This is a genomic window from Planktothrix sp. PCC 11201, assembly GCF_900009135.1.
Classification (GTDB): domain Bacteria; phylum Cyanobacteriota; class Cyanobacteriia; order Cyanobacteriales; family Microcoleaceae; genus Planktothrix.
Genome location: NZ_LT797704.1, coordinates 1 through 57,671 on the forward strand (window position 1 = coordinate 1; position 57,671 = coordinate 57,671).

The following is a 57,671-nucleotide window of genomic DNA, read 5'->3' on the forward strand; positions in this document are numbered from 1 at the left end:
CGCTATAGGTAAATACTTACTGTGAGCAGCTTTTAGCTTTCAAGAATGTCCTAATAGATGTGGCGACTGCTATACCATCAAATTGCGGACGCTGACTCTAATATAGGTTTTTGCGATCAAAAATCACTATGTTTTATTATAAAGGTTTGTGAAAAAGTCACCCAAACTTTTATAATATTAAGTTAGAATATGATATCCTGACAGTTGGGTGTTCGTAATTATTCACATCTATAAAACGTTGTCGATGCTCTAGCCCCCGGCTTTTGCGCTAAAGCGCAACAACGAACTCGGTTAATTTTGTCAAATTTGGAAATGCAATATGGAAGCATCTACAGACTGGCAACAGGTTAAGGCATCTTTTAAGAAAATTTGGGGTTATGATGATTTTCGACCGCCCCAAGGGGAAATTATTAAGAGCTTATTAGATAAAAAAGATGCCTTAATTGTCATGCCGACTGGAGGGGGAAAATCCATCTGTTTTCAGCTTCCGGCACTATTACAAACTGGATTAACTTTAATTATATCTCCCCTGGTGGCATTAATGGAAAATCAGGTTCAGGAACTTCAAGATCTGCAACTTCCCGCCGCCTTAATTCATAGTCAATTAATGCCCCAACAACGACGAAAAACTTTAAATTTAGTTGAAAAAAATCAATTAAGACTCCTCTATCTTTCCCCTGAAACTCTATTAAGTCATCCCGTCTGGAATGTAATTTCTCAACCCACGGTTCAAATCAATGGTTTAATATTAGATGAAGCCCATTGTTTAGTTCAATGGGGGGATACCTTTCGCCCTGCTTATCGACGGTTAGGGGCAATTCGTTCGACTTTATTAAAACTTAAACCCTCGGGGACAAAAATTGCGATCGCGGCTTTTACCGCCACCGCTGATCTTGATGCTCAAGCAACAATTCAAAGGGTTTTACAACTACAAAAACCTCAGAAATTTCTCCTGAGTCCTTATCGATCTAATTTAGAATTAAATATTAAAATAGTTTGGACTCCTAGAGGACGACAACAACAGTTAATCCAATTTATTCAACCCAGAAAACATCAAACAGGTTTGATTTATGCTAGGACTCGTAAAGACTGTGAACAATTAGCTCAATGGTTGCAAACAGAACAATATTCAACTGTTGCTTATCATGCTGGGTTAAGTTCAGAAGAACGCCGAAAAATTGAAAAAGATTGGTTACAGGAAAAGATTAAATTTGTGGTTTGTAGTAGTGCCTTTGGCATGGGAATTAATAAGAGTAACGTGAGATGGGTATGCCATTTTCAAGCCCCTTTTTTATTATCAGAATATATTCAAGAAGTGGGACGGGCGGGGAGAGATGGTAAACCGGCGATCGCTTTAACTATTATTAGCGAACCGACGGGTTTTTTCTATCCCGAAGATAAACAACGACAAAAATATTTAATCGAAAATCTAGAAAAACAATATCAATCGGCAAATCAATTAATTAAAAAACTCCCAGCAACGGGAAACATAGAAACCCTATCTGAACAATTTAAAAATAGTGCGATCGCCCTTTCTATTTTACACGCTCAAGGACGATTAATCTGGCGAAATCCCTTTGATTATGAAATTATATCCCAACCTGCAAAATTGCATCAAGATCAAAATAGTAAAGCCATTAAACAAATGAATCAATACTTAAAAACCCGTGATTGTCGGTGGAAGTTTTTATTACAAGCGTTTGGGTTTAATTTAGAAAATCAGTTTCCAGGATGTGGTCATTGCGATCGGTGTAAATCTTCTCGTTAATCATCGTATAATTGGGTAAATTATATCCATCTGTGGGTTTTTGTTGTCTATGTTACCTCAAAACCGAATTCCCGCCCATCCTGGGAAAATTTTATCGGAAGAATTTATTATTCCCTTAAACTTAACTCCAGTGGCTTTAGCGGAACATTTGAGGGTTCCGGTGCAGCAAATTAATGAAATTGTCAAAGGAAAACAAGGGATTACACCGGAAACAGCTTGGTTATTGGCTCAATCTTTCCAAACTTCTCCTGAGTTTTGGATGAATTTACAAATTCAATATGATTTGGCTTTAAATCAACCTACAATTAAAACACCCCCGATTATTTTATCTAGTTCTTAAAGTCGGATGGCAATATATTGGGGAAATCTAAAATAGCAGTTATTCAAGTCCCCCTAACGATAAAAAGTTAGGATTTTAATACAAACCAATCAAATCATCATCATGGAAAACAACACAACTACTGAATCAACTCTCACCGCCGAACAACACCGTTTAAAAATGCAACGGCGCAAAGAAATTCAGGATCAACGAGTGGCAGAACGCAGTCAAACTAAAGGATTAATTATTGTTAATACCGGAAATGGAAAAGGAAAAACCACCGCCGCTTTAGGGATGGTTTTACGGTCTTTGGGTCATGGCTATCGGGTGGCTATTATTCAGTTTATTAAAGGCGCCTGGGAACCCGCAGAAAAGGCGGTTTTTAGTAAATGGCCGGAACAATTAGAATTTCATGCGTTAGGAGAGGGCTTTACTTGGGAAACCCAAGATCGAGATCGAGATATGGAAAAAACCCGGGAAGCCTGGAATTTAGCCCTAACTTTTATTAGAAATTCTGAGTTTAAATTAATTTTACTCGATGAAATTAATATCGCCATTAAACTAGGTTATTTACCCGTTGAAGATGTCTTGTCTGGAATTGCAGAAAAGGCTGAGGATACCCACATTATTTTAACGGGTCGAGGCGCTCCCCAGGCTTTAATTGAACAGGCAGATTTGGTGACAGAAATGTCTTTAATTAAACATCCTTTTCGGGAACAAGGTATTAAAGCTCAACCTGGGATAGAATTTTAAATACCGATTTCATATTGCCTGAATAGGCTTCATTCCCAGGGGCGAGTTCATCCCAAGTGAGGTAATTAACAAAGATTTAATTGAGTCCTTCAGGACTCACTACTTGAGTAATAATTAAATCAGAGAACAGGGTTGATTAATTGCTTTTTTTAAGAGAGTTTTATACTCTTTATTTTTAATAATATAAGAGCCAAATCTTTCGAGGTGAGGATTATTCATTTGAGCATCAAATAAAATAAACTTTTTCTCTCTTAACCGTTCAACTAACTTAACCATTGCCACTTTGGAACCATCGGGGATTCTAAAAAACATTGATTCTCCAATAAAAGCCCCACCAATGACAATTCCTAATATGCCTCCAGCTAATTGATCTCCTTGCCAAGTTTCGAAACTATGGGCAAATCCAGCCTCGTTTAAGGCATGATAAATTTCTTTTAATTCTGATGAAATCCAAGTTTCTTCTCGATTGGCGCAGCCTTCTACAACGCCAGTAAAATCTCGATTAATGGCGACAGTAAACCGATTTTGATTCAAAACCCGTTGCAAAGAACTCGGATAGCGAAATCGTCCATCTAAGGGAATTAGAGCCCGTTCTCGACTAGAATACCATTCCAAGCTATGTTCCCCATCATTTGCCATCAAAAAGTATCCTGCTGCATACCCTTGAATAATTGCGTTGACATCATATTGCATAGGTGACAAACTTTGCTATACTTTGGTTAATATACTAAGGAGTATTGTCTCATCTATGCTAAACCTTAACTCATCCTTTATGTTAGAGAGTACCTTAACAAAACTTCTCAACAAAACCGAGAAAACCTGGGGTTATCTCCAAGTCTATCAAAGAGGAGAATTATATTATCTCACCATCCCCGGATATGGAGACGATATTCTAAAATTCAGAGGTAATGATTCCACCTATTCCTATCAATTATATTGGTATAAACGTCCCGATCCTTCAGTCTTTGTAGAGGCAAAAGTCCAAAAAACCTATAGGAGAGAAACAAAGACCTACGACAAAGCTAAGAGTTTTCAGATTTGTTTTAAAAAAGAAGCTAATCCCATTGAATCCTCAATTAATCGGTTATTTGCCGAATTAATTAAAACCAAAATATCAGAAGAATATAAGAGTAAAGATTCTCCGATTATTACCCTAGTTCAAGACTAGAATCAGAGTGTATATTTGTGGGGGCAGGTTTTCCCCAATCTATCCTACTCACAGAAAACTCAATAAAACCCGCCCGAACCCAATTTTGAAAACAGCATAAAAACAGGTTAAATAAAATTGAAAAATCCTTAACAAACTTATGAATGAACCGATTGCACCCATCACCTTACCCCCCAGTGAGAATTTGCAACAGGAAGGGGAATGGTTAAAACAAACCTTAAATCGTTGGTTGGATGAACAATTTATCCCTGAAGTAGTGAATGAAACTATTGCACAGCGGGCTGCTCAAATTTATGTTCGTCAACGGATGGAAGGGGAAAATGATGTGGGTTCTTTGGTGCTGGCGATTGTGACTGAAATGGAATCTTTTGATTTTTCTAAAAGTTTTTTTGGGGAATTTGTGATCGCCAATGCGGTCAGCGATTTGTTATTAGATAGCTTAGGAATTGAACGCTGTTGTGGACGCTCTACATTCCCAGACTCTCTGGCTTAGTTAAACGACCAGTGCTCTATGTCCTCCCATAAAATGACTGAAAATTCCTGTTTTACGGGGGATGACGGGAAAATGTTGGACATTGGCTTAAATCTTAAAGTTTTCTGACCGACAGGTTGACCCCGAAAGGTAGTAAAGTACGAGAACAGGGTGGGATTGAACTTGGGCTGATCGGTAGACGGAGGATTCCATCTGGCTATGACAACTTGCAGCAAAAATGGCGATGGAAGCCGACTTTACCGCCAAAGCATAAACTTTCACTGATTAGGTTCCAAGATCCTCTGTAAACTTTCAATTTATCAACTTATTTTATCAATCGGAAAAGCAATCTCTGGTTTTCCGTAATCTCCTTTTAAAATCCTGTAGACCCCTTTTAATTAAACCTTAAAATCTTTTTCAATCATGATTAATCCAAACTTTATCAAACACCAAATTGAAATTAATTCCTTTACTCATCAAGAGTTATTGGAAATTGCCCTAACCCATCCCGATGCGATTGGAGAAAACCTAGATTTAACACCCAAGGAAAGGAAACTCCGAACCTTGGAATATTGGGGAATTACTCACTTGGGTTCTAACTTGTTTAGCCAGATGGTGAGTGATTATTTACATCTGCACTATTCCCACTTAGGAGAAGCAACCCGGACACTTTTAAAAAGTGATTTAGTTAGTCCCATAATTCTAGCAAAATTGGCGTTAAAAATCAAGATTGATCAAGGGAGTGATTTGGGAAAAAACTATCCTTTAAAACCGGAGTTTGAACAACAAAAAATATTGTCAGAAATGTTTGAAGCCTTAGTGGGTGCGATTTATTTAGAGTGGGATCGAGATTTTGAGAAAACCTATAATTGGTTAGTTAATCAATTTATTGCCAAGGTGGTAAATCAAATTCTGATGGATTTGTTTGTTGAATTTGTCCCAGCTGCGGATTGGGATGCTAACTTTTATCCTTGGTTTGGTTCCAATCATTTAACCTGTCCTTCTAAAAAATCCACATCCCAATCAACCTGTATTTTCTGCTCCTAAAATATCAGACCCTGAAGATCAACCGATCATTTGTACTTCAAATTATGAGTACACTTGAGAACAACAAAAATTTTGAAATATTGAATGCAATCACTTGTTTTCTTTTTAGTAGCAGCTTTGGGAGAAATCTCTGGCTGCTATACTTTTTGGGCATGGCTACGCCTGGGAAAAAGCATTTTCTGGCTGATTCCTGGCGGAATAGCATTGATTATTTTTGCCTCAGCTTTGACTAGGGTTGATGCTTCCTATGCGGGCCGAACCTATGCAGCTTATGGTGGAATTTATATCCTTTCATCTATCTTTTGGCTATGGATAGTTGAAGGAGTAAAACCTGACCGATGGGACTTAATGGGGGCAATAATTTGTCTGGTGGGTACAATTGTGATTCTATTTGCTCCCCATAGAAATACTTTTTGATCCTGTCCGATTTAAAACGTTACCACCGTCCGAATTGATTCTCCTTGTTGCATCAAATCAAAGGCTTCATTGATTTTTTCAATTGGCATCACATGGGTAATTAAATCATCAATATTAATTTTCCCATCCATATACCAATCGACAATTTTAGGCACATCCGTCCGACTTTTTGCCCCACCAAAAGCCGTGCCTTTCCAAACCCTTCCCGTGACTAATTGAAAGGGACGGGTACTAATTTCTTCCCCCGCCCCGGCGACTCCAATAATCACACTAACCCCCCAACCTTTATGACAACATTCCAGGGCTTGACGCATGACTTTAACATTCCCAATACATTCAAAACTATAATCCGCGCCACCGTCAGTTAATTCCACTAAATAGGATACCAAATCTCCTTCAATTTCTTTCGGATTCACAAAATGGGTCATACCAAATTTTTCCGCCATGGCTTTTTTATTAGAATTAAGATCAACCCCAATAATTTTATTCGCCCCCACCATTTTTGCCCCTTGAATCACATTTAATCCAATCCCTCCTAAGCCAAAAACCACCACATTTGATCCGGGTTCAACTTTAGCCGTATTAATCACCGCACCGATGCCCGTTGTCACCCCACAACCTATATAACAAACCTTTTCAAATGGAGCATCTTCTCGAATTTTTGCTAAGGCAATTTCCGGTAAAACCGTATAGTTAGCAAAGGTAGAAGTTCCCATATAATGATGAATCATCCGACCATTTTTAGAAAATCGACTACTACCATCGGGCATTAAACCTTGGCCCTGAGTCCCGCGAATTGCTTGACATAAATTTGTCTTAAAACTTAAACAATATTGACATTGACGACATTCTGGAATATACAAAGGAATAACATGATCTCCGGGTTTAAGACTTTTTACCCCATAACCAACTTCAACTACAACTCCGGCTCCTTCATGACCTAAAATAGCGGGAAATAATCCTTCAGGATCGGCACCGGAAAGGGTATAGGCGTCGGTATGACAAATCCCTGTCGCCTTAATTTCCACTAAGACTTCTCCCTCTTTTGGGCCTTCAAGTTGAACAGTTTCCAAGGTTAAAGGTTTTCCAGCTTCCCAAGCCACAGCAGCTTTAATATCCATAATTTATTTTTGATTCGGGGATAATATGAACTCTAATTCTTCCACTTTAGAAGCAATTGCCCGTTTTTTCAACTTTCGAGAACTTCAGACTAATTTTAGGATTGAAATTATAGCCGGGTTCACAACTTTTATGACCATGGCTTATATTTTAATTGTCAATCCTGCTATTTTATCCAATGCTATTTTCCTACAAACATCGGGGGATTTATTTGGAGAATTAGCGATAGCAACCGCCCTGGCTTCTGCCTTAGCAACGTTAGTTATGGGATTATATGCTAAATATCCCTTTGCTTTAGCCCCAGGAATGGGATTAAACGCCTATTTTGCCTTTTCGGTGGTGTTAAAATTAGGCATTCCTTGGCGGGTGGCGTTAGCTGCTATTTTAATTGAAGGCTTAATTTTTATCGCCTTAACCCTGAGTCAATTTAGAACTAAAATTATCACCGCTATTCCTGAAGGAATTAAACACGCCGTCGCCGCCGGAATTGGTTTATTTATTGCCTATATTGCCTTGACGGGTGCAAAAATTATTGTGACTGATGTAGCCACCACCACCACATTAGGAAACTTAAATGATCCGATTGTATTAATTACAATTGCCGGAATTTTGATTACTTCTGCTTTAATTGTCCGTCGAGTTACCGGGGCGTTATTACTAGGAATTTTAGCCACAGCCGGGTTAGGATGGATTCTAGGAATTGTTCCTTGGCCCCAAGGAATTATCGGTTTACCTCAATTACCTGTGGATTTATTCGGTCAGGGAATTATTGGGTTAAAACAAGTTTTAGAAGTGAATTTTTTCCAGATATTTACAATTACTTTTGTATTTTTCTTTGTAGATTTATTTGATACGGTAGGCACTCTAACGGGGTTAGGAATGAAAGCAGGTTATATTAATCAACAGGGGGAATTTCCTAGGGTTACAGAAGCATTTATGGCCGATGCGGTGGGAACTACCACAGGGGCAATTTTTGGGACTTCAACGGTAACTACTTATATTGAATCCGCATCGGGAATTTCTGAAGGGGGAAGAAGTGGATTTACGGCTGTAGTTGTGGCAATATTATTCACAATTTCGATATTTTTTATTCCCCTATTATCAGCTATTCCCAGTTTTGCTACAGCCCCGGCTTTAATTATTGTGGGGGTGTTAATGATGGGGAGTGTTCAATATATTCGCTGGGATGACCCGGCAGAATCTATTCCGGCGTTTTTAACAATTTTTATGATGCCTTTAAGTTATTCCATCGCCGATGGTCTAGCCGTTGGTTTAATTACTTATCCTTTGATTAAATCCTGTCAAGGCAAGTTTCATGAAACCAATATTTCTATGTGGATTTTAGCGGTTATTTTTATTTTGAAGTTTGTGTTTGTGGGAAAATAATAATAGCTGCCATGCAGTAAGTTGATTTTACTTACTATTACCTGTTCCCTATTCCCTATTCCCTACTATAATTTACCCCCAATATAGTTTAATTTCCATAAACAACCAGACATAAAATTAGTAAAAATATGAGCTATAATTGGAACTAATAAATTACCTGTGGCGATCGCACTATACCCCAAAATAAACCCAACAACCGTTGCCCAAATCACATAAGGCCATTGTTGAGAACCACTAAAATGTAGCACCCCAAAGGCAATACTAGAAACCACTAAAGCCAGAGTTCCTAATCCCAAATCCGATAACATAACTCCTCGGAATAATAATTCCTCACTTAGTCCAGGTAATAAGCCTAACCAAATTAAATCCGGCCACAATAAAGGAGTTAAGACTAATTTTAAATAGGTATCTGCACTGCGACTATAGGCAGGCCAGATTCTATACATGACAAAACTAGCCACTGTAATTATTAATCCCACACCTAACCCCAACCCCAAACTAACCCAAGTTAAGTTAATTGGTAACAGGGTAACATGACTCAAATATAACCAAGCTTTTGCGATCGCTAATAATATAATAGCCGTCCCCCCCATGGCTATCAAAACCTGAGTCCGGGTTAAAGATTCGAGTTCAAAATTGTTGGGTGTTTTTTGTTCTACCACGGGAGTTAAAAATTAATAGGATTGAAGTTGATTCAAGGATAATATATTCGGACGCAGGGAGTTCGGATCAAGTCCAGCTTTATGCGCCACTAAAACCCCCAAAGCCTCTAAATAAGAGTTTACCTGTATTGCCTTAATTCCTAATTGTTCTGGGGTAACTTGCATGCGGGTGTGATTTTCCCCGACGGCAATAATTTGAGTCGTAGTTTGGCTAAAACTAAGCACCGCAGACCCCCCACAGGCTGTAGCTGGAACCACAACCGCATCCACCTGATCAGCCCAAATTGTCCCCGCCGTAGCAGTTGTGACGAACTGGGGGGCGCGACTCAACCCCACTAACACACAGGGTAGAAACGTATAGCCCAATTCCTCCGCCGCCGACCGTGGGGATAATTCCGGGTCAATGGCCAGGGGAGAAAGGGCCGGAGCGTGGGCTGCCGGAATTTGAAAGGTGCGGACAATTAGATGGCTGATCACCGCTTCCGCCCCAGCCAAAGGATCAACCCCCTGTCCATGACGATAAGCCTCTAAAACCTGGCTATTTTCCGGTTCAGGAAAACGGGCTACCACGGCGATCGCCTCGGCTTTAGCATCCTTAATTAAGCGTTCTGCGGCCCGTAACAGGCTGTCTGGGTTGCCAATCGTTCCCCAGGAAGCCCCCGACTCGGAGGTTCTCAATTCCACGTTCAGGGGGGCATCGGTGACCACATAGTCCGTTAAAGTTAGGCCCAGGGTTGCCCTAGCTGCGTCCGCCACTTGTAAATGTCTGAGGCGCAATTCCGGCTCCATAGCTTGATCCAGGAGTAACCCCACCCGGTTCCGGTGGACAGGTTGCAGTCCCCAATTTCGAGCCGCCCATTTATCCAGGGCAAACCCTTCCACATAGAGGGTATTGGGCATCGGCCAATACAGTTGGGCACCATTGAGAACGTTAGGATGGGTAATCAGGGTATCGGCCACTTGGGCGATCGCCCGCGCTACAGGTAAACCATCCCCCGCATATCCACCAATGGCCGCACCAATTCCTGTTGGGATAATTAAAACAACCGCATAAGGACGAGGCATAGAAGATCGGGGGAAACACCCACCAGAAAAGTTAACGATTAACCATCAAACCATCAGAGGTTTTCTCAACTGTTACAACGGCTTCAACATGGGCTTTTTGTTGTTCTGGATCAATACTGCTAATTGCCCAACGCAGGGGTTCACCCCGTTTTTTTAATTCCGCTTCAATAGCTTGATTTAACTGCGTTGGAGACTCCAGCAGATCAATTTCAGCCGTAATAAAATGGGTGGTCATGTTTGTGTTTAATCCTCGATGTTTTTTATTGTCAATATTCAAATGTTGTTAGCCAGTGAGGGAGGAAGCTCGCACTACTTCTAACTAAGATCTCTGACCAAATTGACGATCATAAACTTCATCTTCTTTTCCGGCAACCAGTTTCAAATTAGAACGGGGATAGGCAATACAGAGAAGGACATAACCTTCGGCCTGAAGGTCAAGACTTAATCCCATACCCTCAGTTTGATCAACTTTACCTTCGATAATTTTGGCTGCACAGGTGGTACAAACTCCGGCATTGCAAGAATTGGGCAACTTAATTCCGGCATCCAAGGCAGCTTGGAGGATGTGTTTATCCTCTGGAACCTCGACTGTTTGGACGTTTCCTTGATTGTGAAATTCAACTGTATAGGTTTGAGACATCGTATTCTTATTAGACCCTGAACCATTGTATCCTTGAGTGCAGTCGATCTGAGTATTGAGCCTTCCTTGTTGTTCAAAGAGACATTAAATTAGCCAGACAAACTAAATCAACTTTTGTCATCCATCCTAAGATATATATTACAAAAATATCAACTAGGCAAGATCATATTGAGTTTTACGGTTAAAATTTTTCGGCGTGCCTACTAAGAGTTGAAACCAATGTGTTACAGTTGTTGAGGTTAGATTTCTCTCGTCAACGACGGTTAATCTCCTCACTCTCCTGTGCCAATTTTGTAGCTCGTTGGAATAATTGGAATAAAATGTAGCCTTTTTCACAGAGTTTAGTCTGTGAACGCTAGTTATAAAATACAGAACTTTGATAGGATAGAGCACCTGTGCTAAAAATAATGGAAAATATGAATAGATTTGATACTAAACTTTGGCAACGTTTTTTAATAATTGCCCAACCTTTCTTTTATCCTGTAGAACCAGGAAGTGGCAAGGTTTTTTTGAGTTTATTATTGTTATTATTAATCTTTCTGTCTGCTACGGTATTTGTTTTGGTGAGTGCCGTTGCTGTTATCAGTCAATCTATTTTTCCCGAGTTCTTTAATAGCATTGCTCCAGGTTTGTATGAATTGATCGCCAGGATTATCTATTCTCGTTATATTATTATCATTCTTTTAATGCTTGTCGTTCCCATCGGAACATTTTTATTGTACAGAAACCAAATTAAAACCCGTTGGCAACCTTGGGCATTTTTAAGTGTGCTTTTATTTATATCCCTATCTGTCAGTGGATTGAATGTAATTCTTAGCTATGTGAGTAACTTTTTTACGACGGCTTTAGCCGAAAGAAATCAGGATAATTTTTGGCGTTTTCTCTATGTTTATGCCAGTGTGTTTGTAGTAGGAACTCCCATTATTGTCATGTATTCTTATACCCGCGATCGCTTGGGAAACTATTGGCGGAAATGGTTAACGGATAAATTTTTAGACCAATATTTAAGTCAGCGAGCATTTTATAAAATAGAATCGGAAAATAAACTTGATAACCCAGATCAACGAATTACAGAGGATATTAAGGCATTTACGATTACCAGTTTAAGATTTTTACTAATTATTCTAAGTTCAATTATTGATGTAATTTCTTTTACTGGAATCCTCTGGTCTATTTCTAAATCTCTTTCCATATTTCTCTTGATTTACGCTTCTGTTGGTACGATCATCACGGTTTTTATTGGACGGCGTTTAATTCCTCTAAACTTCAATCAGTTAAAACGAGAAGCGGATTTTCGTTATGGATTAGTTCATGTCCGAGACAATGCTGAATCCATTGCCTTTTATCAAGGGGAAGAACAGGAACTAATCCAAGTCAAACAACGATTTTTCAAAGCCTTTGAGAACTTTAATTTATTAATTGGTTGGCAGAGAAATGTTGATTATTTTACTACAAGCTATGGATATGCTGTGGTGATTATTCCTTCGCTGATCTTAGCTCCTATTTATTTTGCCCAAACAATTAAATATGGGGATATTACCCAAGCTGGTTTTGCCTTTAGTCAAGTTTTAGGGGCTTTTTCAATTGTAGTAAGTCAGATTGGAGTGTTAAGTGCTTTTGCCGCTGGAATTAACCGTTTATCAACCTTCTCGGAATTTTTAGAATCTCCTAAGTCTATGGAGGAAGGTCAGACACAAATTGATATGAAAGTTGATTATTCCCTAGCCTTAGAACACGTTACTGTCAACACACCCAACTATCAAAAAATCCTGGTTAAAGACCTATCTCTGAGCTTACCCGAAGGTCAAGGATTATTAATTATGGGTCAAAGTGGAGTCGGAAAAAGTTCTTTATTACGCACCATTGCCGGGTTATGGACATCAGGGACTGGGCGGTTAGTTCGTCCTGAACTCTCGTCGATATTATTCCTACCTCAACGTCCCTATATGATTTTGGGAACCTTGCGTCAACAATTACTTTATCCTAATAGTAATCGAGAGGTGAGTGAAACGGAATTACATCAAATATTGCAGTTAGTGAATTTAGCCGATTTACCCGAACGAGTTAGTGGTTTTGATACGGAATTAGATTGGGCTAATGTTCTTTCTGTGGGAGAACAGCAACGGTTAGCTTTTGCGCGATTATTAATTAGTAAACCTCGCTACGCCATTTTAGATGAAGCCACCAGCGCCTTAGATTTAAAAAATGAAGAACTACTTTATAAAAAACTACATGAAACCGGAACAACTTATATTAGTGTTGGGCATCGAATCAGTTTATTGCGCTACCATGACAATGTTTTAGAACTCATGGGAGATCAAAAATGGCGTCTGCTTTCTAGCGAAGAATATCGGGCGGAAATGATTTGAGCATTTCCATCTTTAATCGGCTGAAATCGATGCAAAAAAACGGCAATCTTGACAGGGGCCAAGGGGATTCACCGCACAGCGTATCAGTTCAGAATGGGCATTAAAACGACAGTTTGCATCTCCCAGAATCCAATGTCCATCGATTAATATTCTATCTTCAGGTCGTTGTACCGATTGCACATACAAGGAAATTTTATGTAGTCGGTAACGACCGGATTTGAGTTGATAGCGATGACGACGTTCTAAAACAGTATAGGTTTGACCCTGGAAATTTAGATAATGACCCGGTTGGGGTGTCCAATCTAAACAAATACGTCCAAGGGATTGATGGGATTGTGTTAGAATCAATTCCGTTGGTAGTGAATTTGGCTCCATGATGGTTTGATTTAATTCAACAGCTTGTAGGGGAGGGGACTAACACTGGGTTCTGAGGCTTCCTCTGATATTGTAGTGATTCCTTTAGGACTCTGAGGCGTGAACGCCTCACTACAAAGAACTTGGGTGAGCAATGCCCACCCTAATCTTACATTAACCTACAGATTAATGTCCAATACCGACATATTGGAAACCGGCGGCTTCTAATTGTTTTCGATCTAAGAAATTTCGGCCATCAATCATAAATGCCGAGTGCATTTTTTTCGCCATTTTCGCATAATCGAGGTTTTGGAATTGTGTCCAGTCTGTAATTAAAATTAACGCATCACAACCATCAGCTAACAATTCAGGATCGGTTTCAACGATGACACCCGTTAACCCATGACGCATTCCACTTTGGGAAATAATCGGATCGTAGGCTTTCACCTTTGCCCCTAAACGGTTCAATTCTTGGATAATATCTAAGGCCGGAGCATCGCGTAAATCGTCCGTATCAGCTTTAAAGGTTAACCCTAATAATCCAACGGTTTTGCCTTTGAGAATTTTCAGCACTTGCTGTAATTTGTCAATGGCAATAGTGCGCTGACGGTTATTAACTTCCACCGCGGCTTTTAATAATTGGGCGTCATAATTATAGTCATCGGCCGTATGAATTAAAGCCGAAACATCTTTCGGAAAACAGGAACCCCCCCAACCAATTCCTGCTTGTAAAAACTTATTCCCAATCCGAGAATCCAAGCCAATTCCTTGAGCCACCTGGGTCACATCCGCACCGACGCGATCGCAAATATTAGCAATTTCGTTAATAAAGCTAATTTTAGTTGCTAAGAACGAGTTAGCCGCATATTTAATCATTTCTGCCGAACTCAGATCCGTTAACACAATCGGAACTGGGGGTAAGGACGGATGATCAGAATGTTTTCTCGATACTAAAGGTGCATACAATTCCTGCATCACCTCCAAGGCTTTTTTGTTGTTGCTTCCTAACACAATCCGATCGGGATTAAAGGTGTCATAAACCGCCGAACCTTCGCGTAAAAATTCCGGGTTACTCACCACATCAAATTCAACTTCAATGGGTGATCCTGCTAACCCTTTTTCTTTTTGTTGCTCGGAAACACCATCTAAAACAATCATCCGCACCCAGTCCCCGGAACCAATCGGTACAGTGGATTTATTCACAATCACTTTATAACCTTTGGTCAGGTTGGAACCAATTCCCCGGGCAACGGCTTCCACATAACGGGTATCACTTTCCCCTGTGGGTAAGGGTGGAGTTCCCACGGCAATAAATAACACCTCACCATGTTCTACACCTGCACTTAAATCCGAAGAAAAATCCAGACGTCCAGATTCCATACAGGATTTCATTAATTCCGGGAGTCCGGGTTCATAAATCGGGGACTGTCCCGACTTCATTAATTTGACTTTTTCCTCATTATTATCAATACAAATAACATCATGTCCGATTTGTGCCAGACACACTCCGGTTACTAGACCCACATATCCCGTCCCAATCACACAAACACGCATAAATCTATCCTCAATTTTTTGACCGAAACATTAACAATCTTATTAACGCTGAACAATTGACCGTTAACCAGGATTCCACTCTTTTCAACTGTTGTAGATGCGTTCCCGAAAATCTTTCACTGTCAATTCTAATCCTTGATCCAGTGGGATGGTCGGTTCCCAATTTAGATAGGTTTTAGCGCGAGTAATATCGGGTTGTCGCTGTTTAGGATCATCCTCCGGTAGAGGTTTAAATTGAATTTCAGCATCCGGGTTAATCATATTCTGAATTTTTTGGGCCAGTTCCAAAATGGTATATTCCCCCGGATTCCCGATATTAATAGGGCCAGTCTGATCGCTATTCATTAAGCGGATGAATCCCTCTACCAAGTCTGACACATAACAGAAACTCCGAGTTTGGGAACCATCCCCATAAACCGTTAAGGGAATCCCTCGCAGGGCTTGGACAATAAAGTTACTGACCACACGCCCATCATTTTCTAACATTCGGGGGCCATAGGTATTAAAAATCCGTACCACCCGAATGTCTACCCTATTTTGACGATGATAGTCAAAGGCTAAGGTTTCCGCCACCCGCTTTCCTTCGTCGTAACAGGATCGAACCCCAATACAATTGACGTTTCCTCGATAGTCTTCCGTTTGGGGGTGGACATCAGGATCACCGTAGACTTCAGAAGTGGAGGCGAGGAAAAACCGAGCTTTGATCCGTTTGGCTAACCCCAACATATTCATGGTTCCCAATACATTGGTTTTGATGGTTTTGACCGGGTTGTATTGGTAGTGAACCGGAGAGGCGGGACAGGCTAAATGGTAGATTTGATCGGCTTCCAACCGAATGGGTTCGGTAATATCATGACGGATCAGTTCAAAATAGGGATTACCGATCCATTTCAGGATATTTCGTTTTGTCCCCGTAAAAAAGTTATCCAAACAAATCACTTCATGGCCTTGTTCCATTAAGCGATCAATCAGGTGTGAACCTAGAAAACCCGCGCCACCTGTAACTAAAATTCTCATGCTTACACTCACTCAGAAATTGTAGAGAGTTAAACTTGGATGGACAACAATCAATCGTAGGTAAGCTGAATCCACTATCGGTTGATTAAAGTTAAGACTTGGCTTTGGACACACCCTAGCTATACCCCACAACATTGATATGTTGCTGTCTGTTCCAACATCTATCCTACTCGATTTTAGATTTTTAGCGATTATTTAATATTTATTCTACAGTTAAATTAATATCAATGGCAATTTTTCTTAACAGTGTTGGTGAAAGATCATGACCTGGATGAACTCGAAATTTATGAGCTTAATAAACTTCTTTTTTCTGACTCTGATAATGTCTCTAAATATAATTCAATTGCCTCCTTAATATTAACTTTAATCTCATCAAATGAATCACCCTGAGATTGACAACCTGGAAGTTCAGGAGCATAGGCATAATAACTGCAATCGTCTTTTTCAATAATCACACTAACCTTATATGACATAGAGTTTTAAGTATTTTTATAATTGATCTTTGTAGTAGAGACGTTAAATTTAACGTCTCTACTACAATAAATTTAACGTCTCTACTACAACAATTTAGGATTCTTGATTTAAGCGTAATACCGCCATAAATGCCTCTTGAGGAACATCCACAGACCCCAAGGATTTCATCCGTTTTTTACCTTTGGCTTGCTTCTGTAAGAGTTTTTTCTTCCGACTAATATCTCCCCCATAACATTTGGCTAAAACATCTTTTCTTAACGCCGGAATACTTTCACTGGCAATCACTTTAGAGCCAATTGTGGCTTGAATGGGAACTTTAAATTGATGACGGGGAATCAATTCTTTCAGTTTTTCCACCATTGCCCGTCCAACGTGATAGGCCTTATCTCGGTGAACAATCATCGCCAAGGAATCGATCGGATCTTTATTAATCATAATATCGAGTTTAACTAAAGTATTTTCTCGATATCCAATAATATGATATTCCATACTCGCATAACCACGAGAACGGGATTTCATCTGATCAAAAAAGTCCGTTACTACCTCCGCTAATGGCACTTCATAAACTAAGGTTGTCCGTCCCTGGGCTAAATATCGCATATCCTTAAATTCACCCCGACGACCTTGGGCTAACTCCATTAAACTCCCTACATAAGCTTCAGGAGTAATCATTTCTACTCGTACATAGGGTTCTTCGATTTTTTCCCTGTGGTTGGGTTCAGGTAAACGACTGGGGTTATCAATCATCATCACTTCTCCCTTTTGAGTTGTAACTTGATAAACCACCGAAGGAGAGGTCACAATTAAGTCTAAATCATATTCCCGTTCCAAACGTTCTTGCACAATTTCCATGTGCAGTAACCCTAAAAACCCACACCGAAAACCAAATCCCATCGCACTAGAAGTTTCCGGTTCATAGGATAACGCCGCGTCATTTAATTTCAGCTTTTCTAAGGCTTCTTTTAGGTTAGGATATTCGTCAGAATCCGTGGGAAATAAGCCACAAAACACCATTGGTTTTGCTTCTGTATAGCCAGGAAGGGCTTGTTCGGCTTGGCTATTTGCTAAAGTAATCGTATCCCCAACCCGGGCATCTTCAACGGCTTTAATCGCAGCAGAAAAATATCCCACTTCTCCAGCGTGGAGTTCATCAACCGGGATTTGAGTTGGAGATAATACGCCAATTTCATCAATTTCATATTCTTTTCCCGAAGCCATTAAGCGGACGCGATCACCTTTTTTTAGTCGGCCATCCATCACCCGAAAATAAACCACGACCCCGCGATAACTGTCATAATAACTATCAAAAATTAATGCGCGTAATTTCTGATCAACCGTATCCTGGGGTGGGGGAACTAAATGCACAATAGACTCTAAAATTTGATGAATTCCCACCCCTTCTTTCGCCGAAGCTAACACCGCCCCGGAACAATCTAACCCAATAATTTCTTCAATTTCACTTTTAATCCGATCTGGCTCCGCTCCGGGTAAATCAATTTTATTTAAAACCGGAATAATTTCTAAGTTATTATCTAAGGCGAGATAAACATTAGCTAAAGTCTGGGCCTCCACTCCTTGAGACGCATCCACCACCAATAACGCCCCTTCACAAGCCGCTAAAGACCGAGACACTTCATAGGAAAAGTCAACGTGACCCGGAGTGTCGATTAAATTTAAGACATATTCTTCACCGTCATCGGCTTTGTAGTTCATGCGGGCGGCTTGCAATTTAATCGTAATTCCCCGTTCTCGCTCTAAGTCCATGGAGTCGAGAAATTGTTCTTTCATTTCTCGTTTTTGAACCGCACCCGTTGCTTCCAAAAGCCGATCCGCCAGGGTAGATTTCCCATGATCAATATGAGCAATAATAGAAAAATTACGAATTCGAGAAACTGGAACGTTAGTCATAAAATGATATTCACAGGCATAATAGGGGAGACTCCCGTTAAACTAACGAGGGTCTACTTCATCTATTTTAACAAAATAAACCCAGGAACACCGATTTTTTCAGGGAAATAGAGGGGATTAGGGCTGTTTTTCTAATTCCGACTTCATCCGTTCTAGGGTACGGTGCATCTGTTCAAACATTTGGTCGGGGGTAATTCCAAACTGACCGAGTTGGGTGCGTAACTGTTCAACGGTCATTTGGGCCATGAAATCCTCGGAGAGTTCAAACCGCTTCATGAAAATCCGGTAACGATCCATCACCGCTTCCATTTGCTCAATATAGAGTTTTTTCCCCGCCCGATCAAACTTGCCATAATCACTCCCGAGTTTGATCATGGATTGATAATCTTCAAATAGCTGTTTAGCTTCTTGTTGAACGATGTCTGAATCAAAGAATCCCATAGTTTCTCGATTTTTTTTACTAGTAGGGGGTTTGAGTTTCATAGACTGGAAAGATTCTCTCCTATTTTAACCTTTTGAGAGGGGGTTACTCACACTCCCACAGGTGGCAATTTCCGTACTGATGGCCAGCGCAGAGGATCACAACCCGATTTAGGTCGCTTTTTGAGGAAGTGAGTGAATAAAGGTAATTGGTATTAGTCTCAAGAGTAGAATGCAATTATAGACTTTAATAATTCTTCTACACCGGGAGAATGGACTAAATTGAATTTTAACGGCTAGGAACAAAATCATGATCAAAATTATCAAACGACTCAGTATTATTTTTTCTGCCATTTTTCTGTTGAGTGGCTGTGTTAAATATGATGTGGGAGTGACATTTCAGGATCAAACCCATGGTCAAATTGTTCAAAAAATTCAATTGGGGGAACAATTAACCAAATTTAGTCATGATGTAGTAGATGAATGGATATCTAGTTTAGAAGGACGGGTTAAACAGTTAAGAGGAAAAACAAAACGACTGTCTCAACAGGAAATATTAGTTACTATTCCTTTTAATAATGGTCAGGATTTAGAGACAAAATTTAATCAATTTTTTAATCCTGCTGAATTCAACAATAAAAAATCCCAGAAAAAATCAGATATCGAACTTCCTAAATTTTCTGCAAATTTAAACCTTAAACAAAATAATTGTTTTTTTGCCCTACGCAATCATCTCAACTTAGAATTAGATTTGCGATCGCTTTCCCTACTCTCCACCTCAGAAAATGTACTAATTAGTTCGGGGAATCTATTGAAATTAGAATTTGCCTTAACCACTCCCTGGGGTGCAACTGTGATTAATCCCATCGGTATTCCTGAAGGATCACAAGCACCTCTATTATTCAATGTTAATCTGGAGGGAAAACAGGTGATCTGGACACTTAAACCCGGAGAAATTAATCAATTAGAAGCGATTTTCTGGGTTCCCAGTCCGATTGGGATTGGGACAGTTATAATTATCCTAATCACGGCTTTAGGAATTTATCTCAAATATACTTTTATTCCCAAATTCAAAGCCGGACAATCCCCAATTCCCACTCGTGCTTAACCTAATTTCAAAGTCGCAAGTAGCGATAAAGTCCCTCGTAGAGACGTGCCACGGCGCGTCTCTCCATTCAATATACTTGAAAACTGTTACTGAGCGAAGTCGAAGTATTACCCCAAACCCATTCCCCATTCGTAATTCGTAATTCGTAATTAATCAGGGTTTTGGTCTACAATAGTTTAGATATGCAGCGAACTACTGAGTTTTGAACCTTCAGTGATTTCAGGCGATTCCGCAATTTATAGCCCTAACCCCATCGAACCCATTCCCCCACCCCTTGCCACCCCTCAAGATGCGTTAACGGCTCTCTCAGAGGGGATTGCGCTTCTAATTGACCTGGCACAACGGGGGGAAATTGATCCTTGGGATGTGCAGGTAATTGATGTAATTGATCGTTATTTAAGTAAACTGACCCCCCCAGAGGAATCAAGCTCCAGCAACAATTTTGCTGAGTTGTCCCAGTCAGGTCAGGCGTTTTTGTATGCCTCCATGTTAGTCTTGCTCAAGGCTGATAGTTTAATGGCGACGGAAACCCTCGACCCTAGTGCGGGCTTAATCGAGGGGGAAGAATTCCTTGACCCTGAAGATGAGGGAAATGGGATTCAGCGCCCCCAACAACTGGAAAAACAAATCCGGCGGCGGGCTGTTGCCAAAATTCCCCAAAAACGGCAAGTGACGTTGCAAGAACTGATTGAACAGTTGCAACTGATGGCTGCTACCATTGCCGCCCAAAAAGCCCGTCCCCGTCCCCGGGCGAATACGGCCAAAAGCAGAGCCACTACCGCAAAGGCGATCGCTGAGTTGGCCCACCAAGAAAATTTAGTCGAAATGGCCTCAGAAGTTGAGCGACTCTTAAACCAAGGATCACAACAGAGTCCAGAATGGTTTGATTTGGAGCAGTTACTGAGCCTGTGGTTGGAGATGAAGCAACCGGAACAGCCTCCGCCCCCAGAAGAAATTCCCATTCAGCATGGCCCCAATCATGATCGGGTGGGGGTGTTTTGGGCTCTATTATTATTATCGGCCCAATCTAAAGTGGAACTCGCTCAAGAGGAATTTTATCAAGACCTAAAAGTTCGTTCTTTGACAGAACCACCTGCAAAGTCTTGAAATCAAGGGATTTGAACTTTTCTGGGATCTTACGGATTAAGCACCATGAACCTTGATAGGCTATTAATTGACGAGCATACTCAAAACTCAGATTGTAGAATGGAGCAGTTCTGCTGTGCAACTGCTTCGTGAATACAAAGCAATTGCTGATTTTGATCAATGATTTGCGTCTGAGTGAATAATTTTAAACATAGCTTAGGGTTGTGAGGAAGTGAACATGAAAGCCATGATTTTAGCAGCCGGAAAAGGAACTCGTATCCGTCCAATTACTTATACCATTCCTAAACCTTTAATTCCGATCCTGCAAAAACCAGTGATGGAATTTTTGGTAGAATTACTACGAACGCACGGTTTTGACCAAATTATGGTCAATGTCAGTCATTTAGCTGATGAAATTGAAAACTATTTTCGTGATGGTCAAAAGTTTGGCGTTCATATCGCCTATTCTTTTGAGGGACGAATTGAAGACGGAAATTTAATTGGAGAAGCATTAGGTTCGGCCGGAGGGATGAAACGAATTCAAGATTTTAATCCCTTTTTTGATGATACTTTTGTGGTTTTATGTGGCGATGCTTTAATTGATTTAGATTTAAGCGCGGCGGTAAAATGGCATAAAGAAAAGGGAGCCATTGCCACTATTGTGATGAAATCTGTTCCTAAAAATGAAGTTTCTAGTTATGGGGTTGTGGTCACTGATGAAACAGGTCGGGTTAAAGCTTTCCAGGAAAAACCCCCGGTGAATGAAGCCCTCAGTACAGATATTAATACGGGGATTTATATTTTTGAGCCAGAGATTTTTAAATATATTCCTTCGGGGTGTGAGTATGATATTGGGAGTGAATTATTTCCCCATTTAGTAGAAATTGATGCTCCTTTTTATGGGATTTCTATGGATTTTGAATGGGTAGATATTGGGAAAGTCCCTGACTATTGGCAAGCCATTCGCAGTGTGCTATTAGGATATATTAAAAATGTTTCTATTCCTGGTCAACAGGTGCGTCCGGGGATATATACGGGGCTGAATGTGGCGGTAAATTGGGATAAAGTCAATATCCAAGGCCCGGTTTATATTGGCGGAATGACTCAGATTGAGGATGGAGCGACGATTATTGGCCCGACAATGATTGGCCCAAATTGCTGGGTTTGTAGCGATGCCTATGTGGATAATAGCGTGATTTTTGAATATTCCCGTTTGGGGCAGGGAGTCCGTTTAGTGGATAAATTGGTATTTGGGCGCTATTGTGTGGATAAGCTAGGGGCTTCTATTGATGTACAAGCGGCGGCACTTGATTGGTTAATTACGGATACCCGTCAAGTTTTTAATAATCAATCTTCTGAACGACAAGCAATCGTCGATTTATTAGATAATACTTAATCTAAGCGGTGTCGGTGTTCGGTTTTCCTGCTCCGTTACCCGCCACCGGAATTAACACTCAACAAAAACTGCTGATGTCTTCTTTGATTTACGATCAATCTAAGTTTATTGTTGCTGAATCGGGTGCATCTTACTATCAGGATGATTCGGGTGATTTTTCTGTGGGTTCAGGATCATTTGTTGAAGTATTAGTAGATGTTCCTTATGGTTTTAATACAGACGAACAAGAAGAACAAAAACTATTTACATATCGAGTTTCTCAAGATTTAATCATCAAACCTGGAGATATTGTTAGTGTTCCTTTTGGGAATCAACAATTAGGTGGAATTGTGATCCAGTTAATGAATAAACTGCCTCCAGATTTACCTGAAAATAAAGTTAAAGCTGTTGAAGATATTATTTGTAATGGTTTCTTCCCTTCAACCTATTGGCAACTATTACAGCAAGTTTCTAATTATTATCAAACCCCTTTAATTCAAGTGATTCGGACGGCTTTACCCCCGGGATTATTAGGGAAAAGTCAACGTCGTATCCGTTTAATTCCTGAAGCTATTCCCCGGGATGCTCAATTATTTTTAAATCCGGCGGCGAATTCTATTTTAAAACTTTTGCAATCTTCAGTTACAGGAGATTGTACTTGGAAATATTTAAAACAAAATGTGATTAATTCTCAACGGGGGTTAAAAGATTTATTACAACGAAACTGGATCGAAAGTTATTTAGAACCCCCCAGTCCTCCCCGTCCCAAATTAAAACAGGCGGTTACGTTAGTTGATGATATTATCCCCTTAGATTTAACCTCCCGTCAACAGGAAGTTTTAATTCTGGTGATTAAAGTTCTCAAGCAACAGGGGGGAGAACTGTGGTTGAATGATTTAATTAAAATTTGTAGTACCAGTTCTAGTCTGTTAAAAAACTTAGCTGAAAAAGGCTGTATTGTAATTACTGAAAGAGAAGTTCTCAGACAGGATCAAGGAATTTTTCAAACTTCCGATCAGCCTAAACTTTTAAATCAATATCAAACGGAATCTTTACAAGCAATTAACTGTTTATCCAGCTATGCTCAAATTTTATTACACGGGGTTACGGGTTCGGGAAAAACCGAAGTTTATTTACAAGCGATCGCCCCTATTCTAAACATCGGAAAATCCGCCCTAGTCTTAGTTCCTGAAATTGGCTTGACTCCTCAATTAACTGACCGATTTCGCGCCCGTTTTGGCGAGCAAGTCTTTGTCTATCATAGCGCTCTTTCCGTGGGAGAACGGTATGATACTTGGCGGAATATGACCCTCGGTTTACCCCAAATTATTATCGGAACTCGTTCGGCTATTTTCGCACCTTTACCGAAATTAGGATTAATTATTTTAGATGAAGAACATGATAGCAGTTTCAAACAAGATCAACCTTCTCCCTGTTATCATGCCCGAAAAGTTGCCCAATGGCGGGCGGAATTAGAAAATTGTCCCTTAATTTTAGGATCGGCAACTCCCTCCTTAGAAAGTTGGTTAGAAATTAAACAAAAAACTCAACAAAATCGGTTTTATTTATCCCTTCCCGAACGTATTCAAGCGCGACCCATGCCGCCAATAAAAATAGTTGATCTGCGCCAAGAATTGCGTCAAGGAAATCGCTCTATTTTTAGTGATGATTTACAAACCGCCCTACATCAATTAAAAGCAACTCGTCAACAAGGAATATTATTTATTCATCGTCGCGGACATAGTACCTTTGTTTCCTGTCGGAGTTGCGGTTATGTAATGGAATGTCCCCATTGTGATGTATCCTTAGCCTATCATCATGAACATCAAAATGCCGCCCAACTTTTAAGATGTCATTATTGTAATTATAGCCAACTCTATCCCCAACGCTGTCCCGATTGTGACTCTCCTTATTTTAAACATTTTGGCAGTGGAACGCAACGGGTTACAGAAGAATTAAATCGGTTATTTCCTGAGTTGAAATGTATTCGATTTGATAGTGATACTACCTCTCGAAAAAATGCCCATCGCACCCTATTAACTCAGTTTGCCAATGGAGAAGCGGATTTATTAGTGGGAACCCAAATGTTAACTAAAGGATTAGATTTAGAGTCCGTTAGTTTAGTGGGAATTGTATCCGCAGATGGGTTATTACATTTATCAGATTATCGAGCTAGTGAACGGGCTTTTCAAACCTTAGTCCAGGTAGCGGGACGGGCGGGACGGGGCAATGATCCCGGGCGAGTAATTTTACAAACCTACACCCCCGAACATCCGGTGATTCAAGCGGTACAACGTCATGATTATGAGTCTTTTGTTGCTACGGAATTACAACAGCGACAGGAGTTAAATTATCCGCCCTATGGTCGTTTAATATTGTTACGTTTGAGTAGTTTTAATCAGCAAGATGTTGAACAAACTGCCCAAAGATTAGCAGAGTTTTTATTGGAAAATAATCCTAATTCTGATTTTGAATTATTGGGCCCGGCTCCGGCTCCAATTCTTAGGGTCGCTAACCGTTATCGCTGGCAAATTTTAATTAAAACTGCTCAAGATTCTTCTATTATTTTACCTAAATTTTCTGATTTTAATTCCGGTTCTGTTTATATTACAATTGATATTGATCCTTTGCATTTATAGAGGTTTTTGACTTGTGATTTTAGGGTTTCAAGCAACGCCAAAGCCTGTATATTTTCTAACCCCAGGTTCGTGAAATCCTAAAACAATGTCTTCTTGAGATATCCCGGCTTTTAAGAGGTCGTTAGTAATCCCATATTCTGTATTATCACACTGAATCCAAACTTTATGATTGAGGATTTCAACATGAATTAAACAACTATGAATGTGGCGTTGATTTTCCCAACCTTCTGAAAGGATTAAGTATTGATCATTAATTAGATCAAAGACTTTGCAATTTCTGATATTCACATTAGCATAAGCAATCTGACTATAAGGGTCGAGAACTGAGACAATAATTTGGCGGTAATGGTTTAGTTTATCCATTGAATCACAACCTCCTGTTCTGGTTCAAAAACAAGTAATTTGATTGTTTTATCTTCTAACAATATTTTTCCAATTTCTTCTGTAAATAAACGATTAAATACAGGTTCACGAATTGCTAGATAAAGTATTCTTTCACAACCCAGACGGCTTAAAACTTTCTCGTATAAAATGTATTGACCTAGGGCATTTTTTAAATCTTCTATTTCAGATGGACTAATGAAACTTTTCACTTCGACGGCTATTTTTTGTTCCAGCTTTTCAGCAATTAATAACTTATCGGCGGCTAAGTCAATGAAAATATCTTTATTACCTATTTTCAGACTTAGATGATCATGGATAATGATCCAGCCATCTTTAATAAGTGCATTTTTAACGGTGTCATGGTAAATATCTTTGGCTGGCATTTGTATACTATATCTATAATTATAAAATATGGCGATAGAGATGTAACGGGAGTTTTGACCGTTTTTTAAAATCGAGAAAAGACTTATAACTTCCGCGCTGTTGACGTTCTAAAACAATAATTTTAGCTGCATTGAGATGCAATCCTAAACTCACTAATTCATCCATGGATAAAACATTTAACCGTCGCCATGAATGATGAATTTCTCTATTAATATCAAACCCAAATGAAACTAAAGGCTCAATCCTTTTTAACGTGGCTTCAGGAATTCCAATTAATTCGGAAAGTTCTTCTAAACTCGTGAAATTATAGCCTTCCCGTTTCATTTCTTCAATTTCATTAGCATAAACAATTGGTAAATCTAAGCCATGAACTAAGTCATGTTTAGAACAATTATTAATATCAATTTGATCTCGATGTTTAGCGATTAATTTAATCAGGTGGGATTCATGGGAGTTGGTTAAAGAATTAGGATAGGTTTTGGCTAAAAATTCTTTTTTCAGGGCGATCGCCGTGGCAATTTGAGCAATCCAAATAATTCCGCTCCAAGAACTATTTGATAGGATAAAAGCTGCCGCCACAAACCCTAAACCAGTGTAAACCCAGGATTGGGTTTTGGTTTTACTCCCCGCATAAACAATGGCTAATCCTCCTAATACGGGAAACAAAGACCAGTATAACCACTGCGGGGTTTTCTGAAACCATTGGGATAGATTAGACACCTTGAATGTCACTCCTATTAATATTTACAATTCATTTAATAATTTGCGACGTTTTTCTTCATATTCTTCGGCGGTAATCGCATCTTGGTCATAGAGTTTTTTCAGTTGAGCAATGGCGGTAGTGACATCCTGTCGAGAATGGCTCCCATTTAAAACTGCGGTATTTACACCGGGATTAAATTTACCATCAAAGGCTTGATCGGACATTAATAATAAACCCAGAAAATCAAAGAAGGCAAGAATAGCGGGAATAAAAGTCCAGGAAAATAGGAAATAGAGAATTCCGCCAAAGTTTTCCCCTAAATAAAACTTATGAATTCCAAATGCACCTAAAAAGAAAGCGAGTAAGGCAGCTAAAAATTTATTTTTCATGAGGTTTTCTCCTGAATTTAAAATATTCAAAAGACTAATCTAAGTTAAATCAGTGGGAATTAGAGATCAATTTTGCGGGTGGGGCTTTTGGAAAGCCTAGCTATCATAAAGTATAACAAAACCATAGAAGTTTGTACTTCTATGAGTGTTAAATATCCCTTAACAAAAATATTAGAATCCCAAGTCGAATTGAAATAAAAAATCAGAAGACCCAGTACACCGTAGGACAGGAAACGGAATCGACTCCACAAGGGCTTGGGTTGATTAGTCTTAGAAAGAGTCATATTGAATTACACATCCTTAGGAGTCAAAGATAAAACCTTATAAGATTTTCAAATCCCCTATATTACTTTAACACATCCAAATTAAAAGATTCCGCAATTAATAAGTCTTCAATTCCCCTTGAGTCTTGGGATCTTGAGGGGTTGTAGTCAAAACTCGTATCCTGTGCTACACCATGTCTAAAAATATTTGCTATCTTCATAACAACACATATCTTCCTAGAAGGTAGTGGACAATTTGTCAAATACTTGTTACACTTGTTAACAATACTGGAGAACCCGTAAGGAGTCAGCCATGAACCAACCCGCAGAGTTATCTCTTGAGCAACAATTCAGCCTCACCTCCTTCAAGATGCAAGTCGGTCAAATGAGTCCAGAACAGGCTCAGGAGTTTTTGATTAATCTCTATGAACACATGATGGTCAGGGAAAATATGTATCAACATTTTCTCAAACACCATTGGGGACTCGAACCCAATTTTGCCCAGGAGTAGACCTTGAAGCGTTTACAGTCGGCGACCTCTATCTTTCACTTTTTTCCGTCGCTCGGAAACAAGTTAAGGTAATGGGGCGTCAAACTGCTGATTTCAACTCACTTGGGGTTAAATTTTGATTCCAGATCAGCCCGGAACTCTTATTTATTATTTACGTTCTAGGGTCGCTTCCATCACACTAATTAAATTCAAAGAATGCCCCGCCATGATTCCACCGCAATAATAGTAGTGGGCAGAATCGACTTTTCTAATGGTTTCAAAGCCATTCCGACGTTGGCGTTCATCTCCTAAAACCCGATAACGTTGGACAATCGATTCGGGGCTAATTAAACCTTCGCCTTCGATTTTTCCGAGTTGACTATGTTGTAAAACAAAGGTATATTCTCTCTCATTGCCATCTAATCGTCCCCGATACTGTAGGATAATATCTTCATGATCGCTGTTCGGAAAAACTAATTTTGTCACCATACTGAACCAGTCGCTTTGATGCCAGGCAATAACTGTTTTTCCGCGAAGGGCAATTGGCATTTGACTCCGATCAATCCAATTTCCTTCTATTAACCATTGACCAGATTCCATCAAAAATGTGTGAGCCACAGTGCTATCCTTATTTGCACCAAGATTGAAAAAATCTTATCGATTTAAGTCACTGGTTTTGATCCTATCATATTGGGAGTCAAGACAGGGTGAATTTCTCCCAATAAAACTTCGGAAACCGCGCCCGTTACCGAAGGTAAATTTCCCGGAATTTCTAATAGTCGCCAATAGGCTAAAACGGCAAAAGTGATCGCTTCTTTAAAATCAGCATTTAAGCCTAGTTCTGAAGTGGAAAAAACTGGAATTGGGGTAAATAAAGTTTGTAAACGCTGTTGTAAATAGTGGTTATGGCTACCCCCCCCACATAATAGGATCTGCTCTGGTAACTGGGGTAAGAATTGATGATAACTGTGATGAATTGAAACGGCGGTTAATTCCGTTAAGGTGGCTAAAATATCCGCAGGACTTAAATTATAGGGTTCAGCTTCTCTTAAACAGCGTTGCCAATAGTCCACCCCAAATAATTCCCGTCCCGTTGATTTTGGGGGCGGTTGCTGAAAAAAATCCTGCTGTAACCACCCCTCAACCATGGCGACGCAGGGAGTTCCCGTCGCCGCCCAAGCTCCGTCCCGGTCATAGGTTTGAGCACCTTTAGAGAAATACTGTACAGCCAAATCTATTAAAGCATTTCCCGGCCCGGTGTCCCAGCCTAAAATGGGGTGATCGGTTTTTGGAAGATAAGTCACATTGCCAATACCCCCCAGATTTTGAATGCAGCGATGGTATTGGGGATGGCGGAGGAAATAGGCATCGAGAATTGGAACTAGGGGCGCGCCGTGACCCCCAGCGGCGATATCCGCGACCCGAAAGTTACTGACGGTGGTTAAACCCGTTAACTGGGCGATTAGCTCTCCCCGTCCCAGTTGCAGACTGTAACCCAGTTGATTGCCTTGGGGGGGACGATGAAACACCGTTTGACCGTGGGAGCCAATCAGTTCGGCGGGTTCACAGGACTGTTGTAGAGTTAAAGCAGCATGGGCAAAAACCGTGGCGATCGCATCATCTAATTCGGCTAGTTCGGGCATGGATAGAGGCTTTCCACCGCATAAGTCCAAAATTTGCGATCGCAACTCCACCGGATAGGGAAAGGTTGTCCCAGCCAGGAATTCCAACTGCCAATCCCCAGGGAAACCCGAAATCTCCACCAGGGCCCCGTCAATCCCATCCACCGAAGTTCCACTAATCAAACCAATCACACGCATGGGACTAACTCTGGTATTTAATCAATCGCGACCACAATCACCGTAATATTGTCCTTACCCTCCCGATCTTTGGCAGCTTTGATTAGGGTTGTCGCTGCGGTATCGCAAGCTCGAATTGATTTTAGATGGGAAGCAATAATCCCGTCTGAGAGTTCCTCGGTCAAACCATCACTACATAATAATAGGCGATCTCCAGACTGGACATTCATCTGGTCAATCGCAATTTCCGAGAGATCTTCGCGTCCCAAACACTGGGACAAAACATGACGCCAAGGATGGGTGCGAGCTTCATCTTGGGTGAGACGGGAGGATTTAACCGCTTGAGCCACCCAAGTCTGATCCTCTGTAATTTGTTCTAACTGATGTCCCCGTAAACGATATAACCGGGAATCCCCCACATTCGCAAACCAAGGACTATCGAGATCTCGGAATAGAGCCACAACCGCTGTGGTTCCCATATCCGAGCGTTCAGGATGTTGTTGCTGATCCTCTAAAAGTGCCTGGTTGGCGGCGACAAACGCATTTTTGAGGATAGTTTGGGATGCTTCAGAACTATCCCAATATTCAAGAATGTGTTCTTTAATGGTTTCAGCAGCAATCAGACTGGCTTCCTGGCCGCCCGCGTGTCCACCCATGCCATCGGCGACAATAAAAAAACGGCCATCGGGATCAATATAGTAAGCATCTTGGTTGACGTTACGAACATTGCCCGTATCCGTCATTCCAGCAAAATAACGTTTCATAAACAAGTAAAGATTGACCTCTAACTCCCAAGCAGGTTGGGCTCTTAAATTTTCCTATATCCACCCCGGAGGATCATTAAGAAGTGTTACAAAATAGATGACCAGCCACGGAGATATTTACATCATCCGATCCAAACGATCAATCCGTCGTAACAGCCTCAAGAAAGCAATCCCCAGAGCAACAGCTAAGAATACTACAAACAGAGCTAATCCCACTTTATCACTAATGAATAAGAGTGTCGCCGATAGAGTCAAGGCGGCGATTAAGACGGTGTAATTCGTCCCCATTTGCACATTACTCATTCGTCTTAACGCCCGGTCGGTTTCCGCCAGACGAACCCGCATTCGCAGGTCTCCCTGTTCGAGTTTCTCTAGGGTATCTTCAATGCGTCCGGGTAAACCAAAGGCCGAGGAACCGACTTGAACCGCTTGGCGACTGAATTCATTAAAAATACTATTGGCAGTATTGGGAAGATTTCCATTAGACATAAGCTGCATGGCAAACGGCTGTGCCACCTCCATAAAGTTGAATTCGGGGTCGAGTCCTTTTCCGACTCCTTCTAAAGTCGAAAATGCCCGCATCACAAAGGTAAAGGTTGCGGGAAAACGAAAGGGTTGGTCATAAGCAATTTCATACAAATCATCACTGATGGAGGCAATGGATTGATTTTCAAAGGGTTGATCCATAAAGTTGTCCAGCATATACTGAACTGACCGACGTACCGGGCCGATATCCCCCGTAGGTGCGATCGCTCCCATGGCAATTAAGGATTTAACCACCCGGTCGCCATCTTTTTGAGTGATGCCAAATAGGGTTTCCATGAGTTTTTCCCGCAGATTGGAGGTAATTTGTCCCATCATGCCAAAATCATAGAAAATCAATTCTCCCCCGGGACTCACCGCAATATTACCCGGATGGGGGTCAGCATGGAAAAAGCCATGGTTGAGGAGTTGTTCTAAATAGGCTTTTGCCCCCATTTGTGCCAGTTCTTTACGATCAAGTCCCGATGCTTCTAAGGCTTCATAATTGCTAATTTTAATCCCGGGAAGATATTCTAAGGTCAGAACTCGGGGGGAGGTATATTGCCAAGAAACCCTCGGCACTTTCACCCAATCAAAATTACGGAAATTCCGCCTAAAGGTATCGGCATTTCGACCTTCATTCAGATAGTCAATTTCTAACCATAAAATCCGACAACATTCGTCATAAATTCCCACCCAATCTCGACCTTTTCCCCAACGGGGATGATTTTGGAAATAACGAGCAATGCCTCGCAAAATTGCTAAGTCAATTTCAAATAATTTTTTTAGTCCTGGGCGCTGAACCTTTACCACCACATCCGCACCCGAATGGAGTTGGGCTTTGTGAACCTGACCTAGACTCGCGGCAGCTAAGGGAATTGGATCAAAATTCTGGAATAAATCGTGAACGGTTTTACCCAGATCTTCTTGAATAATTTCTTCGCTTTGTTCATAGCTAAAAGCGGGAACTTTATCTTGAAGTTTGGAAAGTTCTTCTACATATTCAAAGGGGAATAAATCCGCCCTGGTGGAAAACAATTGTCCGACTTTAATAAAAGTTGGCCCTAAATCTAAAAAGGTTTCCCTCACCCAAATTGCTTGCGCTCGACGACGAGCATTTTTTTTATCTTCGGTAAAACCGCCCCAGTAACTCCATTTTTTACCATCGACCCACAACCAAGTTAACCACGTCAAAACAAACGTCCAAATGTCTATAAAACGTCGTTGACGGGAATAATTTTTGCGGTTCCAACGGTAGGCTTTGCCTCCATAATTTTTGCCTGGAGGAGTGACTAAAGGCGGATTAATTCGGGGTTCTGGTTCTGAACCCCGAATCGAATGATCAACAGGAACTGACACAACCGTTTCCACAATGAAGTTAACCCAATAAGCGCTTATTTTGACTACAAAAGAGTTTAAACGGTACGATTACGATATTTTTGCAGTTCGGAGCGTAATTCCGCAACTTCGGCCCGCAGTTCGTCAATGGTGGCCTGTAAGTCTACGGGTTCACTGTTAGATGCGGGAAAGCTACTGTCGCCAACAACGGTTGCCACTTCTTGGGCAGCGCGTTCCATCACCTGTTGGGTAAACTGTCGTAGATTTTCTTTCTGTTCAGCCTCAAATTTTCCTAGTTCACTCAAAGCGTTGGTCAGACTATTTCCCAGTTGTTCGTACAGTCCTTCAGCTAAGGCACGGCCTACAAAAAACGAATTCACGGTGGGTTTACTCATAAAACTTAAGTTTTGCTAACTTCGGTAACAAATTATAACCTGCCTTCCTCATCTTAAGGGTTTTATTTGGGCAAAAACACCTCTGTAGAGACTTGCCACGGCGTGTCTTTCGGTGATTTTTGAGTTATTCGGCTAACCCTTTGGTCTGTTGCTGTTCCAAGTTTGCTAAGGTTTGGGCTTGGAGTGCGGTTTCGGTTGGGGTGGCAATTAATTCACCTTCTGGACTAAAATAACGCAGTTGTTGATGTTAGAGTCGATGCTGTCATCATCTGAATTATAGCAAGGCGATCGCAGTTTTATAAAAAAGGCAGAAAAAAATAATCACGTTTAAATTTTATCCTGCATTTTTTGTGTTTTTCTTTTTATCATATTTTTCTCCAAACATTCAATAATTTTATCGGAAACATCAATACCTGTAATTGTTTCAATGCCCTCCAGTCCAGGGGATGAATTTACCTCTAAAACTAATGGCCCTTGATGGGAACGAATTAAATCAACCCCTGCTAATTTTAACCCCATCACTTTTGCCGATTTAATCGCCATATTCCGTTCTTCTGTTGTTAGTTTAACATTTTCTGCTCTCCCGCCTCGATGTAAATTCGCGCGAAATTCTCCCGGGTTACTAATGCGTTTCATCGCCGCCACCACCTTATCCCCAATCACCAAACAGCGTAAATCTTCACCATTAGACTCATGAATAAATTCCTGAACTAAAATATCAATATTTAACCCTTGAAACGCTTCAATAATAGATTTAGCTGATTGATAACTTTCAGCTAAAATTACCCCCATTCCTTGAGTTCCCTCTAACAATTTAATAATTAAAGGTGCACCTCCCACCTGTTCAATTAAACTATCAATATCTTTAACAGAATTAGCAAACGCAGTTTTAGGTAAACTAATTTTTTCTTTAGCTAAACTTTGCAACGCATTTAATTTATCCCGAGAACGGGCAATAGCTTGGGATTCATTTAAGGTAAATATTCCCATCAGTTCAAATTGACGAACAATCACGGTTCCATAAAAGGTTTTTGACGCGCCAATTCTAGGAATAATAGCATCAAATTCTGTTAAATATCTGCCTTCACAAATCACAGTTGGACTCTGAGAACTCAGCGAAATATGACATCTTAAATAATCAATAATCTCTATCTCATGCCCCCGTTGTTCCCCGGCTTGTCTGATTCTTCTAGTTGAATAAAGGGAACCGTCTTGGGATAATATCGCAATTTTCATAAATAAACTTTGTCTTAAATGCTGGGGTTTTCTGCTATTAAGAATGACTTAAAAAGGATTGATGACAGTCAATTAAAAACCGTCCTTTAATCGCTTGTCTTCCTAATAACATCCGAAATCCCATGGCATCCCGATTGGTTAAAGTTAACTCAATTAACCATTGTTTTCCCATCAGTTCAATATCTGTTAAAATCACGGGTCTTGACTCCATAAGTCCACCGGAATTACGGACAGTTCGATATTCTATTAAGTCCACTTCAGCGCTGACCGTATTCAGGGTATCCCGTTGAATTGGATGGACTTTAAACCGCACCCGTTGTTTATCCTTAAATTCCAAAATATGAATATCAAAAGCGTGCAAACTTGATGACCGCGCCCCCGTATCAATTTTAGCTTTAATTTCTCCAATTCCCAAACCAGGTAAGGCCACCCACTCCCGCCATCCAATTGTTAATAATTTGGTTTTACTCATAATTTGTTGTTAGGCTTTAGCCCATTCTTCAGAGCGCCCAAGCGCAACAACGTACTTTAGTTAATAGTTGATAGTTAACGAGCGAGGACACCCCCCTGCCTCCCCTGCTCCCCCTGCTCCCCCTGCCCTTATTTTTGTGGCCGATTGGGAGAACGATAAAAGGGACGTTTAACTACTGTTGCGGGGTAGGTTTTGCCCCGAATTTCAATCTCTAAAGATTGACCCACTTTAGATAAGGCGGTGGGAATATAGGCCATAGAAATGGCTTTTCCTAATGTGGGTGATAGGGTTCCACTGGTAATTTCTCCGACGGTTTCACCATTAAATAAAACCGGATATCCGTGACGGGCAATATGGCGTCCTTGCATTTCTAACCCGACTAATTTTTGGCTCACTCCGGCGGCTTTTTGCTGTTCTAAGGCCTGACGACCAATAAATTTTCCCTTGGTGTCCCAATGAATAATCCAATTTAAACCCGCTTCTAGGGGAGTAGTGGTTAAACCAATATCTTGTCCATATAAAGCCATGGCCGCTTCTAAACGCAGGGTATCTCTGGCCCCCAAACCACAGGGCGTCACCCCGGCGGCGGCTAAACTTTGCCATAATTCCACCCCAACAGAAGGAGCCACCATCACCTCAAAACCGTCTTCTCCGGTATATCCTGTGCGGGCAATAAAGGCAGTTTTTCCTAATACTGTTGTGGTGATATGACCAAAAAACTTAACTTCAGAAAGATTATCGCTGACAAAAGGCTGTAATGTGGCTTCAGCTTGGGGCCCTTGAACGGCTAATAATACTTTATCTCGGGATAGGTCTTCTAATATTATCCCCTGATCCTCGATATGGGCACTAATCCAAGCTTTATCACGGGATTTAGTCGCCGCATTCACAATCATTACCCCTTGGGGCAGATTCGTTACCTGATCAATCCCCTGATCATAAAAAATGATATCGTCTAAAATTCCCCCCTGGGCATTTAAGAGGGCGCTATATTGGGCCTCACCCGGTTGTAAACGGCTCAAATCTGAAGGGACAAGAGATTGTAAGGCATTAATCAGGTTTTCCCCGCGTAGAACAAATTTGCCCATGTGGGAGATATCAAACATTCCCACCGCTTGGCGGACAGCTTGATGTTCTGGGTTAATTCCGCTAAATTGAACCGCCATTTCCCAACCTGCAAAGGGCACCATGCGGCCATTGAGTTCAACGGAGACGTTATACAGGGGAGTATGAGAAAGGGTAGTTGTCATAGGGGTTGTCGGGTTTCAGTGTTCGGGTTTTGGGTCAGTCGTTGAATTTCTCCCGTGTGATTATCATACTACCGTTGAACTCTCAATACCCAACACCTGAGTTGTGATATTAGAATGGTTAGAACCGCTCAATTGTCGTTTTATAGGATTTATTCATGTCAATATTGGCAGCGATCGCTGTTCTTGCAGTCTTAATTTTTGTTCATGAACTGGGGCATTTTTTAGCCGCCCGTCTCCAACATATCCATGTTAATCGTTTTTCCATTGGCTTCGGCCCGATATTATGGAAATATCAAGGGCCAGAAACCGAGTATGCAATTCGAGGTTTACCCCTGGGGGGATATGTGGGGTTTCCCGATGATGATCCTGAGAGTACCATTCCGAAAAATGATCCGAATTTACTCAGTAATCGTCCCGTTTTAGATCGGGCGATTGTGATTAGTGCGGGGGTAATTGCTAATTTGATTTTTGCCTATTTTTTATTGGTAACTCAAATTGGAATTATTGGGGTTCCCAGTTTTAACCCGGAACCGGGGGTAAAAGTGGCAGAAGTCACTCAAAATGCGAATTCTGCGGCCAACCGAGCCGGAATTGAATCTCAAGATATTATTTTAGCCGTAGAAGGTCAGGAATTAGGGGCTTCTGAAACTTCAATTAAAACTCTGATTGAAGTTATTCAAACCCATCCGAATCAACCTTTATCCGTACAGATTAAAAGACAGGATCAGGTGTTATCGGTGAATGTGGTTCCCGATTTAGGAAGTGATGGGAAAGGTCGAATTGGGGTACAGTTAACCGCAAATGGAGCAATTGTTCGTCATCGGGCTGCGAACCCAATTGAAGCATTAAGCAAGGGTGCAACGGAATTTCAACGGATTATTAACTTAACTGCATCTGGTTTTGGACAATTAATTAGTCGATTTAGTGAAACCGCAGAACAGCTATCTGGCCCGGTGGGAATTGTCAAATTTGGGGCGGATATTGCCCGTTCCGATCCATGGAATTTGTTGCAATTTGCGGCGTTAATTAGTATTAACTTAGCCTTCATTAATATTTTACCCCTTCCGGCTTTAGATGGCGGTCAATTAGCCTTTTTGTTATTTGAAGCAATTAGCGGTAAACCCTTACCTGAGAAAATTCAAGAAAATGTGATGCAAACGGGTTTGATGTTGTTATTGGGATTAGGGGTTTTCTTGATTATTCGAGATACGATTAATCTCACGGATTTAGGTTGGGTGCGATCGCTCTTTCAACAATAAACATCAATATGGTGACTCAGAAAAAGCGCAGCCCCAAACAACGAGCCCTGGAAATTTTATTGCGACTCAAACGCTTGTATCCCGATGCCACCTGTAGTTTAAATTATCAAACTCCAGTGCAATTATTAGTCGCCACAATTCTATCAGCCCAATGCACAGATGAACGGGTAAATCAAGTCACTCCGGCCCTATTTGCTCGATTTCCCGACGCCCAAAGTTTAGCCCAAGCCGATATTACGGAACTGGAAACCCTAGTCAGGTCAACGGGGTTCTATCGGAACAAAGCCCGCCATATACAAGGCTCCTGTCAACTGTTGGCGGAAAAATACGGGGGACAACCACCAAAAGTGATGGAACAACTTTTAGAACTCCCTGGGGTGGCTCGAAAGACCGCTAACGTGGTGTTAGCCCATGGTTACGGGATTAATATGGGGGTGACGGTGGATACCCATGTTAAACGGCTGAGTCAACGGCTAGGACTGACTTCCCACAGTGATCCAATTCGGATTGAACGGGATCTGATGCCTTTAATTCCCCAGGAAGACTGGGAAAACTGGTCAATTCGCTTAATTTATCATGGTCGGGCCGTCTGTACAGCGCGTAGTCCAATGTGTTATAATTGTGAATTGTCTGATTTATGCCCCTCTGCTCAAGGATCAACCGTCCCCAGCGCAGGAAAAAAACTTGCTAAAGCATAAATAATTATTTACAAGGAGAACAGCCTTAATATGGCTAAAAAAAGCATGATTGAGCGCAATAATAAGCGCAAAAGAACGGTAGAAAAATATGCGGAAAAACGCGCTGATCTGAAAGACCAGTTCGAGCAAGCTGGGTCTCAATTAGAAAAAATGGAAATTCACCGCAAAATCCAACAACTCCCCCGGGATAGTTCCAGAACCCGTGTCAGAAACCGTTGCTGGTTAACTGGACGCCCCAGAGGGTTCTATCGGGATTTTGGATTATCTCGTAACGTCATCCGCGAAATGGCCCATGCTGGGTTATTGCCCGGTGTTGTTAAGTCTAGTTGGTAATAGATAAGGGCGAGGTCACCTCGCCCCTACAAACGCTTTTTAACGGGCTAATTTGGGTTAAGCTGACCTAACTTTAAAACATCCAGAAGTATTATCCCTGTTCCCTGTTCCCTATTTCTCAAGAATTAAGAACAAAACTCAAATAGGATTGCTATATTAAAAAAATAATAATTAGACTAAAAATTATCCTACTTTGCGTTTGTTCATATCTGCCAGAAATAGCTGTTGATATTTCAAGAATTTGTCATGCCATTCTTTAAAACGGCGATCGCCATCACGGACTAACATCTGACGATATTCTTCGGAAGGGATATAAAGCTTTTTAGTTGCCATAGTGCTGATCCATTAAATTATTTTTAGACTTTATTTATATGCTAAAATAGTAACATAATCTCGCCAAATTTATCTCAGTCTTGAGGATGATCCAGAAACCCGGTTTCTCCGAGAAACCGGGTTTCTGACTTTCTGGAGTTGATTAATATTCCGCAACCCAACTTTCAACTGCTTCTAACAAATTCTCCTGTGACGCCACAAAAGAACGTTGCGGGGGTGGTAAGGGTAGGGGGTCGGGAGTTATCCAACCGAGGTGTAAGACGTCCGTGAGATAGTCGCAACAGTCGATAACTTCGGGGGTGGGTGTCCCATCTGCGAGTAACAGAATGAACAGATAGGTTTGGAGTTGCTGTTTCAGGTGGATAATTTTGGTTTCTAGGTTAGCGGGCGTCTGCACTTCGGGGGGAGTTACATGGGGTAAGAGTTTTTGATAAAGACGGTTACAAAATGCTTGGATAAATTCGTTTTTGGTGTTGAGGGTTAGTAGTTTGTTGACGTTGATGCAGTGGAGGGGAAGGTGAGGAAGTTGGCTACAAATATCGGTGATTTGTTGTTCTAATTGTCGCACGGTTGGAGTATTGCCAACGGGGGTAATATCGGAAATTTCAGGATGGGGGGTCAGGGTGTTGTGATGCTGTTCATGGAGACATTCTTGCACCTCCAATGGAATTTGAAACGGTTTCTGTTCATCCTTCCATTGATAATGACTATTAACCAACCGTTGATAAAGTCCCGCTTGGGTTTCCGGTAATTTTTGCCCCCGTTTCCAAGTCCGACATAATAACGCTAACCGCAGGGGATTTTTAATTAAATCATTAATGCGGGTTTGGTTGGGTTCTTTTAACTGTTTTAATAATTCCTGACTCTGGGTTTTATCATTAAACCATTGTTCAATAAATTCCTGAATCTGTTGGGAAAATGGCACAATTTGCGAACCCGCGAAGGCGGGTTTTGTCTGTGTAGACGCGGTTTCAACCGCCGAATAATACGTCGAAGAAGGCGAATAAGTATCCGGCGAATGGAATTCGCGACTACACAAACGATGTCCGCCTTCGCGGACAGACGCGGTTTCAACCGCCGAAGAATTTTGTTTTTTTGTAATCAACATCTCAAACCCAGCAACCCATTCCGGCGAAACTCCCGTTAAACTTCCCGTCGCATCGCGTAACCAATTTTGAGTTAAATAATCTCGTATGGGTTTATCAACATCCGCCAAGCGAATTAAAATCGGATAACCTAAATTTTCCTGTAAAATCCATCGAGCAATTTGATATAATAAGGTTGTTTTTCCCGCCCCTGGTTCCCCAATAATTGCTAACCGTTGACCTTTACTTTTACTATTTCCCTGTCGTAAAATGTCCTCAAAAAATTGATTAGGTTCGTTATAGGTTTTCGTTATTTCCGTTTCCGCTAATTGATAAAATTGTGACCCGTCCTCTGGGTTCACTTCCTGTTTTTGTCGTTTTTCCTGTTCCCGTTTCGGTTCCACTAACCCCAAGGGAACATAAAAATCGATCCCTGTTAACGGGTTATTCTTGAAAAAGCGTTCTTCGTAGGCGTCGAGGCGAGATTCACAGATTTGATGCCAGTTAATATCAGGAATTGGGGATACTATTGTTTGGGGTTGAGGTGAAGATTGTTGTTGTTTTTGAGATTGGCGATATTCTTGTTTGAGGTGACTATGGAGAATGTCAAACTTACCTTTTTTAGCAGTTTCTAACTCAGGATAACGATTTTCAAAAGCGCTCTGCCTCCGTACCCTAATATTACTTATATATTCAGGATGTCTGACCGATCAGCCATCAATGGGGAGGGGTTTAGAAAAATATTATAAAGATTGTCTCGAATTTGCTCCCAAAAGACAATAAATCCTTAAATTAAATAGGAGTGTAATTTTTTCACCCTAGGATAAATCTATGGCTGATACGATTTTTAACAAAATAATCCGTCGGGAGATTCCATCTGATATTGTTTATGAGGATGATTTGTGTCTGGCCTTTCGGGATATTGCCCCCCAGGCCCCAGTTCACATCCTGTTGATTCCTAAAAAAACTATTCCGCAACTGGCTGATGCTACACCAGAAGACCATGCACTTATGGGACATCTAATGTTGAAGGTGAAACAGGTTGCTCAGGATGCGGGACTGGACGGCGGCTATCGGGTTGTCATTAATACTGGCGAAGATGGCGGACAAACTGTAGATCATCTTCATTTTCATATTCTTGGTGGCCGTCAACTGCAATGGCCCCCTGGTTAAATTCTTTGGGCGAGTTGATCTCGCCCCACCCCGACACAGCAGAAATCAAAAGATAAGATTTCCTGATTACATACATTGGGAAAAATTTTATTAAAACCTCTTTACAAAACGCAATCATCTGTGTCATATTAGTAGTCAAGGTAGTAAAATAACTACCAACGAACCTCGACAAATACATAGCAATCATACCTAACATGACAACCACGATTCAGCAGCGCGAAAGCGCCTCTATCTGGGAACGGTTCTGTAATTGGGTGACATCCACCAACAACCGCATTTATGTGGGCTGGTTCGGTGTTCTGATGATCCCCACCCTGTTAACCGCCACCATCTGCTACATCATCGCCTTTGTCGCAGCCCCCCCAGTGGACATCGATGGCATCCGTGAACCCGTAGCTGGTTCACTGTTATACGGAAACAACATCATCTCTGGTGCGGTTGTTCCTTCCTCGAACGCCATCGGTTTACACTTCTACCCGATTTGGGAAGCAGCCAGCTTAGACGAATGGCTGTACAACGGTGGCCCTTACCAATTAGTGATTTTCCACTTCTTCATTGGTATCCTGTGCTACATGGGTCGGGAATGGGAATTATCCTACCGTTTAGGGATGCGTCCTTGGATTTGCGTCGCCTACTCTGCACCTGTTGCAGCAGCAGCCGCCGTGTTCCTGATTTACCCCATCGGTCAAGGTTCCTTCTCTGATGGTATGCCTTTAGGAATTTCTGGAACCTTCAACTTCATGTTAGTGTTCCAAGCCGAACACAACATCCTGATGCACCCCTTCCATATGTTAGGCGTTGCTGGGGTGTTTGGTGGTAGTTTATTCTCCGCCATGCACGGTTCCTTAGTTACCTCCTCTTTGGTGCGTGAAACCACCGAAGTCGAGTCCCAAAACTACGGTTACAAATTCGGTCAAGAAGAAGAAACCTACAACATCGTTGCAGCCCACGGTTACTTTGGTCGTTTAATCTTCCAATATGCCAGCTTCAACAACAGCCGTAGCTTACACTTCTTATTAGGTGCATGGCCCGTGATCGGGATTTGGTTCACCGCTTTGGGTGTATCCACCATGGCCTTCAACCTGAACGGTTTCAACTTCAACCAGTCAATCATCGACTCTACCGGTCGCGTGATCAACACCTGGGCGGATGTGTTAAACCGCGCTAACCTGGGTATGGAAGTCATGCACGAGCGCAACGCTCACAACTTCCCCTTAGACTTAGCTTCTGGTGAATCGGCTCCTGTGGCTTTGGTTGCTCCTCAAATTAATGGTTAATTTTTAACCTCAATATTCCAAAAGACGCTCTCCGCGAGGGGGGCGTTTTTTGGTGTTTTTGGGGATGTTAGGAATGAAAAACAAATGAGGAAAAGGTTTCAGTATCAGTCTTTATAACATCAATCTTTTTTTATTATGATTGGTAGGGATCAGCTGCATCCATGGCTATCGATTGTGGGAATCGGAGAAAATGGACTCGAAGAATTAACCTCCGTGGGACGAATTCTCCTTTCCCATGCCTCTGTGATTGTTGGGGGTGAACGTCATCTTGCTATGCTACCCCAAGAAGATAAACGAGAAAAACTCCTCTGGGATTCGCCAATTGAAGATTCTATTTATGAGATTATTCGTCGTCGCGGTCAAGCCGTCTGTGTTTTAGCTAGTGGTGATCCGATGTGTTATGGCATTGGTGTGACCCTGACTCGTCACCTTCCGATCAACGAAATCACAATTATTCCATCTCCATCTACCTTTAGCCTCGCCTGTAGTCGTTTGGGTTGGTCGCTCACGGAGGTAGAAACATTAAGTTTATGTGGTCGTCCGTTAGCTTTGTTAAATGCGGTACTTTATCCGAGAGCTAAATTATTGGTGCTCAGTGCTAATCGACAGACTCCCGCCATCGTCGCCCAACTGCTAACCCAACAGGGCTTTGGGGAGAGTCAGATGGTGGTATTAGAACATCTAGGGGGAACCCGAGAACGCTGCATTGAGGGGACTGCCTGTGGTTGGAATGCCACGGATATCGCGGATTTGAATGCGATCGCGATTACCTGTATTTCCTCCCAACCCGTCCCCCTCCCCCCTCGCCTCCCCGGACTGCCCGATCTTGCCTATCGCCATGACGGACAGTTAACTAAAAGAGAAGTGCGAGCGATTACCCTGGCGGCTCTAGCTCCCCTACCCAGACAACTACTGTGGGACGTGGGGGCGGGTTGTGGCTCCATTGGGATTGAGTGGATGCGGAGCGATCGCCTTTGCCAAAGTATTGCGATCGAACAGCACCCGACCCGATTACAATATATTGCTGATAATGCAACGGCATTGGGAACTCCCCACCTCAAAATTGTGGCGGGAAAAGCGCCGAGTGCTCTCCAAGATTTGCCCCAACCCGACGCTATTTTTATCGGTGGGGGGATTACAGTCCCCGAACTCTTAGAAACCTGTTGGCAAGCATTACCATCGGGCGGTCGTTTGGTTGCCAATGCTGTTACCGTAGAAAGCGAATTAATGATCTTTCAGTGGTACAGTCAATTAGGGGGAGAACTGATCCGCATTGGGATTCAAAGGGCTGAACCTGTAGGTAAATTTTTAGGCTGGAAAGCCATGGCTCCCGTAACTCAATGGGTTGTTTTAAAACCTTATTGACATCTTTGGTGGTTTGTTCTTTTAATTAACTGAAGAAAATGTTATAGCAAGTCTAAATCAATTGTATAAATAGTTTGACATCCAATTCATCGTAGGGGCGAGGCGTGCCTCGCCCCTCTAGGGGAATATAGATATTTTTTGGGATTAATAATCACCGCGAGTCCTTTTGTACAATCCATTTAGACTTGCTATATAATTATCTTAAATTGTATATATCCTAAATTGGGAATAATTCTGGTTTCTATGTATTCATGGGCAGAAAAAGATATCTTAAATAGGTTGATGCGATCGCTAAAGAATTTTATATCACAGGGGAATTCAGGAATCCTTTTGGCATATTTATTGGAGAAGAAAAGAGCATGGGAATTGTTCATACCAACTGAGCAAGTTTTGACGGTTGAACCCGGACTTTTTTGGGAATGTAAATCGATTCACAAACGTTATTGACAGATATAATTTAATTGAGTTTGATTATTGGTTTTTCACCCAGGAGAGAACACTTTCTACATCTGTAACGGTCTCCCCTTCAGGAACAGGGGGACGTTTTACCATGACAACGGGTAATCCTAACTCCCGGGCGGCAATAATTTTGGCATAGGTGGCATTACCCCCGCTATTTTTACTAACAATTGCCCCGATTTGATATTTTTGTAAAAGCGATCGCTCTGACTCTAAAGAAAACGGCCCCCGTTGCAGGATTAACTGTCCGGGGGGGATGGGCAAATCGGTTTCAGGAGGGTCAATCATCCGCATCAAAAACCAGATATTTTTTATATGGGCATAAGCAGGGAGTTCTTGCCGACCAATGGTGAGAAATATGCGTTCAGCTAACCCTGGTAAAGTCTTTGCCGCCAATTGATTCGTGTCTACCTCAATCCAATCATCTCCTAATACTTCTTGCCAAGGGGGACGAATTAGCATTAATCGGGGAATACCGCATTCGGAGGCGGCTTGAGCAGCATTAAAGGAAATTTGAGCGGCAAAGGGATGGGTGGCATCAATTACCAAATCAATGTGTTCCTGGCGTAGATAGTTTGCTAATCCAGCTATTCCCCCAAATCCTCCGATCCGAAAAGAAACCGGGTTAGTTTGAGTGACGGGTTGCTGAGTTCGACCTGCTAAAGAAGCGATCGCTTCCACACCTGGAATTTGATTAATTTGAGTTGCTATTGCCACCGCTTCGGTCGTTCCTCCTAAAATCAAGACTCTTTTTTTATGATTCATAGAAAATGGCTAAAATAGATTTAATTTGCTAGGATTATATTCATTCCCGCTATAATAGTTTTAATTTAAAATTACCCTAAAATAAATAATTATGAACCAATTCACCTTAAACTTAGAAACTATTGATCTGACAGATGAACAGTTTTTTAAACTTTGTCAAAATAACCGAAATTTAAGATTTGAACGGAATTTTAACGGAGAATTAGTAATTATGTCACCCGCAGGAGGAAAAACCGGGCATCGGAATATTGAAATTGCCTATCAACTGCAAAGGTGGAGTCGCCAAAATCCATTCGGAATTGCTTTTGATTCCTCTACAGGATTTAAACTGCCTAATGGTTCAGATCGTTCTCCTGATGCGTCATGGATCTCTTTAGAAAAATGGCAGAACTTAACCCCCGAAGAACAGGAAAAGTTTTTACCCTTATGTCCTGATTTTGTGATCGAGTTACGTTCTCCCAGTGATAATATTAAAACCCTTCAAAATAAAATGAAGGAATATCAAGAAAATGGAACTCGTTTAGGATGGTTAATCGACCCTCAAACAAAAACGGTAGAAATTTATCGACTCAATCAAGAAGTGGAAATATTAGAAAATTCCTTAACCTTATCAGGAGAGGATATCTTGCCCCAGTTTATCTTAAACCTAGAACAAATTTGGTAAATACAGAATTTCAAGCTGATACCGACTCCATCATATCAGAATCAAGGGTAATTTGTCTAGTTATCAACAAGAATATTTTTACATAATTAAATTTAGCATACAGTTCAATAACAAATAATTAATTATTATTGAACATCAAAAAAAAACAGCTTATTTTTGGGATAGAGGGAAAAAGTGTGATCAGCCCAACCCATGTTTTAAACCAATCAAAAGCCCTTAATTAGATTGATCCCCTTTAAGATAAATCCGATCCTACTCGAATTCGAGTCAGGTACTCTCCGATAACAGCCTGGGTAAACTCCATTAGAATATTGATAATAATGCTAATATTCCTTTTTAAAAAATAAATATCCTGGTCTTAGGATATTCCTTAGGACATCAATTTTTCTCCCAAACTGACATCCACCGAAAATCTATGCCGGAGGTTTGTTAACCTTTTTTTAATTTTCATTAAAAAATGTCAAAATTTCAGGGTAATAATCGTAAAATGTATAGGGAGGGGCAGACAAAAAACTCTTGGTGTGTCAAACACTCTGCAAAAAGTACGATAACTACGAGTAATCGGATAGATAATGCACAGAAACTAGTTGATGCTCAACAAACACAAGACACAAGCAGATCAAGACCAACTTTATCCTATTGCATCTATTGATCAGGGGTGGGTGATAGATGCGAATCAAGAAGTTGGATTACTAGACAGCCCCATACTGATTCGGGTGATTGCAGACCTACTGCAAGTTGCCTTGATTGTCAGTCATCTGGGTGATGGTCGGGTTTTTTATTGTAATTCTCGTTTCCAACAGACCTTTGGATTGCCTCAATCAGAAATATCGAACTTTGCTGAATCCGATATCTTTGCTAACCTCGCGGATAGAGAAATTCTGCTAGAGAAGTTGCAAAAACAGGATGTCACACAACAAACTCTACAAGTAAAACGGTTAGATGGAACGCTCTGGTGGACATTAGTATCCATGCGTCTGCTAACAGTAAATGGGGAAAAGTTGATTCTATCCACCTACTCCGAACTTCTCCCCAATTCACCCACTCAACCCCTACCACCTGGCTATATTCCCAGCTTTGACCACTGGCAACAGGGGGTGATTCTGGTGGGTGCAGAACACCAAATTATTGATTGGAATACCGTCGCAGAACAAATGTTTGGTTATGATAAATCCCAAGTTTTGGGTCAAACTCTTGCAGCCTTGAATTTATCACCGTTACATGATTTAGCTATTGACCTATGTAACTCTGAGCTTGCCGATGAATATTCCGACTGCACCCGCGAAATTCCCTTCCACCGTCGGGATGGGAGATTGGATTACTGTTGTGCTACTTTTTTACCGCTTAGGAATCAATTGGGTCAGTTAGTTGCCACCTTAATTAGCACCCAAGCCATCACGGAAGAAGTTCCCGCCCTGGCACCGATAGACCCGCTTTTAGCCACCTTGCAGTCTAGGGTCAGCCAGCAAGCCACGGTCGCCTACCTCGGTCAACAGGCCCTGATTCATTCTGACCTCTCCGTCTTAGTCAATGAAGTTGTCGGTGCCGTAGCGAAAACCTTGGATGTGGAATACTGTAAACTTCTGGAACTCATGCCCGGAGGTCATGCTTTTTGGTTGAGGGCGGGGGTGGGTTGGCAAAAGGGACTGGTCGGCAATGCTAGGGTGAGTGCCCATATTAACTCCCAAGCCGGGTATACCTTACTCAAGAATGAACCCATTGTGGTAGATGATTTACGCGTGGAAACTCGATTTTCTGGAACTCCCCTGCTGCATAATCATCGGGTAATTAGTGGTATGAGTGTGGTAATTGCCCGTTGGGGACAGGATTCGGGCTTGAGTAAAAAACAGGTAGAGTCCCCTATTTCAAAGGCTTGGGGGGTTTTAAGTGTCCATAGCACTATCCATCGCCAGTTTACCCTAGAAGATGTACATTTTTTAGAAGCGATCGCGAATGTGTTAGCGGCGGCGATTGAAAGTCATCGCGCCCAAGAACGTTTACAATTGATGGAACGAGCTATTAATAGTAGTAGTAATGGGATTGTAATTACCGATGCGACACAACCGGATAATCCGATTATTTTTGTGAATAATGGATTTGAACGAATTACAGGATATAGCAGCAGAGACATTTTAGGAGAAAATTGTCGATTTTTACAGGGGAATCATTCCAACTATGCAGCCATTGACGAAATTCGTCGTGCGGTATTAGAAGGAAAAGAGTGTCATGTCGAACTACAGAATTATCGGAAAGATGGGGAGTTTTTCTGGAATGAACTTTCCATTGCTCCAGTATATAGTTCCAAAGGATATTTGACTCATTTTATTGGGATTCAAGCAGATATAACTAAACGGAAACAATCTGAACAAGCCCTGGTTTCACAATCCCAAGCCTTAGCTCAGTTTAGTTCTAATCTCAAACATTTGCATCGGATTACAACCTATAATCATCAAAATTTAGATGAACTTTTTCGAGATTATCTCCAAGTTGGATGCGAGATTTTTCAACTATCAATTGGTTTCATTAGCCGATTAGAAAATAATAATATTATTATTGATACCGTTGATTCCGATTTAGATATAATTCAACCAGGTATGACCTTGCCTTGTGAGGAAAGTTACTGTGTTAAAGTCATTCAGACCCAAATGACTCAAGTTCATACCGAAATCGGGCAAAATCCTGAATTCAATCGACTCCAAAGCTATCAAAGGTTTCATCTCGAAACCTGTTTAGGAACTCCGATTTGGGTCAATGGTGAAATTTATGGGACATTAGCTTTTGCTGCTTTAGAGGTTAAAACCGTAGATTACAAATCCTATGAAGTGGAAATTTTAGAGTTAATGGCTCAAAGTATTGGTCGATTTATTGCGGCCAATCAAACAGAAAAACAACGAGTTAAAGCCGAATTAGGTCTGCGAGAAAGTGAGGAGCGCTATCGCCGTTTAGTTGAATTATCTCCTGAAACTATTGCCATTCACAATGGAGAACAATTAGTTTATATTAATCTGGCTGGAGCTAAACTATTAGGAGCAAATCGCCCTCAAGATTTAATCGGTCGCTCTATTTTTGATTTTCTGCCTCCTGATTATTTTAATTCCATTCATACTCAAATTCAAGATGATCACAATGAACAGCAACCTCGGTCGTTAATAGAACAAAAATTAACTCGATTAAATGGAGAAGTTATTGATGTAGAAATTGTCGGAATTCCAGCTACCTATCAAGGTCAATCTGCGATTCAAATTATTATTCGGGATATTACTGAACGTAAACGATTTGAAGCCCAACTCATGTATGAAGCCTTACATGATGCTCTGACTCAATTACCTAACCGGAGCTTTTTTAATGAACGTTTAGCACAGGTATTAAAACGATCTAAACAAGAACCTAATTATGAGTTTGCAGTCTTATTTTTAGACTTAGATAGATTTAAAGTTGTTAATGATAGTTTAGGACATTTAATTGGAGATCAACTATTAATTGAAATTTCCCATCGTCTTTTATATTGCGTCAACCCATTAGATACCGTCGCTCGTTTAGGGGGAGATGAATTTACAATTTTGATTAATCGGGTTCAAAGCATCGCCGATGCAACGGCAATGGCAGAGAAAATTCACTATGAATTAACCCAACCTTTTTATATTCAAGGACATGAAATTTTTACCACCGTTAGTATTGGAATTGTTCCCAGTCAAGACCATAATCAGCAATCGGAAAATAATAGTGAATCCCATCAATGTTTATTGTATAATAATCCTGAAGACTTTTTACGAGATGCTGATATTGCTATGTATAGAGCCAAAGCTAAAGGCAAAGCTCGATATGAAGTTTTTGATTTAAATATACATAGTCAAACCCTGTCTATATTGCAGCTTGAAACTGATTTACGACAAGCTATTTATGGAAGAATCCAAATTGGAAATCCACAGCACTCAGAGTTCGTAACTCATAAAGAAATCCACAATTTCAATGGATTAAAAACCACAGAACATCTATTAGAAAGCTCAATCACTCAACCTTCAAATCTCAAGGGTTTTAAAGTCTATTATCAGCCAATTGTTTCTTTATCTAGTGGTAGAATTACTGGATTTGAAGCCCTAGTCCGTTGGTTGCATCCCACCAGGGGTTTAGTATCGCCAATAGAGTTTATTCCAGTTGCAGAAGAAACGGGTTTAATTATTCCATTAGGGGCTTGGGTATTACGAGAAGCTTGTGAGCAATTGCGAGTTTGGAAACAAAAATTAACCCAAAAGTTTGTTTTAGTTAATACAGCCTCTACGGAAAAATCTGATTCTCAAAAACAAAAATCTAATAGTAATATTTATCCCCTAACCATGAGTGTTAACCTATCGAGTAAACAGCTTTGTCAATCGAATCTATTAGAACAAATTGATCAGATATTAACAGAAACGGCTTGTAATCCCAGTGATTTAAAACTGGAAATTACCGAAAGTGTGATTATGGAAAATTTAGCTACTTCCTTTATGATCCTGGCTCAACTAAGATCTCGCAAAATTCATCTATCAATTGATGACTTCGGGACAGGTTATTCATCCTTGAGTTATTTACATCAATTTCCCTTAAATAGTTTAAAAATTGATCGTTCATTTATTAATCGTTTAGATCATAAAAACAAAACCTTTAGCGGTAAAAAAAGCCAACCCTTACAAATCGTTAAAGCCATTATTTCTTTAGCGCAAAATTTAGACTTAGATGTGATTGCTGAAGGGATAGAAACCCGCGAACAAAGGAGAATTTTGCAGGAATTAGGCTGTCCATTCGGACAGGGTTATTTATTCGCTAAACCCCTAGAAGCCGAACAAGCGACCCAACTATTACTATCGGAGGTTAAAGAAATCCAATGATCACACTAATTTTATACAGTAAACCGGGCTGTCATTTATGCGAAGGACTCCAGGAAAAATTGGAGAAAATTCAAACCTCACCCCAAAAATCAGGAGAATTTCAATTAGAAATCCGAGATATTACTACCCGGGAAGATTGGTTTCAAGCCTATCAATATTCGATTCCTGTCCTGTTTAAGTCTGGTGAACCTGACCAACCTATTCCCCGTCCTTCGCCTCGAATGTCGGTTATGCAGTTGGAACAAATGTTACAGAAGTATTTGGAATAGGGATCACGGATTGAAGAGGATTACGCAGATTAACCCTGCCCTCGACTTGATTGGGGGACAGATTAAAATCCGTGAAATCCGTGAAATCCTCTTAAATCCGCGATCGGTAATGGGTAAGGTTTATTAATACCAACCTACTTACAAAACCCCTTTGGAACTGGGGATAGTGTTTGCCCGACGGGAATCAATTTCAACTGCCATTCTTAAGGCTCTAGCAAAGGCTTTAAACCCGGCTTCAATAATATGATGGGAATTAATTCCATCTAACTGACGTAAATGCAATGTTAGCTGACTGTTATTAACAATCGCCACAAAGAATTCTCGGACTAACTGAGTGTCATAGGTTCCCACTCGTTGGGTCGGAATTTCTAAACCATAGGTGAGGTGAGGACGACCGGAAAAATCTAAAGCAACTTGAACTAAGGCTTCATCTAAAGGGGCAATAAAATGACCAAACCGGACAATTCCTTTGCGATCGCCTAAAGCTTTAGCTAAAGCCAAACCTAATGTAATTCCCACATCTTCATTGGTATGGTGATCATCAATTTCAATATCTCCAGTGGCTTGAATTTCTAAATCAATTAAGCCATGGGATGAAATTTGGTGCAACATATGATCTAAAAAGGGAACTCCTGTAGAAACTTTGCAGATTCCAGTTCCATCTAAATTCACCGTAACATTAACTTCTGTTTCCCCTGTTTTGCGGTATACCGTGGCAATTCTCGGGAGCAGATCATTAGAATTTGCAGTATTAATAGAAGGGCGATCGCTAATTTGCATAATAATTAAGGTAAGAAACTATAGAATCTATTTTAAAGTTTAAATAGGGAGTTAGATGTCAGGAGGAAGAAGGCAGTGGGGTTTAAGGTCTGGGGTGCAGAGTTCGGACTCAGAAGTTAACGATTCCTCATCTTCTCCCCCTGCTCCCCCTGCTCATCTTCAAGCCCTACATTCCCATGATGCAATAACCCGAATCGACATACAGAATTTGACCTGTAATGCCACTGGATAAATCGCTACAGAGAAACGCAGCCGTATTGCCCACTTCCGTTTGGGTCACCGTCCGTCTTAGGGGAGCCATGGACTCAACGTGATGGATCATGTCTAAAATCCCACCCACGGCTGAAGATGCCAAAGTCCGAATCGGGCCAGCCGAAATGCCATTCACCCGAACTCCCAAGGGCCCCAACTCCGCCGCCAGGTAACGAACATTCATTTCTAGGGCTGCTTTAGCAATTCCCATCACATTATAATTAGGAATCACTCGCACCCCTCCCAGATAGGTTAGGGTGATAATACTCCCCCCTTGGGTCATTAAAGGTTTAGCCGCCGCACTCAGTTGAACTAGAGAATAGGCACTAATATCCAGGGCGCGGGTAAATCCGGCCCGGGATACATTGCTAAAGTCTCCAGAAAGTTCCTCTTTTCCTGCGAAGGCCAGACAATGGATCAGAATATCAATTCGTCCCCATTGGTCACGGATAGCCGTAAATAACTCCTCGATTTGAGCATCATTCTGGACATCACAGGGCAGAAATAAACTAGGGTTGAGGGGTTCAACTAATTCTTGCACCTTTTTTTCAAAACGACCTTTCTCATCGGGAAGGTAGGTGATTCCAAGATTAGCTCCAGCTTGGTGAAGCTGTTGGGCAATGCCCCACGCAATGGAGCGATTATTGGCAATGCCGGTAACAAGTGCGTTTTTTCCGTTCAAATTTAGCATAATAGATTATTCTATAAGCAATTGGTATCCTAATCAAAGCCATGGATTTACCCATTTCTACCAGGGATAAAACATGGATCGGACAATCATCGGTTGATTCAACAGATAAATGATGCAATTAGCGTAATTAGCGTAAACTGAAATACGGAAGATATATTAGAGCATTGTTAGTGCAAGGGATCGGGTCGTGACGTATGATAGACCGTTAGCAGAAGTGTTCCGCAGCATCGGCGGAGGGGCGTTCCCTCCCGTCGTGGAAAGCTTTGAACGGGGTAAGACGATCTTCTTTCCCGGCGATCCGGCGGAGCGCGTCTATGTTCTGATCAAAGGTGCGGTGAAATTATCCAGAGTCTATGAAGCTGGAGAAGAAATTACTGTCGCTTTACTTCGAGAAAATAGTGTATTTGGTGTTTTATCGTTAATTACAGGTCATCGGTCGGATCGGTTTTACCATGCCGTTGCCTTTACCTCTGTAGAATTACTCTCAGTTCCAATTGAACAGGTAGAGAAAGCCTTGAAAAGCGATCCCGAACTGCCGATGGTGATGTTGCGCGGATTATCGTCTCGGATTTTACAAACGGAGATGATGATTGAAACCTTAGCTCACCGGGATATGGGATCAAGATTAGTTAGTTTTCTGCTGATTCTTTGTCGAGATTTTGGCGTACCGGGTAAAGATGGAATTCGGATTGATTTGAAACTTTCCCATCAAGCGATCGCAGAAGCAATAGGTTCCACGCGAGTTACGGTTACTCGTTTATTAGGAGATTTACGACAAAAAAACATGATCTCAATTTATAAGAAAAAGATCACAGTCCATAATCCCGTTACCCTAGGTCAACAATTTACTTAATCTACGGTTAGGTTTCCTAGATTAACCCAGAAAAGATCTAGGAAACTTGCTCATAGATATAATGAGAGAAAATTGAGCAAACTGCATTAACTAGATAATTAAATTTTTAGATTCTCAGGTCTTAAAATCCTGAGTTTCCACTCTCCCAGATTTTTCTTATCTTTATGACCGCAGGAATTATCCTGGTTATATCCATCTTAGTTTTGGGTGGCGTGATTGCAACGGTTAGTGATCGCCTGGGAACTAAAGTTGGAAAAGCCAGGCTGAGTTTATTTAATCTCCGCCCCCGCAACACTGCTATGGTTGTGACCATTTTAACTGGCAGTGTGCTTTCGGCATTGACTTTGGGGATTTTATTTGCTTCGAGTAAGCCCCTGCGTCGGGGTGTGTTTCAAATTGATCAAATTCAAAGTAGATTGAATGATGCTCGGAAGGATTTAACTCGGGCAGAAGATGAAAAAAGGCGAGTAGAAAAGGATTTAACAAGAGCTAAAACGGAAATCAACACCGCTATGGCACAGTTAAATATGATCAATCAATCCCTACAAACGGCTCAATCTCAAGCTGTTAAAACAGCAGAAGAATTGGAAAGAACTCAGAATCAATTGGGAGATCTTCGGAAACAATTACGGAATATTCAGGTGGAAAGAACGGCAACGGAAGCCGAACTGAAAAATAGAGAAAATCGACTCCAAGAAGTATTTAAACAAAAAAAAAGTTTACAATCAGAAATTCAAAAACTCAGAACTGAACGTCAAAATTTGATTTGGCAACAAGAACAGGTCAAAGCTCAAATTCAGAATCGCGATCAGGAAATTGCTAAACGTTCAGAGGAAATGAAACAGCAGGATCGGGAAATTGAACAACAGGAACAACGGATCAAAAAACAGGATCAAATTATTGTGAAACGGGAATCTCGTTTGGAAGAATTGGAAACAGAACAGAAAAAATTAGAACAGCAAAAACAAGTTTTAAGTCAACAGGTTGAACTGATTGGACGGGATTTTCAATTATTACGAGAAGGAAGTGTTGTTTTAGAAAGAGGACAGGTTTTATCCAGTAGTTTAGTCAGAATTAGTGATCCAAAAACTGCAATTCAGGCGGTTAATACTCTGTTAAAAGAAGCGAATAATTATGCCCTTGAGTCTGTACAATTGGGAAATACAAAAGCGGGTCAGGTTCAAGTCATTCAAATTACAAAAGTAGAAGTTGAAGATTTAATTAATCAAATTGATGATGGTCGAGATTATGTGGTACAAGTGATTTCGGCTGCTAATTATTTAGTTGGAGAAACAAAAGTATCGGTTTTTACTAAAGCTGAACCGAATCGATTATTATTTACCACTGGAGAAATTATTGCGGGAACAACATTGAATCCTTCTGCTTTATCTAATGATCAATTGAGAAAGCAAATGCAACAACTTTTAGATGCCTCCAGTTTCCGGGCGCGTTTTGTTGGAATTGTGGGTGGAACAGTACAAATTGGAAATGATAGAATGGATACATTAATTCGTTTTTTCCAACAAGTCCAAGAACATAATCAACCCTTGGAAATTCAAGCTGTTGCTGCTGAAGATGCCTATACTATTGGGCCATTGCGACTGGATTTATTGGCACTTCGCGATGGAGCAGTGATCTTTAGTACCCGACAACAACAGGAACAGCTTAATAATTCTAATCCATTAGATAATCCATCTACTCAGAGACAGAATAATATAGGAAATCCAACCTCTCAATCTAATTATACTCAATACGATGATCAAAAATAAAATGATTTTAGGGTTTGATCCCGGGCGAGAAAAATGTGGAATTGCGGTGATGGGTGATGGTTCACAGTTATATTATCATGAGGTGATTTTAGCGGCGGATGTTCCTACAATAATTCAATCTCTTTGTCAACAATTTACTATTGAAACGGTGGTGATGGGAGATCAAACTACTTCAAAAATGTGGAAACAAAAACTAACTGAAATTTTACCGGAATCCCTTTCTATTATTCAAGTGAATGAACGATATTCTACCTTAGAAGCGCGCGATCGCTATTGGCAAATTTATCCCCCTAAAGGGTTAACTTGTTTAATTCCCAAAGGAATGCGAACCCCACCCCGTCCGATTGATGATATTGTGGCGATTGTGTTAATTGAAAGATATTTGAATCAGTCATCAGTTAACAGTTAACAGTCATCAGTCATCAGTTGTAGGGGCGGGTTTATCGAGATGCGCGGTGATTAACAAAGATCTAAAAGAACCCGCCCCTACCCGAAATCAGTCATCAGTTAAACCTTTCTGGGTATAGGTTTCAAAGAAGGTATCATCAAGGTCATAACCGAGCATTTGAGCCATAGCCATCAGGCGGGATTTGTTGGGGATATTCTGTTGGACGAGCCAGTGGTCGAGAATAAAGATCTTTTGCATTAAAAAGATTTCTAGGGCTTCGGGGTTATATTGGATGCCTTCGGTGCGATGGAATTGATGGGGGACGAGCATTGCCACATAACGGGCTAATTCCCCAGATTTCCAGTCCAGAAAGAAGGGGAGCCAAGGATATTGGGCGTCTAGGCGAATAAACCATAATCGGATTTCAGGAACTTCTGAAATTTCTCTGGGGTCTTCTGGGTCACGGGAATAGTCGATATCGAAGCTAATTTGCTGTTCATAAGCTGTAATATCGGTATTTTCGGGGATAGGATCGATTACCCTTTGTACAGGGGACAAATCTAAACGATTTACTTGCTCAGAATTCAGCTTGATGATAATTGCCATTCAATGTCAACCTTTGCAGATAGAAACCACTGTTTACTATAAAATCCCTAAGATACAATAGAAAGTATAGTCTAGGTATGGGATCGGTGATCCCAAAACTATTAAAATTTGATACATAAACCGAGGCGAGAATAGTGAAACCAATTCGTTCTTTAGAAGATGCAATCAATTATTGTCAAGCTAAAGGAATGCGGCTGAGTCGTCAGCGCCGTTTAGTTTTGGAATTGCTTTGGCAAGTTCAAGAACATTTATCAGCCCGGGACATTTATGATCGATTAAATCAACAGGGGAAATCCGTTGGTCATACATCAGTCTATCAAAATTTAGAAGCATTATCGCGGGAAAATGTGATTGAATGTGTAGAACGTTCGGAGGGGCGTTTATATGGACATATTAGTGATTCCCATTCCCATGTTAATTGTTTAGATACCGATAAAATTTTAGATATTCATATCGAATTACCCCCGGAATTATTAGCCCAAGTTGAACAACAAACTGGCGTTAAAATTACAGATTATCAAATTAATTTTTATGGTTATTCTGTTAATTCAGTAAATATTGACGAAACTGTTCAAGCGTCTTAAGCTGTTAATTATCTAAATTTTCGAGACGATCCAAGCCAGTAAGGGGTTTCAGCCTCTAAAATATACAGTTTAAATGCTCAACAGCTTAGCATAGTTTTAGTGTTCTTTAAAATAGAGAATTTTTATTCAAAATTCAAACCTTTAAAAATACGATTAACTGTTAAAAATAGGTAATTTTTCATTCCTAAAGAGGGTACGGGGACGGAGCTTACCCACCCTACTGGTTGGACAGCAGGTATAGTGGAACAGAATACAACTATTTTCAATTCAGTGGGTAGTCTGCAACAATAGCGCCTATGGAAACATCATCTTTTCAAATCACCCTGTTAATCGTCATTACGGTCATGGCGGGGATTTCGGCTCAAGTCTTGGCAGACTACCTGAAAGTTCCTGCCATCGTGTTTCTGCTATTATTCGGCATTCTGGCGGGGAATGATGGCTTGAGTTTAGTGCAGCCCAATCTTTTAGGAAGTGGTTTAGAAGTGATTGTCTCCCTATCGGTAGCCTTAATTCTGTTTGAGGGGGGATTAAGTTTAGACCTGCGGGCACTGGGTCAAGTCTCTGGGAGTGTTCGCAATTTAGTCACCTTTGGCACTTTAATCACCCTAATGGGGGCGGGAATCGCGGCCCACTGGTTGGGGGAATTTCCTTGGCCAATCGCCTTTCTGTATGCAGCTTTGGTGGTGGTTACAGGCCCAACGGTAATCGGGCCATTGCTGAAACAGGTTTCCGTAGACCGTCAAGTTTCCGCGCTGTTAGAGGGTGAAGGGGTTTTAATTGACCCAGTGGGGGCGATTTTAGCGGTTTTAGTCCTCAACGTTGTCCTGAATGGCAATACTGACCCCCTAGAAATTATGGGACAATTGCTATTGCGTTTAAGTATTGGCGCAGGAATTGGGTTAATTGGGGGTGGAATTTTGGGATGGTTATTAAAAACTGCCCAATTTATGTCGGAAGAATTAAAGAATTTAGTGGTATTAGCGGCTCTATGGGGATTATTTGATACGGCTGAATTACTAATGAGTGAATCGGGGTTAATGACCACAGTTGTTACCGGAATGATGGTGCGTTATGTCGATGTTCCTGATATGCGTCAGTTACTCCGATTTAAAGGGCAGTTAACCATGTTGGCGGTGTCAGTTTTATTTATTTTATTAGCGGCGGATTTATCCTTAGAAAGTATAGTAGCTTTGGGATGGGGCAGTGTATTAACGGTTTTAGCTTTAATGTGGGTGGTGCGTCCGATTAATATTTGGCTTTGTACTTTAAATAGTAACCTGAATTGGCGACAAAAATTATTTGCTTCTTGGATTTCACCTAGGGGAATTGTATCGGCTTCGGTTGCTTCTTTGTTTGCGATTTTACTCACCCAACGGGGAATTAATGGGGGAGACTCAATTAAAGCTTTAGTCTTCCTAACTATTATTATGACGGTGGTAATTCAAGGATTAACTGCCCGATGGATGGCTGAAAAATTAGGAGTAACTTCCCATTCGGTAACCGGAGCGGTGATTGTGGGTTCAAATCCTTTGAGTCGATTAATTAGCCGATTGTTCCAAGAACGGGATGAGTTAGTGGTGATGATTGATACTGATCCGGTCGCCTGTGAAAAAGCCCGACAGCAAGGGTTACGGGTTTATCAAAGTAGTGCCTTAGATCCTAATGTTTTGGAAGAAGCGGGATTAGAATTGATG

The 57,671-nt window shown here is 41.0% G+C and carries 58 protein-coding genes (1 of these 58 running past the window's edge); 28 read left to right on the forward strand and 30 right to left on the reverse strand.

Going from position 1 to position 57,671, the window contains the following annotated elements:
- Positions 1–319 precede the first annotated feature (319 nt).
- The 3 genes from PL11201_RS15245 to cobO all read left to right on the forward strand — a co-directional run bounded on the left by PL11201_RS15245 (position 320) and on the right by cobO (position 2,840).
- The gene (locus tag PL11201_RS15245) at positions 320–1,768 is read left to right on the forward strand and encodes a RecQ family ATP-dependent DNA helicase (RefSeq protein WP_079679800.1); all 1,449 of its coding nucleotides are present in this window, start codon (positions 320–322) and stop codon (positions 1,766–1,768) included.
- A gap of 49 nt (positions 1,769–1,817) precedes the next feature.
- Positions 1,818–2,108, forward strand: a complete 291-nt coding sequence (locus PL11201_RS15250) for a HigA family addiction module antitoxin (protein ID WP_079679801.1) — start codon at positions 1,818–1,820, stop codon at positions 2,106–2,108.
- Between the two features lie 102 nt (positions 2,109–2,210).
- A complete protein-coding gene (cobO, locus tag PL11201_RS15255; protein ID WP_079679802.1) occupies positions 2,211–2,840 on the forward strand; it encodes a cob(I)yrinic acid a,c-diamide adenosyltransferase in 630 nt (209 codons plus the stop codon).
- Positions 2,841–2,954: 114 nt separating this feature from the next.
- On the opposite strand, the gene aat is transcribed toward cobO, so the two are convergent.
- Positions 2,955–3,533 (reverse strand): leucyl/phenylalanyl-tRNA--protein transferase, encoded by a 579-nt coding sequence (aat, locus tag PL11201_RS15260; RefSeq protein ID WP_079679803.1) that lies wholly within the window; start codon positions 3,531–3,533, stop codon positions 2,955–2,957.
- Between the two features lie 55 nt (positions 3,534–3,588).
- Between aat and PL11201_RS15265 the strand changes: the two genes are divergently transcribed.
- The 4 genes from PL11201_RS15265 (at position 3,589) to PL11201_RS15280 (ending at position 5,944) form a co-directional block, all read left to right on the forward strand.
- Positions 3,589–4,008, forward strand: a complete 420-nt coding sequence (locus PL11201_RS15265; RefSeq protein ID WP_079679804.1) for a hypothetical protein — start codon at positions 3,589–3,591, stop codon at positions 4,006–4,008.
- A gap of 139 nt (positions 4,009–4,147) precedes the next feature.
- Positions 4,148–4,501 (forward strand): hypothetical protein, encoded by a 354-nt coding sequence (locus PL11201_RS15270; protein WP_079679805.1) that lies wholly within the window; start codon positions 4,148–4,150, stop codon positions 4,499–4,501.
- Between the two features lie 402 nt (positions 4,502–4,903).
- Entirely contained in the window at positions 4,904–5,527 is a 624-nt protein-coding gene (locus PL11201_RS15275) for a ribonuclease III domain-containing protein (RefSeq protein ID WP_079679806.1), read from the forward strand.
- Between the two features lie 84 nt (positions 5,528–5,611).
- Entirely contained in the window at positions 5,612–5,944 is a 333-nt protein-coding gene (locus PL11201_RS15280) for a YnfA family protein (RefSeq protein ID WP_079679807.1), read from the forward strand.
- Between the two features lie 11 nt (positions 5,945–5,955).
- On the opposite strand, the gene PL11201_RS15285 is transcribed toward PL11201_RS15280, so the two are convergent.
- Positions 5,956–7,065 (reverse strand): S-(hydroxymethyl)glutathione dehydrogenase/class III alcohol dehydrogenase, encoded by a 1,110-nt coding sequence (locus PL11201_RS15285; protein ID WP_079679808.1) that lies wholly within the window; start codon positions 7,063–7,065, stop codon positions 5,956–5,958.
- Between the two features lie 25 nt (positions 7,066–7,090).
- On the opposite strand from PL11201_RS15285, the gene PL11201_RS15290 reads away from it, so the two are divergent.
- Positions 7,091–8,449: an NCS2 family permease gene (locus PL11201_RS15290; protein ID WP_079679809.1), complete on the forward strand. Its 1,359-nt coding sequence runs from the start codon at positions 7,091–7,093 to the stop codon at positions 8,447–8,449.
- 65 nt (positions 8,450–8,514) lie between these two features.
- Here the strand turns inward: PL11201_RS15290 and PL11201_RS15295 are convergent, their stop codons facing one another.
- The 4 genes from PL11201_RS15295 to PL11201_RS15310 form a co-directional block, all read right to left on the reverse strand.
- On the reverse strand, positions 8,515–9,111 hold the full coding sequence (locus PL11201_RS15295; protein ID WP_304442263.1) for a CPBP family intramembrane glutamic endopeptidase: 597 nt from the start codon (positions 9,109–9,111) through the stop codon (positions 8,515–8,517).
- A gap of 12 nt (positions 9,112–9,123) precedes the next feature.
- Positions 9,124–10,176, reverse strand: coding sequence for a DUF3326 domain-containing protein (locus tag PL11201_RS15300; protein WP_079679810.1), 1,053 nt, complete (start codon positions 10,174–10,176; stop codon positions 9,124–9,126).
- Between the two features lie 31 nt (positions 10,177–10,207).
- On the reverse strand, positions 10,208–10,411 hold the full coding sequence (locus PL11201_RS15305) for a hypothetical protein (RefSeq protein WP_079679811.1): 204 nt from the start codon (positions 10,409–10,411) through the stop codon (positions 10,208–10,210).
- Between the two features lie 84 nt (positions 10,412–10,495).
- A complete protein-coding gene (locus PL11201_RS15310; protein WP_079679812.1) occupies positions 10,496–10,816 on the reverse strand; it encodes a 2Fe-2S iron-sulfur cluster-binding protein in 321 nt (106 codons plus the stop codon).
- 416 nt (positions 10,817–11,232) lie between these two features.
- Here PL11201_RS15310 and PL11201_RS15315 point away from each other — a divergent pair, with 416 nt between their 5' ends.
- Positions 11,233–13,185 (forward strand): ABC transporter ATP-binding protein/permease, encoded by a 1,953-nt coding sequence (locus PL11201_RS15315; protein WP_079679953.1) that lies wholly within the window; start codon positions 11,233–11,235, stop codon positions 13,183–13,185.
- Positions 13,186–13,197: 12 nt separating this feature from the next.
- On the opposite strand, the gene PL11201_RS15320 is transcribed toward PL11201_RS15315, so the two are convergent.
- The 6 genes from PL11201_RS15320 to PL11201_RS15345 form a co-directional block, all read right to left on the reverse strand.
- Positions 13,198–13,560: a DUF6464 family protein gene (locus tag PL11201_RS15320; RefSeq protein WP_079679813.1), complete on the reverse strand. Its 363-nt coding sequence runs from the start codon at positions 13,558–13,560 to the stop codon at positions 13,198–13,200.
- 165 nt (positions 13,561–13,725) lie between these two features.
- On the reverse strand, positions 13,726–15,093 hold the full coding sequence (locus tag PL11201_RS15325; RefSeq protein ID WP_079679814.1) for a UDP-glucose dehydrogenase family protein: 1,368 nt from the start codon (positions 15,091–15,093) through the stop codon (positions 13,726–13,728).
- Positions 15,094–15,177: 84 nt separating this feature from the next.
- Positions 15,178–16,110, reverse strand: a complete 933-nt coding sequence (locus tag PL11201_RS15330; RefSeq protein ID WP_079679815.1) for a UDP-glucuronic acid decarboxylase family protein — start codon at positions 16,108–16,110, stop codon at positions 15,178–15,180.
- 284 nt (positions 16,111–16,394) lie between these two features.
- On the reverse strand, positions 16,395–16,583 hold the full coding sequence (locus PL11201_RS15335; RefSeq protein WP_079679816.1) for a type II toxin-antitoxin system HicB family antitoxin: 189 nt from the start codon (positions 16,581–16,583) through the stop codon (positions 16,395–16,397).
- A gap of 94 nt (positions 16,584–16,677) precedes the next feature.
- Positions 16,678–18,492: a translation elongation factor 4 gene (gene lepA / locus PL11201_RS15340; protein ID WP_079679817.1), complete on the reverse strand. Its 1,815-nt coding sequence runs from the start codon at positions 18,490–18,492 to the stop codon at positions 16,678–16,680.
- A gap of 117 nt (positions 18,493–18,609) precedes the next feature.
- Positions 18,610–18,933, reverse strand: coding sequence for a DUF1825 family protein (locus PL11201_RS15345; RefSeq protein ID WP_079679954.1), 324 nt, complete (start codon positions 18,931–18,933; stop codon positions 18,610–18,612).
- A gap of 289 nt (positions 18,934–19,222) precedes the next feature.
- Between PL11201_RS15345 and PL11201_RS15350 the strand changes: the two genes are divergently transcribed.
- The 4 genes from PL11201_RS15350 to priA all read left to right on the forward strand — a co-directional run bounded on the left by PL11201_RS15350 (position 19,223) and on the right by priA (position 25,120).
- A complete protein-coding gene (locus PL11201_RS15350) occupies positions 19,223–20,020 on the forward strand; it encodes a DUF3153 domain-containing protein (protein ID WP_234996715.1) in 798 nt (265 codons plus the stop codon).
- A 261-nt stretch (positions 20,021–20,281) separates the two neighbouring features.
- Entirely contained in the window at positions 20,282–21,127 is an 846-nt protein-coding gene (locus PL11201_RS15355; RefSeq protein ID WP_079679956.1) for a segregation/condensation protein A, read from the forward strand.
- Between the two features lie 217 nt (positions 21,128–21,344).
- The gene (locus tag PL11201_RS15360) at positions 21,345–22,502 is read left to right on the forward strand and encodes a sugar phosphate nucleotidyltransferase (protein ID WP_079679818.1); all 1,158 of its coding nucleotides are present in this window, start codon (positions 21,345–21,347) and stop codon (positions 22,500–22,502) included.
- Positions 22,503–22,576: 74 nt separating this feature from the next.
- Complete coding sequence (gene priA / locus PL11201_RS15365; RefSeq protein WP_079679957.1) at positions 22,577–25,120, forward strand: primosomal protein N'; 2,544 nt, start codon at positions 22,577–22,579, stop codon at positions 25,118–25,120.
- 27 nt (positions 25,121–25,147) lie between these two features.
- On the opposite strand, the gene PL11201_RS15370 is transcribed toward priA, so the two are convergent.
- The 4 genes from PL11201_RS15370 to PL11201_RS15385 are packed head-to-tail and all read right to left on the reverse strand — an operon-like array spanning position 25,148 to position 26,980.
- Complete coding sequence (locus PL11201_RS15370) at positions 25,148–25,483, reverse strand: XisI protein (RefSeq protein ID WP_079679819.1); 336 nt, start codon at positions 25,481–25,483, stop codon at positions 25,148–25,150.
- Positions 25,471–25,887: an element excision factor XisH family protein gene (locus tag PL11201_RS15375; RefSeq protein WP_079679820.1), complete on the reverse strand. Its 417-nt coding sequence runs from the start codon at positions 25,885–25,887 to the stop codon at positions 25,471–25,473. Before PL11201_RS15375 ends, PL11201_RS15370 begins: the two co-directional genes overlap by 13 nt.
- A gap of 19 nt (positions 25,888–25,906) precedes the next feature.
- A complete protein-coding gene (locus PL11201_RS15380; RefSeq protein ID WP_079679821.1) occupies positions 25,907–26,608 on the reverse strand; it encodes a helix-hairpin-helix domain-containing protein in 702 nt (233 codons plus the stop codon).
- Between the two features lie 24 nt (positions 26,609–26,632).
- Positions 26,633–26,980, reverse strand: a complete 348-nt coding sequence (locus PL11201_RS15385) for an NINE protein (protein WP_079679822.1) — start codon at positions 26,978–26,980, stop codon at positions 26,633–26,635.
- A gap of 576 nt (positions 26,981–27,556) precedes the next feature.
- Between PL11201_RS15385 and PL11201_RS15395 the strand changes: the two genes are divergently transcribed.
- Positions 27,557–27,754 carry an NblA/ycf18 family protein gene (locus PL11201_RS15395; protein ID WP_079679824.1) on the forward strand — a complete coding sequence of 66 codons (198 nt, stop codon included), beginning with the start codon at positions 27,557–27,559 and terminating at the stop codon, positions 27,752–27,754.
- Positions 27,755–27,901: 147 nt separating this feature from the next.
- Here the strand turns inward: PL11201_RS15395 and PL11201_RS15400 are convergent, their stop codons facing one another.
- From PL11201_RS15400 to gcvT, 8 genes are all read right to left on the reverse strand, one after another.
- Positions 27,902–28,351: a hypothetical protein gene (locus PL11201_RS15400; RefSeq protein WP_200816782.1), complete on the reverse strand. Its 450-nt coding sequence runs from the start codon at positions 28,349–28,351 to the stop codon at positions 27,902–27,904.
- A 44-nt stretch (positions 28,352–28,395) separates the two neighbouring features.
- Positions 28,396–29,553 carry an anhydro-N-acetylmuramic acid kinase gene (locus PL11201_RS15405; protein ID WP_079679826.1) on the reverse strand — a complete coding sequence of 386 codons (1,158 nt, stop codon included), beginning with the start codon at positions 29,551–29,553 and terminating at the stop codon, positions 28,396–28,398.
- Between the two features lie 17 nt (positions 29,554–29,570).
- Complete coding sequence (locus PL11201_RS15410) at positions 29,571–30,296, reverse strand: PP2C family protein-serine/threonine phosphatase (protein ID WP_079679827.1); 726 nt, start codon at positions 30,294–30,296, stop codon at positions 29,571–29,573.
- Positions 30,297–30,413: 117 nt separating this feature from the next.
- The gene (locus PL11201_RS15415) at positions 30,414–32,177 is read right to left on the reverse strand and encodes an ABC1 kinase family protein (protein WP_079679958.1); all 1,764 of its coding nucleotides are present in this window, start codon (positions 32,175–32,177) and stop codon (positions 30,414–30,416) included.
- Between the two features lie 56 nt (positions 32,178–32,233).
- Positions 32,234–32,551, reverse strand: coding sequence for a DUF6825 family protein (locus PL11201_RS15420; RefSeq protein WP_079679828.1), 318 nt, complete (start codon positions 32,549–32,551; stop codon positions 32,234–32,236).
- 327 nt (positions 32,552–32,878) lie between these two features.
- Positions 32,879–33,787, reverse strand: coding sequence for a 30S ribosomal protein S6--L-glutamate ligase (rimK, locus tag PL11201_RS15425; RefSeq protein WP_079679829.1), 909 nt, complete (start codon positions 33,785–33,787; stop codon positions 32,879–32,881).
- Between the two features lie 37 nt (positions 33,788–33,824).
- Positions 33,825–34,259, reverse strand: a complete 435-nt coding sequence (locus PL11201_RS15430) for an ATP-dependent zinc protease family protein (RefSeq protein ID WP_079679830.1) — start codon at positions 34,257–34,259, stop codon at positions 33,825–33,827.
- 128 nt (positions 34,260–34,387) lie between these two features.
- Complete coding sequence (gene gcvT, locus PL11201_RS15435; RefSeq protein WP_079679831.1) at positions 34,388–35,509, reverse strand: glycine cleavage system aminomethyltransferase GcvT; 1,122 nt, start codon at positions 35,507–35,509, stop codon at positions 34,388–34,390.
- Between the two features lie 155 nt (positions 35,510–35,664).
- Here gcvT and rseP point away from each other — a divergent pair, with 155 nt between their 5' ends.
- The 3 genes from rseP to rpsN are packed head-to-tail and all read left to right on the forward strand — an operon-like array spanning position 35,665 to position 37,799.
- Positions 35,665–36,768, forward strand: coding sequence for an RIP metalloprotease RseP (gene rseP / locus PL11201_RS15440; RefSeq protein WP_079679832.1), 1,104 nt, complete (start codon positions 35,665–35,667; stop codon positions 36,766–36,768).
- A gap of 8 nt (positions 36,769–36,776) precedes the next feature.
- Positions 36,777–37,466, forward strand: a complete 690-nt coding sequence (nth, locus tag PL11201_RS15445; RefSeq protein WP_079679833.1) for an endonuclease III — start codon at positions 36,777–36,779, stop codon at positions 37,464–37,466.
- 30 nt (positions 37,467–37,496) lie between these two features.
- Entirely contained in the window at positions 37,497–37,799 is a 303-nt protein-coding gene (gene rpsN / locus PL11201_RS15450) for a 30S ribosomal protein S14 (protein ID WP_026785328.1), read from the forward strand.
- 183 nt (positions 37,800–37,982) lie between these two features.
- Here the strand turns inward: rpsN and PL11201_RS26815 are convergent, their stop codons facing one another.
- Both PL11201_RS26815 and PL11201_RS15455 read right to left on the reverse strand, forming a co-directional pair.
- Positions 37,983–38,132 carry a hypothetical protein gene (locus PL11201_RS26815; RefSeq protein ID WP_200816783.1) on the reverse strand — a complete coding sequence of 50 codons (150 nt, stop codon included), beginning with the start codon at positions 38,130–38,132 and terminating at the stop codon, positions 37,983–37,985.
- 142 nt (positions 38,133–38,274) lie between these two features.
- Entirely contained in the window at positions 38,275–39,621 is a 1,347-nt protein-coding gene (locus PL11201_RS15455) for an NACHT domain-containing protein (protein ID WP_144017778.1), read from the reverse strand.
- 427 nt (positions 39,622–40,048) lie between these two features.
- Here PL11201_RS15455 and PL11201_RS15460 point away from each other — a divergent pair, with 427 nt between their 5' ends.
- The 3 genes from PL11201_RS15460 to cbiE all read left to right on the forward strand — a co-directional run bounded on the left by PL11201_RS15460 (position 40,049) and on the right by cbiE (position 43,032).
- Complete coding sequence (locus PL11201_RS15460) at positions 40,049–40,390, forward strand: histidine triad nucleotide-binding protein (protein WP_079679835.1); 342 nt, start codon at positions 40,049–40,051, stop codon at positions 40,388–40,390.
- Positions 40,391–40,584: 194 nt separating this feature from the next.
- Entirely contained in the window at positions 40,585–41,667 is a 1,083-nt protein-coding gene (gene psbA / locus PL11201_RS15465; RefSeq protein ID WP_079679836.1) for a photosystem II q(b) protein, read from the forward strand.
- 135 nt (positions 41,668–41,802) lie between these two features.
- Positions 41,803–43,032 carry a precorrin-6y C5,15-methyltransferase (decarboxylating) subunit CbiE gene (cbiE, locus tag PL11201_RS15470; protein WP_079679837.1) on the forward strand — a complete coding sequence of 410 codons (1,230 nt, stop codon included), beginning with the start codon at positions 41,803–41,805 and terminating at the stop codon, positions 43,030–43,032.
- 471 nt (positions 43,033–43,503) lie between these two features.
- On the opposite strand, the gene PL11201_RS15480 is transcribed toward cbiE, so the two are convergent.
- On the reverse strand, positions 43,504–44,256 hold the full coding sequence (locus PL11201_RS15480; protein ID WP_079679839.1) for a cobalt-precorrin-6A reductase: 753 nt from the start codon (positions 44,254–44,256) through the stop codon (positions 43,504–43,506).
- A gap of 91 nt (positions 44,257–44,347) precedes the next feature.
- Between PL11201_RS15480 and PL11201_RS15485 the strand changes: the two genes are divergently transcribed.
- From PL11201_RS15485 to PL11201_RS15495, 3 genes are all read left to right on the forward strand, one after another.
- A complete protein-coding gene (locus tag PL11201_RS15485; protein ID WP_144017779.1) occupies positions 44,348–44,920 on the forward strand; it encodes a Uma2 family endonuclease in 573 nt (190 codons plus the stop codon).
- A 590-nt stretch (positions 44,921–45,510) separates the two neighbouring features.
- Positions 45,511–49,785 carry an EAL domain-containing protein gene (locus PL11201_RS15490; protein ID WP_079679841.1) on the forward strand — a complete coding sequence of 1,425 codons (4,275 nt, stop codon included), beginning with the start codon at positions 45,511–45,513 and terminating at the stop codon, positions 49,783–49,785.
- On the forward strand, positions 49,785–50,054 hold the full coding sequence (locus PL11201_RS15495) for a glutaredoxin family protein (RefSeq protein WP_200816790.1): 270 nt from the start codon (positions 49,785–49,787) through the stop codon (positions 50,052–50,054). The genes PL11201_RS15490 and PL11201_RS15495 overlap by 1 nt, the downstream gene beginning before the upstream one ends.
- Before the next feature lie 138 nt (positions 50,055–50,192).
- Here PL11201_RS15495 and hisB read toward each other — a convergent pair whose 3' ends face one another.
- Both hisB and fabI read right to left on the reverse strand, forming a co-directional pair.
- The gene (gene hisB / locus PL11201_RS15500) at positions 50,193–50,834 is read right to left on the reverse strand and encodes an imidazoleglycerol-phosphate dehydratase HisB (RefSeq protein ID WP_079679843.1); all 642 of its coding nucleotides are present in this window, start codon (positions 50,832–50,834) and stop codon (positions 50,193–50,195) included.
- A 166-nt stretch (positions 50,835–51,000) separates the two neighbouring features.
- Positions 51,001–51,777, reverse strand: a complete 777-nt coding sequence (fabI, locus tag PL11201_RS15505) for an enoyl-ACP reductase FabI (RefSeq protein WP_079679844.1) — start codon at positions 51,775–51,777, stop codon at positions 51,001–51,003.
- A 187-nt stretch (positions 51,778–51,964) separates the two neighbouring features.
- Here fabI and ntcA point away from each other — a divergent pair, with 187 nt between their 5' ends.
- From ntcA to PL11201_RS15520, 3 genes are all read left to right on the forward strand, one after another.
- Positions 51,965–52,630, forward strand: coding sequence for a global nitrogen regulator NtcA (ntcA, locus tag PL11201_RS15510; protein WP_079679845.1), 666 nt, complete (start codon positions 51,965–51,967; stop codon positions 52,628–52,630).
- Between the two features lie 164 nt (positions 52,631–52,794).
- Positions 52,795–54,399: a DUF3084 domain-containing protein gene (locus tag PL11201_RS15515; RefSeq protein ID WP_079679846.1), complete on the forward strand. Its 1,605-nt coding sequence runs from the start codon at positions 52,795–52,797 to the stop codon at positions 54,397–54,399.
- 1 nt (position 54,400) lies between these two features.
- Positions 54,401–54,808 carry a pre-16S rRNA-processing nuclease YqgF gene (locus PL11201_RS15520; RefSeq protein WP_079679959.1) on the forward strand — a complete coding sequence of 136 codons (408 nt, stop codon included), beginning with the start codon at positions 54,401–54,403 and terminating at the stop codon, positions 54,806–54,808.
- 87 nt (positions 54,809–54,895) lie between these two features.
- Here PL11201_RS15520 and PL11201_RS15525 read toward each other — a convergent pair whose 3' ends face one another.
- Positions 54,896–55,393, reverse strand: coding sequence for a CRR6 family NdhI maturation factor (locus PL11201_RS15525; RefSeq protein ID WP_079679847.1), 498 nt, complete (start codon positions 55,391–55,393; stop codon positions 54,896–54,898).
- Positions 55,394–55,527: 134 nt separating this feature from the next.
- Here PL11201_RS15525 and PL11201_RS15530 point away from each other — a divergent pair, with 134 nt between their 5' ends.
- On the forward strand, positions 55,528–55,977 hold the full coding sequence (locus tag PL11201_RS15530) for a Fur family transcriptional regulator (protein ID WP_079679848.1): 450 nt from the start codon (positions 55,528–55,530) through the stop codon (positions 55,975–55,977).
- A gap of 296 nt (positions 55,978–56,273) precedes the next feature.
- Positions 56,274–57,671, forward strand: the 5' portion of a protein-coding gene (locus tag PL11201_RS15535) for a cation:proton antiporter (RefSeq protein WP_079679849.1). The gene runs 516 nt beyond the window's last position; 1,398 of the gene's 1,914 nt are visible here — the first part of the coding sequence; the start codon lies at positions 56,274–56,276; its stop codon lies beyond the right edge, outside the window.

Excerpts from the sequence above, each read along its gene's own strand:
- PL11201_RS15245 (WP_079679800.1), top strand. The coding sequence starts at position 320 with ATGGAAGCATCTACAGACTGGCAACAGGTTAAGGCATCTTTTAAGAAA.
- PL11201_RS15250 (WP_079679801.1), top strand. The coding sequence starts at position 1,818 with ATGTTACCTCAAAACCGAATTCCCGCCCATCCTGGGAAAATTTTATCG.
- cobO (WP_079679802.1), top strand. The coding sequence starts at position 2,211 with ATGGAAAACAACACAACTACTGAATCAACTCTCACCGCCGAACAACAC.
- aat (WP_079679803.1), bottom strand. The coding sequence starts at position 3,533 with ATGCAATATGATGTCAACGCAATTATTCAAGGGTATGCAGCAGGATAC.
- PL11201_RS15265 (WP_079679804.1), top strand. The coding sequence starts at position 3,589 with ATGCTAAACCTTAACTCATCCTTTATGTTAGAGAGTACCTTAACAAAA.
- PL11201_RS15270 (WP_079679805.1), top strand. The coding sequence starts at position 4,148 with ATGAATGAACCGATTGCACCCATCACCTTACCCCCCAGTGAGAATTTG.
- PL11201_RS15275 (WP_079679806.1), top strand. The coding sequence starts at position 4,904 with ATGATTAATCCAAACTTTATCAAACACCAAATTGAAATTAATTCCTTT.
- PL11201_RS15280 (WP_079679807.1), top strand. The coding sequence starts at position 5,612 with ATGCAATCACTTGTTTTCTTTTTAGTAGCAGCTTTGGGAGAAATCTCT.
- PL11201_RS15285 (WP_079679808.1), bottom strand. The coding sequence starts at position 7,065 with ATGGATATTAAAGCTGCTGTGGCTTGGGAAGCTGGAAAACCTTTAACC.
- PL11201_RS15290 (WP_079679809.1), top strand. The coding sequence starts at position 7,091 with ATGAACTCTAATTCTTCCACTTTAGAAGCAATTGCCCGTTTTTTCAAC.
- PL11201_RS15300 (WP_079679810.1), bottom strand. The coding sequence starts at position 10,176 with ATGCCTCGTCCTTATGCGGTTGTTTTAATTATCCCAACAGGAATTGGT.
- PL11201_RS15305 (WP_079679811.1), bottom strand. The coding sequence starts at position 10,411 with ATGACCACCCATTTTATTACGGCTGAAATTGATCTGCTGGAGTCTCCA.
- PL11201_RS15310 (WP_079679812.1), bottom strand. The coding sequence starts at position 10,816 with ATGTCTCAAACCTATACAGTTGAATTTCACAATCAAGGAAACGTCCAA.
- PL11201_RS15315 (WP_079679953.1), top strand. The coding sequence starts at position 11,233 with ATGAATAGATTTGATACTAAACTTTGGCAACGTTTTTTAATAATTGCC.
- PL11201_RS15320 (WP_079679813.1), bottom strand. The coding sequence starts at position 13,560 with ATGGAGCCAAATTCACTACCAACGGAATTGATTCTAACACAATCCCAT.
- PL11201_RS15325 (WP_079679814.1), bottom strand. The coding sequence starts at position 15,093 with ATGCGTGTTTGTGTGATTGGGACGGGATATGTGGGTCTAGTAACCGGA.
- PL11201_RS15330 (WP_079679815.1), bottom strand. The coding sequence starts at position 16,110 with ATGAGAATTTTAGTTACAGGTGGCGCGGGTTTTCTAGGTTCACACCTG.
- PL11201_RS15335 (WP_079679816.1), bottom strand. The coding sequence starts at position 16,583 with ATGTCATATAAGGTTAGTGTGATTATTGAAAAAGACGATTGCAGTTAT.
- lepA (WP_079679817.1), bottom strand. The coding sequence starts at position 18,492 with ATGACTAACGTTCCAGTTTCTCGAATTCGTAATTTTTCTATTATTGCT.
- PL11201_RS15345 (WP_079679954.1), bottom strand. The coding sequence starts at position 18,933 with ATGGGATTCTTTGATTCAGACATCGTTCAACAAGAAGCTAAACAGCTA.
- PL11201_RS15350 (WP_234996715.1), top strand. The coding sequence starts at position 19,223 with ATGATCAAAATTATCAAACGACTCAGTATTATTTTTTCTGCCATTTTT.
- PL11201_RS15360 (WP_079679818.1), top strand. The coding sequence starts at position 21,345 with ATGAAAGCCATGATTTTAGCAGCCGGAAAAGGAACTCGTATCCGTCCA.
- priA (WP_079679957.1), top strand. The coding sequence starts at position 22,577 with ATGTCTTCTTTGATTTACGATCAATCTAAGTTTATTGTTGCTGAATCG.
- PL11201_RS15370 (WP_079679819.1), bottom strand. The coding sequence starts at position 25,483 with ATGGATAAACTAAACCATTACCGCCAAATTATTGTCTCAGTTCTCGAC.
- PL11201_RS15375 (WP_079679820.1), bottom strand. The coding sequence starts at position 25,887 with ATGCCAGCCAAAGATATTTACCATGACACCGTTAAAAATGCACTTATT.
- PL11201_RS15385 (WP_079679822.1), bottom strand. The coding sequence starts at position 26,980 with ATGAAAAATAAATTTTTAGCTGCCTTACTCGCTTTCTTTTTAGGTGCA.
- PL11201_RS15395 (WP_079679824.1), top strand. The coding sequence starts at position 27,557 with ATGAACCAACCCGCAGAGTTATCTCTTGAGCAACAATTCAGCCTCACC.
- PL11201_RS15405 (WP_079679826.1), bottom strand. The coding sequence starts at position 29,553 with ATGCGTGTGATTGGTTTGATTAGTGGAACTTCGGTGGATGGGATTGAC.
- PL11201_RS15410 (WP_079679827.1), bottom strand. The coding sequence starts at position 30,296 with ATGAAACGTTATTTTGCTGGAATGACGGATACGGGCAATGTTCGTAAC.
- PL11201_RS15420 (WP_079679828.1), bottom strand. The coding sequence starts at position 32,551 with ATGAGTAAACCCACCGTGAATTCGTTTTTTGTAGGCCGTGCCTTAGCT.
- rimK (WP_079679829.1), bottom strand. The coding sequence starts at position 33,787 with ATGAAAATTGCGATATTATCCCAAGACGGTTCCCTTTATTCAACTAGA.
- PL11201_RS15430 (WP_079679830.1), bottom strand. The coding sequence starts at position 34,259 with ATGAGTAAAACCAAATTATTAACAATTGGATGGCGGGAGTGGGTGGCC.
- gcvT (WP_079679831.1), bottom strand. The coding sequence starts at position 35,509 with ATGACAACTACCCTTTCTCATACTCCCCTGTATAACGTCTCCGTTGAA.
- rseP (WP_079679832.1), top strand. The coding sequence starts at position 35,665 with ATGTCAATATTGGCAGCGATCGCTGTTCTTGCAGTCTTAATTTTTGTT.
- nth (WP_079679833.1), top strand. The coding sequence starts at position 36,777 with ATGGTGACTCAGAAAAAGCGCAGCCCCAAACAACGAGCCCTGGAAATT.
- rpsN (WP_026785328.1), top strand. The coding sequence starts at position 37,497 with ATGGCTAAAAAAAGCATGATTGAGCGCAATAATAAGCGCAAAAGAACG.
- PL11201_RS26815 (WP_200816783.1), bottom strand. The coding sequence starts at position 38,132 with ATGGCAACTAAAAAGCTTTATATCCCTTCCGAAGAATATCGTCAGATG.
- PL11201_RS15460 (WP_079679835.1), top strand. The coding sequence starts at position 40,049 with ATGGCTGATACGATTTTTAACAAAATAATCCGTCGGGAGATTCCATCT.
- psbA (WP_079679836.1), top strand. The coding sequence starts at position 40,585 with ATGACAACCACGATTCAGCAGCGCGAAAGCGCCTCTATCTGGGAACGG.
- cbiE (WP_079679837.1), top strand. The coding sequence starts at position 41,803 with ATGATTGGTAGGGATCAGCTGCATCCATGGCTATCGATTGTGGGAATC.
- PL11201_RS15480 (WP_079679839.1), bottom strand. The coding sequence starts at position 44,256 with ATGAATCATAAAAAAAGAGTCTTGATTTTAGGAGGAACGACCGAAGCG.
- PL11201_RS15485 (WP_144017779.1), top strand. The coding sequence starts at position 44,348 with ATGAACCAATTCACCTTAAACTTAGAAACTATTGATCTGACAGATGAA.
- PL11201_RS15490 (WP_079679841.1), top strand. The coding sequence starts at position 45,511 with ATGCTCAACAAACACAAGACACAAGCAGATCAAGACCAACTTTATCCT.
- hisB (WP_079679843.1), bottom strand. The coding sequence starts at position 50,834 with ATGCAAATTAGCGATCGCCCTTCTATTAATACTGCAAATTCTAATGAT.
- fabI (WP_079679844.1), bottom strand. The coding sequence starts at position 51,777 with ATGCTAAATTTGAACGGAAAAAACGCACTTGTTACCGGCATTGCCAAT.
- PL11201_RS15515 (WP_079679846.1), top strand. The coding sequence starts at position 52,795 with ATGACCGCAGGAATTATCCTGGTTATATCCATCTTAGTTTTGGGTGGC.
- PL11201_RS15520 (WP_079679959.1), top strand. The coding sequence starts at position 54,401 with ATGATTTTAGGGTTTGATCCCGGGCGAGAAAAATGTGGAATTGCGGTG.
- PL11201_RS15525 (WP_079679847.1), bottom strand. The coding sequence starts at position 55,393 with ATGGCAATTATCATCAAGCTGAATTCTGAGCAAGTAAATCGTTTAGAT.